49 protein-coding genes, 1 tRNA gene and 3 pseudogenes are annotated in these 56,872 nt (G+C 60.8%); 24 read left to right on the top strand and 29 right to left on the bottom strand.

All coding sequences use genetic code 11. The annotated features are described in order from the left end of the window. Positions 1–16: 16 nt before the first annotated feature. Complete coding sequence (locus tag QN224_RS13695; protein ID WP_283977130.1) at positions 17–820, bottom strand: DUF72 domain-containing protein; 804 nt, start codon at positions 818–820, stop codon at positions 17–19. 190 nt (positions 821–1,010) lie between these two features. Next, positions 1,011–3,932 carry an excinuclease ABC subunit UvrA gene (uvrA, locus tag QN224_RS13690; RefSeq protein WP_283977483.1) on the bottom strand — a complete coding sequence of 974 codons (2,922 nt, stop codon included), beginning with the start codon at positions 3,930–3,932 and terminating at the stop codon, positions 1,011–1,013. Positions 3,933–4,215: 283 nt separating this feature from the next. On the opposite strand from uvrA, the gene QN224_RS13685 reads away from it, so the two are divergent. Beyond that, on the top strand, positions 4,216–4,740 hold the full coding sequence (locus tag QN224_RS13685) for a single-stranded DNA-binding protein (RefSeq protein WP_173513004.1): 525 nt from the start codon (positions 4,216–4,218) through the stop codon (positions 4,738–4,740). Between the two features lie 295 nt (positions 4,741–5,035). On the opposite strand, the gene QN224_RS13680 is transcribed toward QN224_RS13685, so the two are convergent. Next, complete coding sequence (locus QN224_RS13680) at positions 5,036–5,665, bottom strand: MarC family protein (protein WP_283977129.1); 630 nt, start codon at positions 5,663–5,665, stop codon at positions 5,036–5,038. Between the two features lie 331 nt (positions 5,666–5,996). Between QN224_RS13680 and gyrA the strand changes: the two genes are divergently transcribed. Then, complete coding sequence (gyrA, locus tag QN224_RS13675) at positions 5,997–8,774, top strand: DNA gyrase subunit A (RefSeq protein WP_283977128.1); 2,778 nt, start codon at positions 5,997–5,999, stop codon at positions 8,772–8,774. A gap of 63 nt (positions 8,775–8,837) precedes the next feature. On the opposite strand, the gene QN224_RS13670 is transcribed toward gyrA, so the two are convergent. Continuing rightward, a complete protein-coding gene (locus QN224_RS13670) occupies positions 8,838–9,731 on the bottom strand; it encodes a LysR family transcriptional regulator (RefSeq protein ID WP_283977482.1) in 894 nt (297 codons plus the stop codon). Between the two features lie 91 nt (positions 9,732–9,822). Between QN224_RS13670 and QN224_RS13665 the strand changes: the two genes are divergently transcribed. After that, a complete protein-coding gene (locus QN224_RS13665; RefSeq protein WP_283977127.1) occupies positions 9,823–10,848 on the top strand; it encodes an NAD-dependent epimerase/dehydratase family protein in 1,026 nt (341 codons plus the stop codon). On the opposite strand, the gene QN224_RS13660 is transcribed toward QN224_RS13665, so the two are convergent. From QN224_RS13660 to trxB, 7 genes are all read right to left on the bottom strand, one after another. Next, on the bottom strand, positions 10,838–11,776 hold the full coding sequence (locus tag QN224_RS13660) for a lytic transglycosylase domain-containing protein (protein ID WP_283977126.1): 939 nt from the start codon (positions 11,774–11,776) through the stop codon (positions 10,838–10,840). The two genes, QN224_RS13665 and QN224_RS13660, sit on opposite strands and share 11 nt — an antisense overlap. A gap of 121 nt (positions 11,777–11,897) precedes the next feature. After that, positions 11,898–12,407, bottom strand: coding sequence for a GNAT family N-acetyltransferase (locus tag QN224_RS13655; RefSeq protein WP_269283589.1), 510 nt, complete (start codon positions 12,405–12,407; stop codon positions 11,898–11,900). Between the two features lie 43 nt (positions 12,408–12,450). Then, positions 12,451–13,245: an aminoglycoside phosphotransferase family protein gene (locus QN224_RS13650; protein WP_283977125.1), complete on the bottom strand. Its 795-nt coding sequence runs from the start codon at positions 13,243–13,245 to the stop codon at positions 12,451–12,453. 68 nt (positions 13,246–13,313) lie between these two features. Next, positions 13,314–14,435, bottom strand: a complete 1,122-nt coding sequence (locus QN224_RS13645) for an alkene reductase (protein ID WP_283977124.1) — start codon at positions 14,433–14,435, stop codon at positions 13,314–13,316. A gap of 48 nt (positions 14,436–14,483) precedes the next feature. Next, on the bottom strand, positions 14,484–14,774 hold the full coding sequence (locus tag QN224_RS13640) for a helix-turn-helix transcriptional regulator (RefSeq protein ID WP_173512995.1): 291 nt from the start codon (positions 14,772–14,774) through the stop codon (positions 14,484–14,486). Positions 14,775–15,465: 691 nt separating this feature from the next. Next, entirely contained in the window at positions 15,466–16,362 is an 897-nt protein-coding gene (locus QN224_RS13635; RefSeq protein WP_173512994.1) for a LysR family transcriptional regulator VtlR, read from the bottom strand. A 119-nt stretch (positions 16,363–16,481) separates the two neighbouring features. Further along, complete coding sequence (gene trxB / locus QN224_RS13630) at positions 16,482–17,456, bottom strand: thioredoxin-disulfide reductase (RefSeq protein ID WP_283977123.1); 975 nt, start codon at positions 17,454–17,456, stop codon at positions 16,482–16,484. 563 nt (positions 17,457–18,019) lie between these two features. Here trxB and QN224_RS13625 point away from each other — a divergent pair. The 4 genes from QN224_RS13625 to QN224_RS13610 all read left to right on the top strand — a co-directional run bounded on the left by QN224_RS13625 (position 18,020) and on the right by QN224_RS13610 (position 21,537). Next, on the top strand, positions 18,020–18,490 hold the full coding sequence (locus tag QN224_RS13625) for an Lrp/AsnC family transcriptional regulator (RefSeq protein ID WP_173512992.1): 471 nt from the start codon (positions 18,020–18,022) through the stop codon (positions 18,488–18,490). A gap of 141 nt (positions 18,491–18,631) precedes the next feature. Then, positions 18,632–19,444: a glycosyltransferase family 2 protein gene (locus tag QN224_RS13620; protein ID WP_283977121.1), complete on the top strand. Its 813-nt coding sequence runs from the start codon at positions 18,632–18,634 to the stop codon at positions 19,442–19,444. 42 nt (positions 19,445–19,486) lie between these two features. Next, complete coding sequence (locus tag QN224_RS13615; protein ID WP_283977119.1) at positions 19,487–20,518, top strand: glycosyltransferase; 1,032 nt, start codon at positions 19,487–19,489, stop codon at positions 20,516–20,518. Next, a complete protein-coding gene (locus tag QN224_RS13610; protein ID WP_283977118.1) occupies positions 20,515–21,537 on the top strand; it encodes a glycosyltransferase in 1,023 nt (340 codons plus the stop codon). Before QN224_RS13615 ends, QN224_RS13610 begins: the two co-directional genes overlap by 4 nt. A gap of 21 nt (positions 21,538–21,558) precedes the next feature. Here the strand turns inward: QN224_RS13610 and QN224_RS13605 are convergent, their stop codons facing one another. Further along, a complete protein-coding gene (locus QN224_RS13605) occupies positions 21,559–22,614 on the bottom strand; it encodes a glycosyltransferase family 4 protein (RefSeq protein ID WP_283977117.1) in 1,056 nt (351 codons plus the stop codon). Between the two features lie 167 nt (positions 22,615–22,781). After that, positions 22,782–23,258 carry a transcription elongation factor GreA gene (greA, locus tag QN224_RS13600; protein ID WP_136505474.1) on the bottom strand — a complete coding sequence of 159 codons (477 nt, stop codon included), beginning with the start codon at positions 23,256–23,258 and terminating at the stop codon, positions 22,782–22,784. Positions 23,259–23,539: 281 nt separating this feature from the next. On the opposite strand from greA, the gene QN224_RS13595 reads away from it, so the two are divergent. Continuing rightward, positions 23,540–24,982: an MFS transporter gene (locus QN224_RS13595; protein WP_283977116.1), complete on the top strand. Its 1,443-nt coding sequence runs from the start codon at positions 23,540–23,542 to the stop codon at positions 24,980–24,982. A gap of 75 nt (positions 24,983–25,057) precedes the next feature. Here QN224_RS13595 and carB read toward each other — a convergent pair whose 3' ends face one another. Further along, complete coding sequence (carB, locus tag QN224_RS13590; protein WP_283977115.1) at positions 25,058–28,543, bottom strand: carbamoyl-phosphate synthase large subunit; 3,486 nt, start codon at positions 28,541–28,543, stop codon at positions 25,058–25,060. A 390-nt stretch (positions 28,544–28,933) separates the two neighbouring features. Here carB and QN224_RS13585 point away from each other — a divergent pair, with 390 nt between their 5' ends. Next, entirely contained in the window at positions 28,934–29,875 is a 942-nt protein-coding gene (locus tag QN224_RS13585; protein WP_269283617.1) for a neutral zinc metallopeptidase, read from the top strand. A gap of 47 nt (positions 29,876–29,922) precedes the next feature. On the opposite strand, the pseudogene QN224_RS13580 reads toward QN224_RS13585, so the two are convergent. Then, positions 29,923–30,714 (bottom strand): annotated as a pseudogene (locus QN224_RS13580) (aldo/keto reductase); the annotation flags it as partial. A gap of 2 nt (positions 30,715–30,716) precedes the next feature. Here QN224_RS13580 and QN224_RS13575 point away from each other — a divergent pair. Both QN224_RS13575 and QN224_RS13570 read left to right on the top strand, forming a co-directional pair. Further along, positions 30,717–31,426 (top strand): annotated as a pseudogene (locus tag QN224_RS13575) (LysR substrate-binding domain-containing protein); the annotation flags it as partial. A 157-nt stretch (positions 31,427–31,583) separates the two neighbouring features. After that, positions 31,584–32,843: a TCR/Tet family MFS transporter gene (locus QN224_RS13570; RefSeq protein WP_283977114.1), complete on the top strand. Its 1,260-nt coding sequence runs from the start codon at positions 31,584–31,586 to the stop codon at positions 32,841–32,843. Here QN224_RS13570 and QN224_RS13565 read toward each other — a convergent pair. Further along, positions 32,840–33,106: a hypothetical protein gene (locus QN224_RS13565; RefSeq protein WP_283977113.1), complete on the bottom strand. Its 267-nt coding sequence runs from the start codon at positions 33,104–33,106 to the stop codon at positions 32,840–32,842. The two genes, QN224_RS13570 and QN224_RS13565, sit on opposite strands and share 4 nt — an antisense overlap. Before the next feature lie 27 nt (positions 33,107–33,133). Here QN224_RS13565 and QN224_RS13560 point away from each other — a divergent pair, with 27 nt between their 5' ends. The 10 genes from QN224_RS13560 (at position 33,134) to tgt (ending at position 42,309) form a co-directional block, all read left to right on the top strand. Then, positions 33,134–34,531, top strand: coding sequence for an MATE family efflux transporter (locus QN224_RS13560; RefSeq protein ID WP_283977112.1), 1,398 nt, complete (start codon positions 33,134–33,136; stop codon positions 34,529–34,531). A gap of 103 nt (positions 34,532–34,634) precedes the next feature. Next, positions 34,635–36,131 carry an FAD-binding oxidoreductase gene (locus tag QN224_RS13555; protein ID WP_283977111.1) on the top strand — a complete coding sequence of 499 codons (1,497 nt, stop codon included), beginning with the start codon at positions 34,635–34,637 and terminating at the stop codon, positions 36,129–36,131. 7 nt (positions 36,132–36,138) lie between these two features. Then, positions 36,139–36,549, top strand: a complete 411-nt coding sequence (locus QN224_RS13550; RefSeq protein ID WP_283977110.1) for a DUF4383 domain-containing protein — start codon at positions 36,139–36,141, stop codon at positions 36,547–36,549. Further along, the gene (locus tag QN224_RS13545; RefSeq protein WP_283977109.1) at positions 36,549–37,622 is read left to right on the top strand and encodes a hypothetical protein; all 1,074 of its coding nucleotides are present in this window, start codon (positions 36,549–36,551) and stop codon (positions 37,620–37,622) included. Before QN224_RS13550 ends, QN224_RS13545 begins: the two co-directional genes overlap by 1 nt. Next, complete coding sequence (locus QN224_RS13540; protein WP_283977108.1) at positions 37,606–37,920, top strand: hypothetical protein; 315 nt, start codon at positions 37,606–37,608, stop codon at positions 37,918–37,920. The genes QN224_RS13545 and QN224_RS13540 overlap by 17 nt, the downstream gene beginning before the upstream one ends. A gap of 463 nt (positions 37,921–38,383) precedes the next feature. Then, positions 38,384–38,878: a pantetheine-phosphate adenylyltransferase gene (coaD, locus tag QN224_RS13535; RefSeq protein WP_283977107.1), complete on the top strand. Its 495-nt coding sequence runs from the start codon at positions 38,384–38,386 to the stop codon at positions 38,876–38,878. A gap of 35 nt (positions 38,879–38,913) precedes the next feature. After that, positions 38,914–39,486 carry a peptidylprolyl isomerase gene (locus QN224_RS13530; protein ID WP_269283637.1) on the top strand — a complete coding sequence of 191 codons (573 nt, stop codon included), beginning with the start codon at positions 38,914–38,916 and terminating at the stop codon, positions 39,484–39,486. Positions 39,487–39,510: 24 nt separating this feature from the next. After that, the gene (locus QN224_RS13525) at positions 39,511–40,020 is read left to right on the top strand and encodes a peptidylprolyl isomerase (RefSeq protein ID WP_173512975.1); all 510 of its coding nucleotides are present in this window, start codon (positions 39,511–39,513) and stop codon (positions 40,018–40,020) included. 75 nt (positions 40,021–40,095) lie between these two features. After that, the gene (gene queA, locus QN224_RS13520) at positions 40,096–41,178 is read left to right on the top strand and encodes a tRNA preQ1(34) S-adenosylmethionine ribosyltransferase-isomerase QueA (protein ID WP_283977106.1); all 1,083 of its coding nucleotides are present in this window, start codon (positions 40,096–40,098) and stop codon (positions 41,176–41,178) included. After that, positions 41,179–42,309: a tRNA guanosine(34) transglycosylase Tgt gene (tgt, locus tag QN224_RS13515; protein WP_283977105.1), complete on the top strand. Its 1,131-nt coding sequence runs from the start codon at positions 41,179–41,181 to the stop codon at positions 42,307–42,309. It abuts the gene before it with no gap. Positions 42,310–42,327: 18 nt separating this feature from the next. Here the strand turns inward: tgt and QN224_RS13510 are convergent, their stop codons facing one another. The 3 genes from QN224_RS13510 to QN224_RS13500 all read right to left on the bottom strand — a co-directional run bounded on the left by QN224_RS13510 (position 42,328) and on the right by QN224_RS13500 (position 44,415). Further along, a complete protein-coding gene (locus QN224_RS13510) occupies positions 42,328–42,747 on the bottom strand; it encodes a DUF4864 domain-containing protein (protein WP_283977104.1) in 420 nt (139 codons plus the stop codon). 164 nt (positions 42,748–42,911) lie between these two features. Next, on the bottom strand, positions 42,912–44,057 hold the full coding sequence (locus QN224_RS13505) for an MFS transporter (protein WP_283977481.1): 1,146 nt from the start codon (positions 44,055–44,057) through the stop codon (positions 42,912–42,914). A gap of 109 nt (positions 44,058–44,166) precedes the next feature. Then, positions 44,167–44,415: a DUF1127 domain-containing protein gene (locus QN224_RS13500; RefSeq protein ID WP_283977103.1), complete on the bottom strand. Its 249-nt coding sequence runs from the start codon at positions 44,413–44,415 to the stop codon at positions 44,167–44,169. Positions 44,416–44,551: 136 nt separating this feature from the next. Here QN224_RS13500 and QN224_RS13495 point away from each other — a divergent pair, with 136 nt between their 5' ends. Then, positions 44,552–46,060, top strand: a complete 1,509-nt coding sequence (locus tag QN224_RS13495) for a winged helix-turn-helix domain-containing tetratricopeptide repeat protein (protein ID WP_283977102.1) — start codon at positions 44,552–44,554, stop codon at positions 46,058–46,060. A gap of 38 nt (positions 46,061–46,098) precedes the next feature. Here QN224_RS13495 and QN224_RS13490 read toward each other — a convergent pair whose 3' ends face one another. The 5 genes and pseudogenes from QN224_RS13490 to metG form a co-directional block, all read right to left on the bottom strand. After that, positions 46,099–46,491, bottom strand: coding sequence for a GFA family protein (locus tag QN224_RS13490; RefSeq protein ID WP_283977101.1), 393 nt, complete (start codon positions 46,489–46,491; stop codon positions 46,099–46,101). 116 nt (positions 46,492–46,607) lie between these two features. Further along, positions 46,608–46,843: pseudogene (locus QN224_RS33880) on the bottom strand (helix-turn-helix domain-containing protein); the annotation flags it as partial. A gap of 147 nt (positions 46,844–46,990) precedes the next feature. Next, positions 46,991–47,827 carry an MBL fold metallo-hydrolase gene (locus QN224_RS13480; protein ID WP_283977099.1) on the bottom strand — a complete coding sequence of 279 codons (837 nt, stop codon included), beginning with the start codon at positions 47,825–47,827 and terminating at the stop codon, positions 46,991–46,993. Between the two features lies 1 nt (position 47,828). Then, positions 47,829–48,608 carry a TatD family hydrolase gene (locus QN224_RS13475; protein WP_283977098.1) on the bottom strand — a complete coding sequence of 260 codons (780 nt, stop codon included), beginning with the start codon at positions 48,606–48,608 and terminating at the stop codon, positions 47,829–47,831. Positions 48,609–48,622: 14 nt separating this feature from the next. Next, the gene (gene metG, locus QN224_RS13470) at positions 48,623–50,173 is read right to left on the bottom strand and encodes a methionine--tRNA ligase (RefSeq protein WP_173512966.1); all 1,551 of its coding nucleotides are present in this window, start codon (positions 50,171–50,173) and stop codon (positions 48,623–48,625) included. Positions 50,174–50,355: 182 nt separating this feature from the next. On the opposite strand from metG, the gene QN224_RS13465 reads away from it, so the two are divergent. After that, a complete protein-coding gene (locus QN224_RS13465) occupies positions 50,356–50,661 on the top strand; it encodes a MazG nucleotide pyrophosphohydrolase domain-containing protein (protein WP_283977097.1) in 306 nt (101 codons plus the stop codon). On the opposite strand, the gene QN224_RS13460 is transcribed toward QN224_RS13465, so the two are convergent. The 5 genes from QN224_RS13460 to QN224_RS13440 all read right to left on the bottom strand — a co-directional run bounded on the left by QN224_RS13460 (position 50,656) and on the right by QN224_RS13440 (position 56,331). Beyond that, positions 50,656–51,687, bottom strand: coding sequence for a DNA polymerase III subunit delta' (locus QN224_RS13460; protein WP_283977096.1), 1,032 nt, complete (start codon positions 51,685–51,687; stop codon positions 50,656–50,658). The genes QN224_RS13465 and QN224_RS13460 overlap by 6 nt on opposite strands. After that, positions 51,684–52,364 (bottom strand): dTMP kinase, encoded by a 681-nt coding sequence (gene tmk / locus QN224_RS13455; protein WP_283977095.1) that lies wholly within the window; start codon positions 52,362–52,364, stop codon positions 51,684–51,686. Before tmk ends, QN224_RS13460 begins: the two co-directional genes overlap by 4 nt. 180 nt (positions 52,365–52,544) lie before the next feature. Next, positions 52,545–53,699: a D-alanyl-D-alanine carboxypeptidase family protein gene (locus QN224_RS13450; protein WP_283977094.1), complete on the bottom strand. Its 1,155-nt coding sequence runs from the start codon at positions 53,697–53,699 to the stop codon at positions 52,545–52,547. A 63-nt stretch (positions 53,700–53,762) separates the two neighbouring features. Beyond that, positions 53,763–54,797, bottom strand: coding sequence for a septal ring lytic transglycosylase RlpA family protein (locus tag QN224_RS13445; RefSeq protein WP_283977093.1), 1,035 nt, complete (start codon positions 54,795–54,797; stop codon positions 53,763–53,765). A gap of 421 nt (positions 54,798–55,218) precedes the next feature. Further along, on the bottom strand, positions 55,219–56,331 hold the full coding sequence (locus QN224_RS13440) for a protein-glutamine glutaminase family protein (protein ID WP_283977092.1): 1,113 nt from the start codon (positions 56,329–56,331) through the stop codon (positions 55,219–55,221). Between the two features lie 327 nt (positions 56,332–56,658). On the opposite strand from QN224_RS13440, the gene QN224_RS13435 reads away from it, so the two are divergent. Then, a tRNA-Ser gene (locus tag QN224_RS13435) sits at positions 56,659–56,748 on the top strand. Positions 56,749–56,872: the final 124 nt, after the last annotated feature.

Raw genomic sequence — 56,872 nt, 5'->3', positions numbered from 1 at the left:
TTATCCTGGAATTGCTTTACCCCACGCGCTTCTGCAGTTCTCTGGCGCCGTTCGGCGCGTTGACCTTGCCCGAGGTGATGAAAAAGGCAAAAACGTCGCGGGGCGTCTTCTCTGCCTTGCGGTCCGGCGCGCTCTTTTCGAGCCCTTCCGACTCACCGCCCGCCGCAAAGGTCTTCAGCCGATCGGCCCATAGATCCAGCCCCTCGGGCGGATAGCAGGTCTTTACGTCATCGCTGCCTTTCTGCAGCCTTGCATAGACGAAGTCTGCGGTGACGTCGGCGATCATCGGATAGTCCGCATGTTCGGCGAGCACGACCGCCACCTTGTATTTGTTCAGCAGCTCGATGAAATCGGGTGCCTGAAAGGAAGGGTTGCGGACCTCGACCACATGACGAAGTCTCAGGCCGTCCTGCTTTTCCGGGAGGAGCTTCAGAAAGCCTTCAAAATCATCCGGCTCGAATTTCTTGGTTGGCGCGAACTGCCAAAGAATGGGGCCGAGGTGATCGCCCAGTTCCGTCAGTCCCTGGGTCAGGAATCTCTCCATCGATTCACCGGCTTCGGCGAGGACCTTGCGATTCGTCACGAAGCGGCTGGCCTTCAGGGAAAAGATAAAATCGTCCGGAACGTCGGCCGCCCAACGTGCAAAGGTCTCCGGCTTCTGTGAACTGTAATAGGTGCCGTTGACCTCGATCGTGCGTAGCTCCTTACCGGCGAATTCCAGCTGCCGCTTCTTCGGGAGGGCGGTAGGATAGAAGGTGCCTTCCCAGGGCTCGAAGGTCCAGCCGCCGATGCCGACGCGGATTTTCCCGGATTGTGTCATCGTCTCCTCCTCGAAACCCGCACGGGGCCGTTCATCTCATTTGCCGCCAAGAGCCTTAAGCCTTCGCGCGATCAGCATCGCCGATACCCATCAGGCCGGCCACCCGCTTCCAAGGCGTATTGCTCCCGAAGGAGCCCCGCATCACGCGCTTCATGCAATTGCCAGAATCCGCATCCGGGTCCGGAGGACCTCACTCCGCCGCCTCGACCTTCTTCACCGGCCGACGCTCCAGCAGTTCCTTCAGGAAATGGCCGGTATAGGAGCGCGGCTCCTTCACGACATCTTCGGGCGTGCCCTTGGCGATCACTTCGCCGCCGCCGTCGCCGCCTTCGGGACCGAAGTCGATGATCCAGTCCGCAGTCTTGATGACTTCGAGATTGTGCTCGATGACCACGACCGAATTTCCCTGGTTGACGAGCTCATGCAGGACTTCAAGAAGTTTCGCTACATCGTGGAAATGCAAGCCTGTTGTCGGCTCATCGAGTATGTAGAGCGTGCGGCCGGTCGAGCGTTTGGACAGTTCCTTGGCGAGCTTCACGCGCTGCGCCTCGCCGCCCGAAAGCGTATTCGCCTGCTGGCCGACCTTGATATAGCCGAGCCCCACCTGGTTGAGCGTCACGAGCTTGTCGCGCACGGAAGGCACAGCCGAAAAGAATTCGACGCCTTCCTCCACCGTCATGTCGAGCACGTCGGCAATCGACTTGCCTTTGAAATGCACGTCGAGCGTTTCGCGATTGTAACGTTTGCCGTGGCAGACGTCGCAGGTGACATAGACGTCGGGGAGGAAGTGCATCTCGATCTTGATGACGCCGTCGCCTTGGCAGGCTTCGCAGCGGCCGCCTTTGACGTTGAAGGAGAAGCGCCCCGGCTGGTAGCCGCGCGCCTTCGCCTCCGGAAGCCCAGCGAACCAGTCGCGAATCGGCGTGAAGGCGCCGGTATAGGTCGCCGGGTTCGACCGCGGCGTGCGGCCGATCGGCGACTGGTCGATGTCGATCACCTTGTCGATATGCTCGAAACCGTCGATCCGGTCGTGTTCGGCGGGATTTTCGCGCGCGCCCATGATGCGGCGTGCGGCCGCCTTGTAGAGCGTTTCGATGAGGAAAGTCGACTTGCCGCCGCCCGAAACGCCGGTGACGGCGGTGAAGACGCCAAGCGGGATCGAGGCCGTCACATCCTTCAGATTGTTGGCTCGCGCCCCTACGACCGTGATTTCCTTTTTCTTTTTTGGTTTCCGTCGCTCGCTCGGCACGGCGACCGCGAGTTCGCCGGAGAGGTATTTTCCGGTGAGCGACTTCGGATTTGTCATGATGTCGGACGGCATGCCTTCCGCCACGATCTCGCCGCCGTGGATGCCGGCCGCCGGGCCGATATCGACGACGTAGTCGGCGGTCAGGATTGCGTCTTCGTCATGCTCCACGACGATGACCGTGTTGCCGATATCGCGTAGATGCCGGAGCGTGTCGAGGAGGCGGGCATTGTCCCGCTGATGCAGGCCGATCGAAGGCTCGTCCAGCACGTAGAGCACGCCTGTCAGCCCGGAACCGATCTGCGAGGCGAGCCGGATACGTTGGCTTTCGCCACCGGAAAGCGTGCCGGAATTGCGCGAGAGGCTGAGATATTCGAGCCCGACATCGTTAAGGAAGCGCAGCCGCTCGCGAATCTCCTTGAGGATGCGCACGGCAATCTCGTTCTGCTTCGCGTTAAGGTGCTCGGGCAGGGTCTCGAACCAGTCGCGGGCGAGACGGATCGACATGTCCGTGACTTCGCCGATGTGCAGCTTGTTGATCTTGACCGCAAGCGCCTCCGGCTTCAGCCGATAACCGGCGCATGCCGGGCAGGGGGCGGCCGACATGAAACGCTCGATCTCCTCGCGCGCCCAGGCGCTGTCCGTCTCCTTCCAGCGGCGCTCGAGATTGGGCACGATGCCTTCGAAGGTCTTCGTGGTGTTGTAGGAACGCGCACCGTCTACATAATGGAAGACGATCTTCTCCTCCGTCCCGTGCAGGATAGCCCGCTGCGCCTCCTCGGAGAGCTCGCTCCAGCGGCTGCCGAGCTTGAAATCAAAGACCTTGCCCAACGCCTCGAGCGTTTGATTGTAATAAGGCGAAGACGATTTCGCCCAAGGCGCGATAGCACCATCTCGCAAGGTCCGGTTCGGTTCCGGGACGATCAACGCTTCGTCGATCTTCTGCTGGCTGCCAAGCCCGTCGCAGGTCGGGCAGGCGCCGAAGGGATTGTTGAAGGAAAAGAGCCGCGGCTCGATCTCCGGAATCGTGAATCCGGAGACTGGGCAAGCGAATTTCTCGGAGAACAGCACCCGCTCATGCGTCTCGTTCAACGACTTGTTTGCGGAACCGCCGGCGGCGGTTTCCTGCGGCGGCAGCGGCTTGTCGGCGAATTCGGCGATCGCCAGGCCATCGGCAAGCGTCAGGCAGGTCTCCAAGCTGTCGGCGAGACGTGTGGAGAGATCGGGCCGCACCACGACGCGATCGACGACGACGTCGATGTCGTGCTTGTATTTCTTGTCGAGCGCCGGCACGTCGGCAATTTCGTAAAACTGGCCGTCGACCTTGACGCGCTGGAAGCCCTTCTTCATCAGTTCGACAAGTTCCTTCTTGTACTCGCCCTTGCGGCCGCGCACGAGCGGCGCGAGGATGTAGAGCCGCGTTCCCTCGCCGAACTCCAGCACGCGATCGACCATCTGACTGACAGTTTGGCTCTCGATCGGCAGACCGGTGGCCGGCGAGTAGGGCACGCCGACGCGCGCGAAAAGCAGACGCATATAATCGTAGATCTCGGTGACCGTGCCGACCGTCGAGCGGGGGTTGCGCGAAGTCGTCTTCTGCTCGATCGAGATCGCTGGCGACAGGCCGTCGATCTGGTCGACGTCCGGCTTCTGCATCATTTCAAGGAACTGGCGTGCATAGGCCGAAAGGCTCTCGACATAGCGGCGCTGGCCCTCCGCGTATATTGTGTCGAATGCGAGCGAGGATTTGCCGGATCCGGAAAGCCCGGTCATCACGATCAGCTTGTTGCGCGGCAGATCAAGGTCGATACCCTTGAGATTGTGCTCGCGCGCACCACGAATGGAGATGGTCTTGAGTTCGCTCATCGGAAGCCAGCTTTGCATGTCGTTGAAAGCCTCCTATTTAATGACGACAACGCCCGTGTCGAGGCGCAATCGGCAAAGAGGCGGCTCAATTGCGATTCGGTTGACAGGATAATAGGGAAATAATAGAACAAAAAAAGAACAAATGTCAGCTATAATCTCGGCAAATCAGTTGTGGATTATGTGCGATGCGGGGCGTATCGGCGGCGACAGGCCGTTAAGATGCGCTTCTTGAAATATTGGAGAGCCGGGCGGGCGGTTCGGCGGAAAGCACGGGAAAAGCGATATGGCTGGTAGCGTCAACAAGGTGATCTTGATCGGAAATGTCGGGGCCGACCCGGAAATCCGGCGCACGCAGGATGGCCGCCCGATCGCCAACCTGCGCATCGCCACCTCGGAGACCTGGCGCGACCGCAACAGCGGAGAGCGTCGCGAGAAGACGGAATGGCACAATGTCGTCGTTTTCAACGAAGGCCTCTGCAAGGTGGTCGAGCAATATGTGAAGAAGGGCGCCAAGCTCTACATCGAGGGCCAGTTGCAGACCCGCAAGTGGCAGGACCAGACCGGTAACGACCGCTACACGACCGAGGTCGTGCTGCAAGGCTTCAACTCGACGTTGACGATGCTCGACGGTCGCGGCGAGGGCGGCGGCTCCGGTGTCAGCCGGGGCGGCGGCGACTTCGGCGGCGGCTACGAGGATTACGATCAGTCGCGCCAGTCTTCGGGTGGGCGCTCCGGCGGCCAAGGTGGCCAGGGCGGTCAGAGCGGGGGCAACTTCTCGCGCGATCTCGACGACGACATTCCGTTCTGATGTGTTGCCGCTCGCGAGAACGGCTCCGCGAAAAACGTCGAGAATTGGAAAAGCCGGTCGCAGTTGGACCGGCTTTTGACGCTTTGGTTGTCCCACGAGTGCACCTATGGCGCCGCGCGTCTTATCAGACGCGCAAAGAACGCTGTAATCCTTTGAATTGCCGCATGTTCTATCCTTAAATCGGCTGCGACTTAACGAAATATGCAGCAGAGCCGCCCCGATGCGACGGACGAGCGCCGTTTTCGGTGACGCGATGCATTGCGCTGTTGATCTCCGGTTCTTCCGGCCAGATGCGTTACGCCAGGAAGGCCGAGCGCACGCCGTCGAGGACGAACTGCACTGCCAGTGCCGCCAGAATGACACCAAGGAGGCGTGTGAGGATCGCCCGTCCCGTGACCCCGAGGAAACGGTCAATGCGTTCGGAGATCACCAGTGCCAGAAACAAGAGCACCATCGACGCTGCGATGACAACGAGAAGCTGGACACGATCGGTAACCGAGGGAAATGAACTGCCAAGCAGGATGGTGGCCGAAATCGCACCCGGACCGGCGATCAGGGGCAGGGCGAGGGGGAATACCGCGATGTTGTGAATATGGTCCTTGGTCACCGCGACTTCGCCGGTCTTTTCCTTCCGTTCCTGGCGTCGTTCGAAGATCATTTCGAACGAGATCCAGAAAAGCAGCAGACCGCCCGCGATGCGGAAGGCGCCGATCGAGATCCCGAGCAAGCCAAGAATGCCGTCACCGAAGAGGGCGAAAGCGGCAAGGATGAAAAAGGCGATCATCGAACCGCGGGTGGCGACCTGGAAACGTTCCTGGCGGCTCAGGCCCACGGTAAGGCTCAAGAAGATCGGGGCGAGACCCGGCGGATCGAGCGTAACAAGCAGCGTCGTCAGTGCGTTGATCAAGAGATCGGCATCGAACATCCGTTTCCCCTTCCGGATTGCTACCCCGGGTTTTCCCGGTGGCTTGCGCGCATTGTTAGGCAAGCGCGGCGAGCTTGGAAAGGGGCGGCTAGCCAACGGCCGATCAATGGCTTAAACCGACCTGGGACATGCCTCGCGGCCTTGATCGTAAGGGATGCGCGGCGCGCATGCTCGGCGCCTCGCAAATCTCATTCCGATTTCCGGACGAATGCCCTAGAAAAGCCTGTTCCTGCGGCAAAAGACTGTTCACAACCAACTGCAAAAATTGGCGCTTAGAGCCGCATTCGGCTATAAAAAATCGACTGATTCTGAACAAAGATCGTGATCAACATTGACTGAACAAAGCACTCCCGGCGGCGGAAAAAATCCGCCAGGCATCGAGCCGATTTCCATCATCGAGGAAATGCAACGGTCCTATCTCGATTACGCCATGAGCGTAATCGTTTCCCGCGCGCTTCCCGATGTGCGCGACGGCCTGAAACCCGTTCACCGGCGCATCCTCTACGGGATGAGCGAGCTCGGCATCGACTGGAACAAGAAATACGTCAAGTGCGCCCGCGTCACAGGCGACGTGATGGGTAAATACCACCCGCACGGCAACATGGCGATTTACGATGCGCTGGCGCGCATGGCGCAGGAGTGGTCGCTGCGATTGCCGTTGATCGACGGTCAGGGCAACTTCGGTTCGGTCGACGGCGACCCGCCTGCGGCCGAACGCTATACCGAATGCCGGCTGCAGAAAGCCGCGCATTCGCTGCTTGACGATCTCGACAAGGAAACGGTCGATTTCCGCGACAACTACGACGGCACGCTGCATGAGCCTGTAGTCGTACCGGCGAAATTCCCGAACCTGCTGGTGAACGGCGCAGGCGGTATCGCCGTCGGCATGGCGACCAACATCCCCCCGCACAACCTCGGCGAAGTCATCAACGGCTGCATCGCGCTGATCGACAAGCCGGCGATCGAACTGCCGGAACTGATGGAGATCATTCCGGGGCCGGATTTTCCGACCGGCGCCCTGATCCTCGGCCGTTCCGGCATCCGCCAGGCCTATGAGACCGGCCGTGGCTCCGTCATCATGCGCGGACGTGCCCATGTCGAGCCGATGCGCGGCGATCGCGAGCAGATCATCATCACCGAGATCCCCTACCAGGTGAACAAGGCGACGATGATCGAGAAGATGGCCGAGCTGGTGCGCGACAAGCGCATCGAAGGCATCTCGGACCTTCGCGACGAATCCGACCGCCAGGGCTATCGCGTCGTCATCGAGCTGAAGCGCGACGCCAACGCCGAGGTCATCCTCAACCAGCTCTACCGCTACACGCCGCTGCAGACCTCGTTCGGCTGCAACATGGTGGCGCTCAACGGCGGCAAGCCGGAGCAGATGACGCTGCTCGACATGCTGCGCGCCTTCGTCTCCTTCCGCGAAGAAGTCGTTAGCCGGAGAACAAAATTCCTGCTTCGCAAGGCGCGCGAGCGCGCGCATGTGTTGGTCGGTCTCGCCATCGCCGTCGCCAATATCGACGAAATCATCAAGCTGATCCGCCACGCGCCCGATCCGCAGACGGCGCGCGAGCAGTTGATGGAGCGCCGCTGGCCGGCGCATGACGTCGATGCGCTCATTCGTCTGATCGACGATCCGCGTCACCGCATCAACGATGACGGCACCTACAATCTCTCGGAAGAGCAGGCCCGCGCCATCCTCGACCTGCGCCTGCAACGCCTGACAGCGCTCGGCCGTGACGAAATCGGCGACGAACTCAACAAGATCGGCGAGGAAATCAAGGACTACCTCGATATCCTCTCCTCGCGCCTGCGCATCATGTCGATCGTCAAGCAGGAAATGGAAGCTGTCCGCGACGAATTCGGAACGCCACGGCGGACCGAGATCGCCGAAGGCGGCCCCGATATGGACGACGAAGACCTGATCGCCCAGGAAGACATGGTCGTGACGGTTTCTCATCTCGGCTATATCAAGCGCGTGCCGCTGACCACCTACAGGGCGCAGCGCCGCGGCGGCAAGGGCCGTTCCGGCATGGCGACGCGGGACGAGGATTTCGTTACCCGGCTATTCGTTGCCAACACCCATACGCCGGTCCTGTTCTTCTCGTCGCGCGGCATCGTCTACAAGGAAAAGGTCTGGCGACTTCCGATCGGTACGCCGCAATCGCGCGGCAAGGCCCTGATCAACATGCTGCCGCTCGAGCCCGGTGAACGCATCACCACGATCATGCCGCTGCCGGAAGACGAAACGACCTGGGAAAACCTGGACGTGATGTTCTCGACCACCCGCGGCACGGTCCGCCGCAACAAGCTCTCGGACTTCGTCCAGGTCAACCGCAACGGCAAGATCGCGATGAAGCTCGACGAAGAGGGCGACGAAATCCTCTCGGTCGACACCTGCACCGAGCTGGACGACGTGCTGTTGACGACGGCGCTCGGCCAATGCATTCGCTTCCCGGTTTCCGACGTGCGCGTCTTTGCCGGCCGCAATTCGATCGGCGTGCGCGGCATCTCGCTCGGCGACAGCGACCGCATCATCTCGATGGCGATCGTTGGCCATGTCGATGCGGAGCCGTGGGAGCGTGCGGCCTATCTGAAGCGCGCAGCCGCCGAGCGGCGCACGAACGGCGAAGAAGAGGAGATCGCTCTGGTCGGCGAAGAAGTCACCGACGGCGGCGAGCTTTCCAACGAGCGCTACGAGGAACTGAAGGCACGCGAACAATTCGTGCTGACGGTCTCCGAAAAAGGCTTCGGCAAGCGTTCGTCCTCCTACGACTTCCGCACGTCGGGCCGCGGCGGCAAAGGCATCCGCGCTACCGACACCTCGAAGACGGCCGAGATCGGCGAGCTGGTCGCCGCCTTCCCGGTCGAATTCAACGACCAGATCATGCTCGTCTCCGATGGTGGTCAGCTCATTCGCGTGCCCGTCAGCGGCATCCGTCTGGCCAGCCGAGCGACGAAGGGCGTTACGATCTTCTCGACCGCCAAGGACGAGAAGGTCGTGTCTGTCGAGCGGATCAGCGAGCCGGACGGCGAGGACGAGATTGTGGAAGCTGCGATTGCCGAAGGCATCGCGCCGGAGCCACCCGAGGCTTCGGAAGACTGAGCGCACTTGCTTGCCAAACTTGGAAAGCCCGCCCTCCCGGCGGGCTTTTTGTCGTCCGCTGGGCTATTGCCGGATATAGGCCTGCAGCCCGCGTGCCAAGGCATCGAATGCAACACGGCAGCGCGGGCTCGCGCGCAGGTTTTCGTGCATCACCAGCCAGGTTTCGAGCTTCATCTGGAAGGCGTCGGGCAACACATGGGCAAGCTGTGGATCGCGGGCGGCAAGCGCATTCTGGCAGATGCCGATGCCGAACCCGGCGCGTATGGCCGCGAGCTGCGCGACATTGCTGTCGGTCTTCAGCGCAAAACGCACCGCCGGCAGATCCGGCGTGCGCGCCATGATGCTGCGGATCGCAGCAGTTTCCCGATCGAAACCTATCAGGGTGTGGCGGGAGAGGTCATCGATCGTTTCAGGCACGCCGCGACGGTCGAGATAGGACCGATGCGCGTGGAAGCCGAGGCGCACCGCGCCGATATGAAGGGCAACCAAGGCATCCTGCGACGGTCTGACCATGCGCACGGCGATGTCAGCATCCTGGCGCAAAAGATCCTCGACTGTGTCCGATGCGGAAAGCTCGATGGTGAGGTCCGGATATTCCCGGTTAAGTTCTGCAAGGATCGGCGGCAAGACCTCTATGCCGATCACCTCGCTGGCGCTGATGCGGACGGTTCCGCCAATCGCGCCATGCTGTCCGGAGGCGGCACGAAGCAGAGCGGAGGAGGTGGCCGCCAGGGCTTCGGCATAGGGCTTCAGTTCCAAGGCTGCATCGGTCGGCAACAGGCCCTGCGGCGAGCGAGTAAACAGCGGAAGACCGAGGACTTCTTCCAGCGCATCGACATGACGGCCGACCGTCGGCTGCGTCAGCCCAAGTTCGCGCGCCGCCGCCGATAACGATCCTTCGCTCAGGACCATCAGAAAGGTGCGGTAAAAATCCCAGCTCGGTTCAGCCTTGTTCATAGATTTAAGTATAGCTGCCATAGTTATTTAGACAATTCCGTTTGGCATGAACACCGGCGATCCTCAATCCATCGAAGCGATGGAGAGAGAAATGACGGAAACGCAGGGCAATTCAGGAACGGTTCTGGTGCTGGGCGCCACTGGGGGAATAGGGGGAGCGGTGGCCCGCGGCCTTCACCTCCGCGGGTGGACGGTCCGGGCGTTGAGCCGGGATGCGGCGAAGGCATCCAGAAACGTGTCGGCCTTCGAATGGATGCAGGGCGACGCGATGAACGCCACGGACGTTATGGCCGCGGCCGATGGAGCGAGCGTAATCGTGCACGCGGTCAATCCGCCCGGTTATCGCAACTGGGGCAAACTCGTTCTGCCGATGCTCGACAACACGATCGCTGCGGCCAAGGCGGTCGGCGCGCGCATCGTCTTGCCCGGCACGATCTATAATTTTGGACCCGATGTCTTCCCGCTACTCAACGAAGATGCGCCGCAGAATCCACGAACGGAAAAAGGCGCCATCCGCAAGGAAATGGAAGCAAGACTGAAGGCTGCGTCCAAGGCTGGCGTTCATGTCATCATTCTGCGGGCAGGGGACTTCTTTGGCCCGAGCGCCGCCAACAACTGGTTTTCCCAAGGGTTGGTGAAGCCCGGAAGACCGCTTACGGCGATCAGCTATCCCGGGAAGAAGGGAACTGCCCACCAATGGGCCTATTTACCGGATGTGGCAGAGACGATGATCAGATTGATCGAGCGGGCGGAAAGCCTTCCGCCATTTGCGGCCTACCATATGCGCGGTTTCTTCGATGACGACGGCACCAAGATGATTGCGGCCATCCGGCGCGCTGTCGGCAAGCCTGATCTCAAGGTCAAAAGATTTCCCTGGTGGCTCGTGACCCTTGCGTCGCCCTTCGTGCCGCTTTTCAAGGAGCTCAAGGAAATGCGCTATCTTTGGCGCGAGCCGCTCGAGATGCGGAATGATCGGCTGATCGCCACACTCGGTGAGGAGCCGCAAACGCCGATCGATGACGCGGTTCTGGCAACTCTCACCTCGCTCGGTTGCCTTCCGCGGGATTGCGGAAGGCAGTTGACGACCGCGCCGGGACGCCTGGGTGTCAGTTCTTGAAAACGATGCAGGCGCCGCCGCTCTTGCGAATGGCGGCGCAAAGCTCGTTTGCCTCGGCGCGCGTCTGCCTACCAATGCGGGCCGCGTATCGTCTTCTCACTCCGAAGGCGCCATTGCGCTCCCGTACGAGGACCGCCTTTTCGGTGTTGATTGGCGACGGCAGTCTTTTCACCGCATGCAGGAACAGCCGTTGCGCAACGGATTTCTGGTAATGCGCCGACAGTTGGACACCCCACGGCGCCCAGACGGCCTCATCGGCGATGACCAGCTCGCGCAGCCGCCGGGTATTGGCCAGCGCGACGCAGCCATCCAGGAAGCTCTTGCCCTTGTCGAGTTCGAGATTGAGCGACTTCGGTGGATTATCCCGCCAGTCTTCGACGGGATAGGCTGTAATTGCCAAGACATAGTCGCGCGTCTCGTATGGTAGCCGATCGTTTTCGAGGAAGCGCTCTAGGCCAGCCTCGCCAGCATTGTAGGCCGCTGCCGCAAAACCGAGATTGCCATAGCGCGACTTGAGTTCGCTTAAATACTCGGCCGATTTGCCGAGGGCCGCCACAGCATCGAAACTGTTCGACAAGCCGCGCAGCTTTGCCGTTGCGGGCATGAACTGGGCAATTCCCTCCGCGCCCTTCGGACTGATAGCGTCCGGCTGGAAAAGACTTTCGCGCCAGATCAGCCGGGCAAAGAAGGAAGCCGGCAGGTCATTCACCAAGGCATAGTGCTCAATGATGCCGCAGACATCTCGGGCGAAATTATCGGGGCTGATGCAGAGGCGGACGGAGGGGTTTGCCGCGGAGACACCCGAATAGAGGCATTTTCGCGGAGCGACCGGCGCATCGGTGCGGGCCTCTGCAACACCGGAGACCGCGCCGGCAAGCCAGCCGGCGACCCACAACGCGGCTCCGGCAGCGCGCGCCAGACGTCCCATTCGGTTGCCCCAGATGTGGCATCTGCCCGCTCTGCTCTGTTCGCCCATGCGGCTCCTCAGCGACAAACGAGTGAACATACATAGCATCTTCGTACGCGACGAAAAACCGGCGAAGGCAATCTCAGTTCGGCGAGCCGGTGCGCAGAACCAGTTGCATAAAGGTCAGATCAAGCCAGCGACCGAATTTCGTCCCGACTTCCTTCATGTGGCCGGTTTGCTTGAAGCCCAGTTGCTCGTGCAAACGGATCGAGGGGAGGTTGCTCGATTCGATTCCGGCGACCATTACATGCTTGCCGAGTGCCTCGGCGCGCTCGATGAGCGCAACCATCAACGCCCGGCCGATACCGCCGCCGCGCCGGTCGCTGCGCACATAGACCGAATGCTCGACCGTGTGGCGATAGCCGTCGAAAGCACGCCATTCGCCGAAGGAGGCATAGCCGATGACTTCGCCGGTTTCGGACTGTGCAACGAGCACAGGAAAACCTGCCGCCTTCCGCGCTTTCAGCCAGGCTGCGCGATTGGCGACATCGACGACCGTTTCGTTCCAGATCGCCGTCGTGTTCGCCACCGCGTCATTGTAGATATCGCGAATGGCCTCGATGTCGGCGTCGACCGCATCCCTAATTTGCATATTGCTCTCCCGTAACCGTTCTCCATCGAGAACGCCGTGAGCTTTAGCGGTTCAGTGCAGCCGCGGCAATCTCAGCCACTGCAAGTGGGCTTTCAGCACTTTCGCCGTCCTGCAGGAACCAGGCTGCCGACAGGCCGGCATAGGCAAGGACCCAGTAAAGAACCCGCCGTGGCTCGAGCCGCGCCTCCTGCGCTACGACAGCGAGTTGTTTCTCGAGTCGCCCAGGCGCTGTGACGATCGGCAATTCAGGATTACAAAAGAGGTTTGCATAGTCGAAGCCCCGCTCGCCATGGAGACGCTTCGGATCGATCGCGAGCCAGCCCCGTTCACCAAAGTCAAGGATGTTTCCATGGTGGATGTCGCCGTGCAGCACGGTCGGCGGATGAGGATCTGCGAAAAGCGCCCTTGCCGCACCAGCACAAATCTCGAACAGACCGGCTTGGGCATGCGCAGTTGGTTCGAGCGCTTCGAACCATCTTTCGAGCGGGACGAGTTCCGGGAGTGGCATCGAGCGCGGAGCATGCAGCGCGGCGACCGTGCGGCAGATGATCCGCGTCGCGGTATCGTCGCTGCCCGTCATTGCCATGTGAAAGAGCGCGCGCCGGCTTTCCGCGCGCTCCATGAGGATGGCTTCACCGCCCTCGGCATAGACACGAGCCGCGCCATGACCGTCCCACCAGCGCATCAGTAAACCGCCGAATTTTTCCTCCGCTTCCTGCGCAACCTTGAGCATTGCCGGCAGGCCGCGCCAGCGCACCGGCAGCAGGCGGCTCGAACGGGTGGTGATCGCCTCGCCATCGGGCACCAGCGACCATCTCTCAATCCAGGAAGCAAACATTAGGGCAGGATAGTAGATTCGTGATGGGAAAGGGCCCCGCATTGCGCGAGGCCCTTCGTGGCCAAGTCTCAAGCAACCTGATCAAGCACCGGATAATCGGTGTATCCTTTGGCGCCGCCGCCGTAGAACGTTGCCTGGTCGGGAGCGTTGAGCGGTGCGTTGTCCTTCAGCCTGCGGACGAGATCGGGGTTGGCGATGAAGGGCTTGCCGAAAGCAACGAGATCGGCTTCGCCAGTTTCGACGGTCCTGACCGCGAGGTCTCGGTCGTATCCGTTATTCGTCATCCAGGCAGCCTTGCCGCCGGCCGCGGTGTAGGCAGCGCGGAGCCCGGCATAATCGAAGGGGCGATCGCCCTGCTGGTGATCACGCGCGCCGCCCGTCGCGCCCTCGATGACGTGAATATAGGCAAGCGGATAGCGGGCAAGTTTTTCCACGACGTAAGTGAAGAGCGTCTGTGGCTCCGGGTCAAAGGCATCATTGGCCGGAGTGACCGGCGAAATACGGATGCCAACCCGGCCTGCGCCGATCTCCTTCGTGATCACGTCGACTACCTCGAAGATGAAGCGCGCGCGATTCTCGATCGAACCGCCATAGGCGTCCGTGCGCTGGTTGGAGCCGGAACGCAAAAATTGGTCGATCAAGTAACCGTTCGCGGCGTGAATCTCGACCCCGTCGAACCCGGCATCGATCGCGGCACGCGCGGCCTTGCGGTAGTCTTCGACGATCCCAGCAATTTCCGCCAGTTCCAGCGCGCGGGGTTCGGACGTTTCTGCGAAACCGCCGGTTCCATCCTCGTTGACGAGATAGGTCTTCGACTTTGCCCGGATCGCCGAGGGAGCGACGGGCTGGCCGCCATTTGGCTGGAGAGACGTGTGCGAGATACGGCCTACATGCCACATCTGGACGACGATCTTGCCGCCGGCGCTGTGAACGGCATCCGTCACCTTACGCCATCCTTCGAGTGCCTCGGGCTTATAGAGACCCGGAACGTCGGCATAGCCTTGCCCCTGATGCGTGATCGCCGTCCCCTCGGTAATCAGCAAGCCGGCGGAAGCGCGCTGCTCGTAATAGGTGACGTTCAGCGTGTTGGGGACCGCTTTCGGCGAGCGGTTGCGGGTGAGCGGAGCCATCACGACCCGATTCTGGAGCGTGATTTCGCCGATCGTGATCGGGTCGAAAAGTGAAGCCATGAAATGTGCTTTCCGTTGCAGCTGAGACTTGGGAGGAAGAAAGCGATGTCAGAGGTTGCCGATGGCCTTCAGGAACTCGGCGATCGTTTCCTCGTTGCGCTTGTAGAAAACCCACTGGCCGACGCGCCGGGTTGTCACCAGACCGGCGCGTTGCAGGACGGCGAGGTGAGACGACACGGTCGATTGCGATAGGCCGCAACGTTCGAACTGTCCGGCGCAGACACCCATATCGAGTGGATGCTCCTGGCCTGAGAAATGTGCCTCCGGCTCCTTCAACCATGTAAGAATGTCCATCCGAGCCGGATGCGCCAACGCCTTCAGGATTTCATCTTTATCCATTGCAAAATCGCCGTACCTAGTTACATCGATATATGTATCGACAAATTTCGATATACAAATCACATGCCCGTGATCTCATACAAAGCGGAATGCAGACGCCAAGCAGTCCATCCGGATCCAGCGCCAACACGCCGAAATCGACCCGAAATCATGCTCTTTCATCGGCAAAAAAAGAGGGCCACAAGAAAACTTGGGCCCTTACAGTTGTGAAGGTCTCAAACCTCCAGAGGGGAACAGCTGCTGCGGCGGCTGGGAGGAGAATGCCGCCATATGCATCAGCCAAGAAACATGTGGGGAATGCAAAGGCGGCTTTCAATAGCTGGCCTTGCCATTTTCTCGAGTGAAGGCTTTGGGGAGCGGCAGGCAAAAAAAGAGGGCCACAAGAAAACTTGGGCCCTTGTAGTTGTGAAGGTAATAAGAACCTCCAGAGGGGAACAGCTGCTGCGGTGGCACTGGGAGGAGAAGCCACCAAAGATGCATCAGCTGGGTTTGGTATGCTGTTTTTTTGGGCGCACAGCAATCATTTAATATGCATGACAGCCATGTCGTGTGCGCATCACTGCACATTTATGCGGCGCACAGAGCGCCCCCTCTAACGGGAACTTCCTCCGCGTTAGAAAATATCCTTACAAAACGGTACCTTACAACTACTGTGAGCAATTGCCCAGAATTGAAGCAACTGAAGCAGGCGTCAAAAATTCCAGTTGCGCGCCTTGGCAACGATATAGTCACGGAAGACTTTCAACTTCGCCGCGTTCTTCATTTCGTCCGGGTAGCAGAAATAGGTGTCGAAGGACGGAATGTCTGCGCTGATCGGAAGCTGAATGAGTCCGGGATCGCGGCCGACGATGTAGTCGGGAAGCATGGCGATGCCGATGCCTAGCAGGCAGGCGCGCTTGATCGAGGTCTGGCTGTTGATCTGCAGATGCGAGATTCGCGGATTGTCGTGATCCCGTCCGGCGATCTCCAGCCAGTTCACATCGAGCAGGTAATTGGGCGCCGGCTCGCCGAAGGTGATGATCCGGTGATTGTCCAGATCCTCGACGGACTGGGGCTCGCCGTGCTTGTTGATGTAGGAGGGCGCGGCATAGATATGCATGTGCACCGTGAAGAGCTTGCGCTGGATCAGATCCGACTGCTGCGGCTGACGCAGCCGGATAGCGCAGTCCGCGTGCCGCATGTTCACGTCGAGCTCTTCATTGTCCAGGATGAGCTGGACCTGCACGTCCGGGTGCAGCGACATGAATTCCTGTATCTTGTCCGTCAACCAGCCCTGGCCGAGCCCTACCGTGGTGGTGATGCGCAGCTTCCCGGTCGGTTTGTCGGTCGTCTCAGTGAGTTGCACCTTGACGCTTTCGAGCTTCATCAGCACTTCATGCGCGGTGCGGTAGAGGATCTCGCCCTGTTCGGTGAGGATCAGGCCACGGGCGTGGCGATGAAACAGCTTGATGCCGACGTCCTGTTCGAGCGAACTGACCTGCCGGCTGATGGCCGATTGCGAGAGATGGAGTTTGTCTGCCGCATGCGTGAACGAGCCGGCCTCGGCCGCCGCATGAAATATGCGCAGTTTATCCCAGTCTAACGACATGAAAGCCCCCATATACCACCACGCCGGGGAACTGAATAATCGTCCTCCGGTTGTGGCCTGATGCATCTGTTCCCACGCGGGACGCGGCGCCTCACGGCGCACACCCCGATTCGCAGCTTCTATTCGGCTGCAATTGCGACGGGCATATGACCCGCCAGATATTTCTCCGCCTCGAGCGCCGCCATGCAGCCCATGCCCGCCGCCGTGACTGCCTGGCGGTAGACGTCGTCAGTGACGTCGCCGGCAGCGAAAACACCCGCGACATCGGTCGCCGTCGAATCCGGCGCCGTCCAGAGATAGCCGTTCGGCTTCTGGCGAAGCTTGCCCTTGAACAGCTCCACCGCCGGCGCATGACCGATGGCGACGAAAACGCCATCCGTCACCATGTCCGTGGTTTCGCCGGTCTTCGTGTTGCGAAGCTTCACGCCGTTGACCGAAGCGGGCATCGGTGGCTTTGCCGGCGTGCCGAGATATTCGACGACCTCATGATCCCAGATGACCCTCACATTCGGCTTGGCGAAAAGGCGTTCCTGAAGAATCTTCTCGGCCCGGAATGCGTCGCGACGGTGAACGACGGTGACCGTCTTCGCCAGATTTGAGAGGTAAAGCGCTTCCTCCACGGCGGAATTGCCGCCGCCGACGACGAAGACGTCCTTGTTGCGATAGAAGAAACCGTCGCAGGTGGCGCATGCCGAAACCCCGAAGCCCATGAAGGTCGGCTCGGTCTCAATGCCGAGCCACTTGGCCTTGGCGCCGGTGGCGATGATCAATGCGTCCGTCGTCCAGTCGTTGCCGCTATCGGTCTTGATGCGGAAGGGGCGGACGGAAAGATCGACATCCGTCACAAGATCATTGACGATCTCCGCACCGACATGCGTCGCCTGCTTCAGCATCTGTTCCATCATCCAGGGGCCTTGGACCGGATCGGCGTAGCCGGGATAATTCTCCACGTCGGTGGTGATCATCAATTGGCCGCCCTGTTCCATTCCCGCGATCAGCACCGGCGAAAGCATGGCGCGCGCCGTGTAGATGGCCGCAGTGTAGCCAGCAGGGCCGGAGCCGACGATCAGCACTTTGGTATGGCGGGCAGTCATGAACGTGTCCTTGATAGGCCGGAGAGCCTGGGCAGCATCATCCGGTTCCGTTGGTTACTGGCAAATATCGCCTTACTTTAGGTATTCACCGCTTGTACTTTCAAGGGTGTGGCCGCCTATACACACAAGTGCTTGGGCTATGGGCAGCGTTTTGGCACCAGATCGGGCATTTTTGCATCGTTTTCAATGTCTCGGTCGATCCCGGAGCGCGATTCCGCGGCAACGGCGACCCGCTTTGTTTTGCAGCGCTTTCGTGCCAGAAGGCCGATCCGGTGCATCAGTTGCTGGGATGCGTGCGGAAGCCGTGGTGATTTGCGCTGGATTTTCACAAATGTCTACCCGAAGGTTCCTGTGCATGCGGCAGCGAGTACTCTCGTTCTGACGCCAGTTTGCATGCTAGGCACAGGAGTGAAATTAGCCGCTTGCGGGAATGGCGGGCCTGTCGCATTCGCGGCGACAACGCTATCGTTCTCTCGCAGATTTGGGCGGCGATTGGCGTAATCCTGCTGACGGGCATATAAGGCCTCCTTCGCAAAGGCCGATGAAACTGGGGATGCTAGGCAATGGTCATACGCGTCGAGCTCGATGCCATCGATATGAAAATACTGCGCGAACTGCAGAGCAACGGCCGGATGACAAATGTCGAACTCGCCGAACGTGTGGGCATTTCGGCGCCCCCTTGTCTGCGCCGCGTCCGCAAGCTGGAGGAGGCGGGTGTCATTCGCGGCTACCGCGCACTCCTGAACGCATCGGCGCTCGGTTACGATCTCGTCGCCTTCTGCATGGTCGGCCTCAAGCATCAGTCGGATGCGAACCTGAAAGCATTCGCCGCCCGCACCGCTTCCTGGCCGCTGGTCCGCGAGGCCTGGATGGTCTCAGGCGAATCCGACTTTCTGCTGCAGTGCGTGGCCGAGAACCTTGCGAGCTTTCAGGATTTCGTTATTGAGGAGCTAACGGCAACCGACAATGTCGACACGGTGCGCACGATGCTGACGATCCGTCAGGTGAAGGACGCGTGCCAGGTGGAAATCTAGCCGCGGCCCGCGGTCACCGTACTCGGCCTGCGATCCCTGTAGGAAAGTACCCGTGAAACCATGCTCCCGCTCGGGAAAAGTACCGGAATGTTTCTTAGGTCGGGCCGCCTCATCTCAAAAACGGCTTGAAAAGGCATCGGCGTGACCTCCAAGCTTCCGCTTTCCGCTTTCATCATCTGCCTCAATGAAGAAGGCTATCTGGGCAATTGCATCGAAAGCCTCGAGCAATGCGCCGAGATCGTCATCGTCGATTCGGGCTCGACGGACGGCACGGCTGCGCTCGTGCAGTCCTATATCGACAAAGGCTGGCCGATCCGGTTCATGTACGAGCCGTGGCGCGGCTATGCAGGACAGAAACAGTTCGCGCTGGAGCAATGCAGCCAGCCGTGGTGCTTCAACATCGATGCAGACGAACGGCTGGATGCGCCGCTGCGCAAGCTTTTGCCTGACCTTCTCCGGGCCCCCGCGGACACGGTGGGCTGGCGCGTTGCGCGGCGACCTTATCTGATTGGCTATGGCTATACGCCGGTAAAGGTGCATGAGCGGCGCAACCTGCGCCTTATCCGCCGGGGCAGGGGGCAATACGATCTCAGCCAGAAGGTGCATGAAGGCATCGTACCGGACGGCAAGGTCGAGAACGCCCGCTCCGGCAGCCTTCTTCATTTCCGGCCGCTGCTTATGGACGAGCAGATCCTCAAAGAAAACAAGTACTCGAGCCTGAAAGCCGACCAGCAGGTTGAAGCCGGCAGGCCGCCAAGGTCCTATAAGCTAGTCTTCGGTCCACCGCTCTATTTCTTTCGCCTCTATTTTCGCAACGGCCTTTGGCGCTGCGGACTGCCGGGCTTCATCGAGGCTATGACGGGCGCCGTTTATTCTTTTCTGACCGCGGCCAAGATCTATCAAAGGCATGCCCTCAAGCAACGGTCGAATGCGGACGACGCGCTTTCCCGCTAGAGCGATTGCGGAAAAGCTGATCCAAGGCTCGAAAGGTAACTCATGAAGGTCATGCATATTCACTTCGGCAAGGAAGGCGGGGCAGAACGGTTCTTCGTCAACCTCGTCAATGCCCTGCATGACAGGGGCGTCGAACAGCGTGTGCTCATCCGGCCCGATCGCAGTTGGCGCAAGGATATCGAGGGCTGTGCGACGATCTACGAAGGCATTTTCCGCAGGGTCTCGCTTTCGCGGTTTCTTCTGCAATGGAGAATGCGGCGCATTCTTCGCGATTTCCGGCCTGACGTCATCATGGCTTGGCAGTTGCGGGCAAGCCGCTTCATGCCGGCATACGAGGACGCCATGCGTATCTCTCGGCTCGGCGATTACCCCGAACATCTCGGCTACTACACCAATGTCGAGACGCTGGTTTGCATCACGCCGGACATGGCCGCGAAAGTTCGCGAACTCGGGTGGAAGCGTGGCGTAGAGGTGATTGCGAATTTCACCCGCGCGACACCGGTCGCTCCCATTGCGCGCAAGGAGATGCAGACACCCGCGGATGCGTTCGTGGTCGTCGGCATGGGCCGATTTGTCAAACGCAAGGGCTTCGACGGGCTGATCCGCGCGATAAAGAAGGTCGACGGCGCGCATCTTTGGCTCGTCGGCGACGGGCCGGAGCGCGAGCGGCTCGAACAGCTGACGAATGAACTCGGCGTCCACGATCGCGTGCGTTTCGCAGGTTGGCAGACCAACGCCTACGGCTATCTGGCGGCAGGCGACGCGTTCGCCATCAATTCCTCGCATGAGCCGCTCGGCAACGTCTGTTTCGAAGGCTGGGGAGCCGGCAAAGCGACGATCTCCTCGCGCGCGGAGGGGCCATCCTGGGTGATGACCGACGAAGTCGACGCGCTGATGGTGGATCGCGGCGACGACGAAGGTCTGGCGAATGCCATCCGTCGGCTGCGCGACGATCCTGAGCTTCGGGAAAGACTGAGTGCCGGCGGCCGCGAAACGCTACGTACGCGCTTTTCCGAACAGGCGATCACTGATGCCTACATTGAACTTTTCTCCAGGGGTGCAGTGCAACGATGAAGGTCATGCACTTTCATTTCGGCAAGGATGGCGGCGCTGAGCGCTTCTTCGTCCATCTCGTCAACGCGCTCGCCGAACGCGGCGTGGAGCAGACGTCGGTCATCCGACCCCGCCGTCTTTGGCGCTCCGAAATCGAAGGCGCGACCAGGATAATAGAAAGCCACTTCCGGAACCTGTCGCTGGATCGCCTGCTGCTGCCGCGCAAGGTGATGCACATGGCGCGGCGCGACAGGCCGGACGCCCTGATGGCCTGGGCGCCGCGCGCCAGCGAATTGATGCCACCTTACAAGGGATGCATCAGGATTTCGCGGCTCGGCGACTATCCGCCACGTCTCGACTATTTTCGCAACACGGACTGTCTCGTCTGCAATACGCCGGGCATTGCCGAACATGTCCGCAATCTCGGCTGGAAGCGCGAGATCGAGATCATCTCGAATTTCACCAACACCGAGCGCGTTGAACCAGTCAGTCGGGCGACGCTCGACACGCCGGAGGGAGCCCCCGTCGTCATGTCGATGGGGCGCTTTGTGGAGCGCAAGGGTTTCCACACGTTGATCGCGGCGATCGCCAAAGTACCCGGCGCTTACCTTTGGCTGCTCGGCGATGGCGAGGAACGGGACAACCTCCACAAGCTCGCAACCGATCTCGGCGTCGCCGGCCGGGTGCGTTTTGCCGGCTGGCAAAAGGATACAAGGCCGTTTCTCGCGGCGGCCGATATTTTCGTGATGGCGTCAAGTCACGAGCCGCTTGGCAATGTCATCCTGGAGGCCTGGGCGCAGGGAACACCGGTCGTCTCGAGCCGCTCCGAGGGGCCGCAATGGTTCATGCGTGACGACGAAAACGGTCTGATGGTCGACATCGGCGACGCGGATGGTTTCGCGCGTGCGGTGGAACGCATCGCCAACGACCAGGCGTTGCGGACAAGCCTTGCCAAGCGAGGGCATCAGACGCTGATGGCACAGTTCTCCAAGCAAGCGATTACTGACGCCTACCTGAAGCTCTTTGCCTCGAAGCGGTAGGCGTCCCCGACAGCCAGTGCTTCAGCGCATCAGGCTTTCATAGATGGCGCCTATTGCGCGCGCTTCGCCTTCGATGGCGAAACTCTTGGAGGTCCGCAACAGACCGTTGGCGCCAGCGGCTGCAAGTCGCGGCAGATCGTCCATGAAGGCGACGGCGCCATCGACCATGGCGTTCAAATCGTCGGCGGGAATGACAATGCCTGTTTCCTCGGCACCGTCGGCAATCAACTCCGAGAAAGCGCCGACATCGGTTGCCACCACCGGGACGCCGCTTGCCATGGCCTCCAACGGCGTCAGCCCGAATCCTTCCCAGCGTTGTGGCGCTACGAAGAGGTCGAGTGCGCGGTACCAATCGGGAATGTTGGTGTGTTCTCCGACGAAGAGGATTCGGTCCGCGAGGCCCGCCTTGGCAGCCCGTTGCTTCAACTCCGCCTCGAAGGCGAGATGCTGTCCGGTCGCGCGTCCGGCAACGACGGCGCACCACTCGGGTCGGCTGGGGAGCAGGGCGATCATGCTGTCGACGAAGAGATCGGTGCCCTTCTGGCGGCGCACGCGCCCGAAACAGCCGGCGAATTTCTTGGTCGGATCCAGTCCGAGCACACGTTTTGCCTCGGCCTTGTCGGTCGCCGGCCGGAAGCGCTTGGTGTCTATACCGTGCAAAACCACGGTATTCGGCACTTGCAGATAGGCGGCCGTCTTGCCGCTGGTGGCAATCACCGCATCCATCCGGCCAATAAGGAACTTGCTCCACCCCGTATGCCGGCGTTGCGAGGCGGAGGTGAAAACGATCCTGATTTTCATGCGCAGAAGATCGCGCAGGATGATCGCCGGCAGCATTTCGACATTGCGGCGCGCATGCCAGACACGGCATGGCCGCCCCGCAGGAGCCTCCCACAGATGGATCAGATCGCGAAATCGGATCGATGGCAATGTCGAGGGAAGCCCGGGGCCAAGAACCGCAATTTTCTGGCCGAGCGCTCGCTGGATCGGTACGAGCTGAATGATCGTCGACGTGACGCCGGAGAGGCGTTGCTTGAAATTGGGCGCAATGATCTCGATGTCCCGGATATCGGCCACTTGAGCGCTCTCCTCGCGCATACGACAATCATCTTTTGCAAGGGGAAGGGACGGAGCGAACCTCACGCCCCTTGAACGGGATGAGAGCAGCCCGCCGTGGCTCGCGAGCATCGATCACGTTGGGTAGTCTCGGCTCCAACCCAAAGTCATCGTGCTCGCGGAGCTCGTCAGCCCCAGTGAATGGCGAGGATTTCGTAGGCCTTGGAGCCGCCGGGCGCATTGACCTCGATCGAGTCGCCGACTTCCTTGCCGATCAGCGCACGGGCAATCGGAGAGGAAATAGAGATGCGGCCTGCTTTGACGTCGGCTTCCTGGTCGCCAACGATCTGATAGGTCTTCTCCTCTTCGGTGTCCTCGTCGACGAGCTTGACCTTGGCGCCAAACTTGATCTTCGACCCGGACATTTTCGAAAGATCGATGACCTCGGCGCGCGCAATCAGATCCTCGAGTTCGGTGATCCGGCCCTCGTTGTGGCTCTGCGCTTCCTTGGCAGCGTGATACTCAGCGTTTTCCGACAAGTCACCGTGGGCGCGAGCCTCGGCGATCGCTTCGATGATTCGCGGGCGTTCTCCCTGCTGGCGCCAGCGCAGTTCTTCCTGCAGATTGGCGAACCCACCCTGTGTCATCGGCACTTTGTCGACCATTTCATCATCCTTCATCAAGCGCACGCGGCGCCACCTTTCGGCGGCGCCAACGCAAAAGAAAACGGTCTCCGGCGCGTAAGCGTCGGAACCGTCCGAAACATCCGAACGGCACTTATAGCAGAAAGCCAATTGCCATTGCCAGATTTTTCGCCCCGCGCCCTGCGTCGTTGCCGGGCTCGCAAAGACAAAAACAACGCGGCTACAAAAAGCGACTTTACCTCAACCGCGGTTGAGGTTGTAACAGTTCCGCTTCCCAATGTTGTGCAAAGGAAGTGTCGAGAATGACTTCAATCGACGACGAGGCAACGGCCGGCGGTCGTTTATCGCGGCAAGATGCATCCGGCTGGCGAGAGTTGCTGAGGCCTCGGCACCTGACGGCCACGACGACACTCTGCCTGGGTGTGGCGCTTTTTGCATTCAACGGATTCTTCGTTTCGACATCGCTGCCGACGGCCGTCGTGGAGTTCGGCGGTGCTGCGCTGCTCTCCTGGGTCTTTACGCTCTATCTCGTTTTCGCAATCCTCGGCGGTACCCTGGCGGCCAATTTGAAGTCGCGGTTCGGGGCACGCAACGTCCTTGTGGCCGCTGCATTCGCCTTCGTCGCCGGGACTCTCATTGCGACGTTTGCAAGCAATATGCAGACCGTTCTCGTCGGGCGGCTGTTTCAAGGGTTGGGCGAGGGGATCATCGCTGCGGTCTGCTATGCGCTGATACCGGAGCTTTTCCCGCCACGCCTTGTCCCGAAGGTATTCGGCGCCGAAGCCATCGTCTGGGCTGCGGCCGCTTTCGCCGGACCGCTGATCGCCGGAGCGCTGACAGAATATTGGAACTGGAGGGCGGCCTTCTTCGTCAATGTGCCAGCGGCGGCGATATTTATCGCCCTTGCTTTGGCGATCGTGCCGCCCAGCGAGAAGTCCGCTTCGAACACGACGCGCATTCCGATCAGGCGCGTGCTGGCAGTTGGCGCCGGAATCCTGCTGATCTCGATCTCGAACGCGGTAGAAAACGAACTCGCGATGGCCACCCTGCTTCTGTCAGCAACGGTCATTCTCTACGCCACCGTCCACATCGACCGGCGATCCGAACACGCTTTGTTGCCCTCAGACGCATTCGCCACGAACAGCGCTCTTGGAACCGGCCTTTGGGTGGTGCTGTTGATGCCGCTGGCACAGGCATGCGGTTCGGTCTACCTGGTCTACGCCCTGCAGCATCTCTGGGATCTTGGACCCACCGCGGCAGGTTTCGCCAACGCTGTCATGGCCCTATCCTGGAGCCTGACCGCCGTTTTCGTCGCCAGCCTGCGGGCACGAGAGTTGCGCGATGCGCTGACCTGGACGGGGCCCTTGTTGCTGAGCATCGGGCTTGCCCTGCTGACGCTCTCGGTCGGCGGCGGTTATTTCTGGGTGGTCTTTCCGAGCCAGTTCGTAATCGGCGCCGGCTTCGGACTTTGCTGGGGAACGTTGAGCCAATTGTTGATGGAGGTGTCGCCGCCCGACGAACGGGACAAAACCTCTGCACTCCTGCCGACGCTCCAATCCGCAGGCTATGCGATCGGAGCGGCAGTCTTCGGGCTGGTTGCAAACGCTCGTGGCTTTGGCGAAAACGCAACGGATGCCGCGATCAGCGATGCGATGCTTGCCGTTTTCGCGGTGGGATGTGCAATCGCCGTTCTGTCGTTCTACTTCGGAATCCGGACCCTGCGCCTGATCACGCAAAGCGAATGACAAGGTGGCGCGTCAGCCTGCCTGAAGTCTGAATATGCGCGCCCCTTTTTGTGGGCGCGCGTATTCAAGTCGGGATCAGAAATAGCTCTGCAGCGGACGGACCTCGAGGTTTCCTGCCTTGAGCGCCTTGATCGCAAGTGCCGCTGCTTCGGCGCCGGCCATCGTGGTGTAGTAGGGCACCTTCTGCATCAGGGTTGCACGGCGGAGCGATTTCGAGTCGGAGATCGCCTTGTTGCCATCCGTCGTGTTGATGACGAGCTGGACCTGCCGGTTGCGGATTGCGTCCTCGACATGCGGCCGGCCTTCGAGAACCTTGTTGATCTTGGTTGCGGCGATGCCGTGCTCGCCGAGGAAGCGCGCCGTGCCGCCGGTCGCCATGACCTTGAAGCCGATGTCGGCGAGAACGCGGATTGCCGGCAGCACGCGCACCTTGTCTTCATCGCGAACGGACACGAATACCGTTCCATCGCGCGGCAGATCTACACCCGCGCCGAGCTGCGACTTGGCGAAAGCGAGCGCGTAGTCCGTGTCGAGACCGATGACTTCGCCGGTCGAACGCATTTCCGGTCCGAGCAGCGTGTCGACGCCGGGGAAGCGAGCGAAGGGGAAAACCGCCTCCTTGACGGCGATGTGCTTCAGATTGCGCGGATCAGGCTTTTGGCCATAGGCGGCAATCGCCGTCTCCAGCGCTTCGCCCGCCATGACACGTGCAGCGATCTTCGCGATCGGCGCGCCGATGGTCTTTGCCACGAACGGAACCGTGCGCGACGCGCGCGGGTTCACCTCGAGCACGTAGATCGTGCCATCCTTGATGGCGAACTGCACGTTCATAAGGCCGCCGACATTGAGCGCCTTGGCAAGCGCGGTCGTCTGGCGTTCGAGTTCGTCGACAAGCTCATTGTCGAGTGTGTGAACCGGCAGCGAGCAGGCGGAGTCGCCGGAGTGAATGCCAGCTTCCTCGATATGCTCCATGATGCCCGAGACGAAGACCTCGTTACCGTCACAGAGGCAGTCGACGTCCACTTCGGTTGCATTCGTCAGATAGCTGTCGAAAAGCAGCGGGTTCTTGCCGAGCAGCGTGTTGATCTGACCGGTCTTGTCGTTGGGATAACGCTGCTTGATGTCCTCCGGCACGAGCCCCGGGACGATGTCGAGCAGATAGGTCTGCAGCATGCTCTCCGAATGGATGATCTGCATGGCGCGGCCGCCGAGAACATAGGACGGACGCACGACCAGCGGGAAGCCGATTTCCGCGGCGACGAGGCGGGCCTGCTCGACGGAGTAGGCAATGCCATTGTTCGGCTGGTTGAGATCGAGCTTCATCAAGAGCTTCTGGAAGCGATCGCGGTCCTCGGCAAGGTCGATCGCGTCGGGAGCCGTGCCGAGGATCGGAATGCCATTCTTTTCCAAGGCCTCCGCCAGCTTCAGCGGCGTCTGACCGCCGAACTGCACGATGACCCCGTGCAACGTGCCGTGTTCCTGTTCGGCGCGCATGATCTCGATAACGTCTTCCGCCGTCAGAGGCTCGAAGTAGAGCCGGTCGGAGGTGTCGTAATCGGTCGAGACCGTTTCCGGATTGCAGTTGACCATGATCGCTTCATAGCCGGCGTCCTTCAGCGCGAAGGCGGCGTGGCAGCAGCAATAGTCGAACTCAATGCCCTGGCCGATGCGGTTCGGCCCGCCGCCGAGAATGACGACCTTCTTGCGCTCGGAAACCTGGGCTTCAGAGCGCGCGGCGCCGGCGAAGGGCGTTTCGTAAGTCGAGTACATGTAGGCAGTCGGAGACGCGAACTCCGCCGCGCAGGTATCGATGCGCTTGTAGACCGGGCGGACGTTCAGCGCATTGCGAAGTTCCGCCACTTCCTTCGGGCGCTTGCCCGTGAGCGTCGCGAGGCGGGCGTCCGAGAAGCCCATGGCCTTCAGCATGCGCAGGTTCTCGGCGTCCTGCGGCAGACCGTGCTCGCGAATGCGCGCCTCCATGTCGACGATTGCCTTGAACTGGGCGATGAACCACGGATCAATCTTGCAGGCCTCGTGCACGTCCGCCTCGCTCATGCCGAGGCGGAGCGCCTGGGCGACCATGCGCAGCCGGTCCGGCGTCGGCGTGCCGATCGCCGCGCGGATCGCGTTGCGGCCGTCGCCGTTCTCGTCGAAGTCCGGAATGTCGATCTCGTCGAGACCGGTGAGCCCCGTTTCGAGACCCCGCAGCGCCTTCTGCAGCGATTCGGCGAAAGTGCGCCCGATCGCCATGACCTCGCCGACCGACTTCATCGCGGTCGTCAAGGTCGGCTCGGCGCCCGGGAATTTTTCGAAGGCGAAACGCGGGATCTTCGTGACAACATAGTCGATCGACGGTTCGAAGGACGCCGGCGTCGCGCCACCGGTGATGTCGTTCTCCAATTCGTCCAGCGTGTAGCCGATCGCCAGCTTGGCGGCGATCTTTGCGATCGGGAAGCCGGTCGCCTTGGACGCCAGCGCAGAGGAGCGCGACACGCGCGGGTTCATCTCGATGACCACAAGTCGGCCGTTTTCCGGGTTGACGGCGAACTGGACGTTCGATCCGCCGGTCTCGACTCCGATCTCGCGCAGCACCGCGATCGAGGCGTTGCGCATGATCTGGTATTCCTTGTCGGTCAAGGTCAGCGCCGGCGCAACCGTGATCGAGTCGCCCGTATGCACGCCCATCGGGTCGATGTTCTCGATCGAGCAGATGATGATGCAGTTGTCCGCCTTGTCGCGGACGACTTCCATTTCATATTCCTTCCAGCCGAGAACCGATTCCTCGATCAGGACTTCCGTCGTCGGCGACGCATCCAGGCCGCTGCCGCCGATCTCGAAGAATTCCGAACGGTTGTAGGCGATGCCGCCGCCGGTGCCGCCGAGCGTGAAGGAGGGGCGGATGATCGCCGGCAGACCAACATCGTCGAGCGCCTGCGCGGCAATCGCCATGGCGTGGTTGAGATAGCGCTGCTTGCGGTCGCCTTCGCCGAGGTTCCACTGGTTCTCCAGTTCGTCGAGCGCCGTGTCGAGTTCCGGACCGGCAAGCCGCGCTTTCAGCGCCGCGCGCTGCGCCTCGTGCGCCTTGCGATCCTGGTCCTTGATGTCGGTCGCGTTCGCAAGCCGAGATTTCGGCGTCTCGAGACCGATCTTCGCCATCGCTTCGCGGAAAAGGGCGCGATCCTCCGCCTTGTCGATCGCTTCCGGCTTGGCGCCGATCATCTCGACGTTGTAGCGGTCGAGGACGCCCATGCGGCGCAGCGAAAGCGCCGTGTTGAGCGCCGTCTGACCGCCCATCGTCGGCAGCAGCGCATCCGGGCGTTCCTTGGCAATGATCTTGGCGACCACTTCCGGCGTGATCGGTTCTACATAGGTGGCGTCCGCGAGCCCCGGGTCGGTCATGATCGTCGCCGGGTTGGAATTCACCAGGATGACCCGGTAGCCTTCTTCCTTCAGCGCCTTGCAGGCCTGGGTGCCGGAGTAGTCGAATTCACATGCCTGGCCGATGACGATCGGCCCCGCGCCGATGATGAGGATCGATTTGATATCTTGGCGCTTCGGCATGGGCTCTCATCCGTTTCTAGCTGCGCGAAAAACCGGCCAGGTTGGGAGGTCACCGGCCGGGCGCGCATTTATGGTCTTTTCAGGCTAGAAGCGGCTTATAGGCAAATGTTTCTGCAAGCGGAACCCCGAAAATTTCTGAATCGACAATAAAGCGAACATATTTGCGATAGCCGTCTGCATACCCGTGGGACGAGCATGGGAGATGGGAAAGGCAAGCGGATTGCCGGCACCGCTGGACCAGGCTTCACGCCTCCGCGATCGTCGCCAAGGCGAAAAAAGACCGACCGGATGAAACGAGACCGCCGCGATAGCGTTTTACAAGAATCGTCGCTCAGGCATATAAATCATTCAATGCATTAAGCACCGATGCGACGCCTGGAGGAAAAGATCATGGAATGGAAGGGCCGCCGCCAGTCCGGAAACGTTGAAGACCAGCGTGGAGCGGGCCGCGGAGGCGGTCTCGGAGGCAGCCCATTCGGCCGCGGCGGCGGGTTCCGCTTGCCGGGCGGAGGTGGCATGCGTCGCGCCGGCGGGGGATTAAGTTTCGGCACGATCATCTTTCTCGTCATTCTCTATTTCGTGCTCCGGGCCATGGGCATCGACATGCTCCAGGTCCTGGAGGGCGGTGGCCAGATGAACATGCCCGGCTTTGAGCAGAGCGACGGTTCGCGGGTGCCACAGGGCTCGGCCGAGGAAGAAGAGATGAAAGCCTTCATGGCGACGGTGCTCGCCGAAACGGAAGACACCTGGAACGGTATCTTCCAGGCGAGCGGCGAACAGTATCAGGAACCGAAGCTGGTGCTGTTCAACGATTCCGTCCGTTCGGCCTGCGGCTTTGCCTCCGCCGCCTCTGGCCCGTTCTATTGCCCGGGCGACCGCAAGGTCTATCTCGACATGAGCTTCTTCGACGAACTCGCTCAGAAGTTCGAGGCCGCCGGCGATTTTGCCCAGGCCTATGTGCTGGCTCACGAAGTCGGCCATCACGTGCAGAACCTGATCGGCGTCTTGCCTAAATTCAACCAGATGCGACAGCGCATGAGCGAGGTCGAGGCAAACCAGATGTCGATCCGCGTCGAACTGCAGGCCGATTGTTTCGCCGGAATCTGGGGCAAATACACCGAGCAGAAGGGGCTGTTGGAGCGGGGCGACCTCGAAGAGGCGCTGAACGCCGCCACACAGATCGGCGACGACACGCTGCAGAAGCGCATGCAGGGCTATGTGGTCCCGGAAAGCTTCAACCACGGCACCTCGGAGCAGCGGATGAAATGGTTCCAGCGCGGCTTCGACAGTGGCCAGATGTCAGCTTGCGATACCTTCTCCGGATCCGTCTGATTGAGGTACCCGGACCGGCCGCTTAGGGCCGGCCCGGACAATTCCGTTCAGTCGTGTCGCTCGCTATCGAGATGCATAAGGTGCGCCTTCGGATAACGGGCACCAGCCGCAGCATCTCTCGGCACTGCACGCTCGATCGCCGCCAAGTCGTGGGCCTCGAGGCGAACCGCCGGCGAGCCGAGCGCTTCGGCAAGCCGGTCCCGGCTCCGCGCCCCCACAAGCGGCACGATATCGGCACCTTGCGCGACCACCCAGGCGATGGCTATCTGCGCGACGGTAACGCCTTTTGCGTCTGCAACGCGGCGCAGAGCTTCAACGAGGGCCAGGTTCCGATCGACGTTGCCTTCCTGGAAACGGGGGCTGACGGCGCGGTAATCACCAGACTTTGCCGCATCCTTCCGCCAATGGCCACTGATCAGGCCGCGCGATAGAACGCCATAGGCCGTGACGCCGATACCAAGCTCACGGCATGTCGGAAGGATTTCCTTCTCAATCCCGCGAGAGATCAACGAATACTCGATCTGGAGATCGACGATCGCATGGACAGTCGCCGCACGCCGGATCGTGTCGGGGCCGACTTCCGAAAGGCCGATATGACGAACATAGCCAGCCTTCACCATATCGGCGATCGCACCGATGGTATCCTCGATCGGCACATCGGGATCGAGGCGGGCCGGCCGATAAATGTCGATGTAATCGACGCCCAAGCGCTGCAGCGTATAGGAAAGGAAGTTGCGTACGGCCTTCGGGCGCCCGTCGTAACCGATCCACGCGCCGGCAGCGTCTCGCAACGCGCCGAACTTCACGCTCAACTGCACCTGATCGCGATTGCGACCCTTGGTTGCTCGAACGCCTGTCGCCGGCGCTTGGAGAGATCGCCGGAGCGCTCGATCAGGTGGGAAGCCTCCGTGGCAGCCCTGCAGGCGCGCTCAGGCTTAACGTGCCGGCAATCGTCGCCCGCGAAATCCTGCCGCCGCTTGTCGGTCGGTTCCTGAAGGACAATCCGGCAATTACGCTGGAGGTGACAGCAGAGGATGGCTTCATCGATGTTCTCGCCGCCGGATTCGATGCCGGCGTGCGCTACGAGGAAAGACTTGAGCGAGACATGATCGCCATCCCGATCGGCCCGCGCGTGCAGCGTTACGTCACCGCCGCTGCCCCGGATTATCTTGCCCGGCATGGCATACCACAACACCCGCGCGACCTTCTAGAACACGCCGCTATCCGTCACCGTTTCCCAAGCGGCGTTGCCTTGACGTGGGAGTTTGGAGAAGGCGATGCCGCCCTGACCATCGCACCGCCTGCAGTCATTCTGGCCAACGCGATCGATCTCGAAGTCGGCGCAGCGGTTGACGGTCTCGGAGTGATTCGAACATTCGAGGAATTTCTGGCACCGGAGATCAAGGCAGGGCGGCTCGTGCCAATTCTCAACGAATGGACAACCAGTTTCCCAGGCCCGTTCCTGTACTATGCCAGCCGTCGTCATATGCCGGCACCGCTCAGGGCTTCGTCGATTTCCTGAAGGCGGAACAGCGGCGTTCGGAGCAGTAACGCCGCAAGCAAGAAGCATCAGCGGACGCGATAGCTTCGATCATAAACTTTGAAATGTTCACGCATTGTTTCGTTTTTGACAATGCGATACACCTTAATTGGTGACGTCGTTCACGTTCTGTCTCCACACTGGCGATGGACAGCGGGGAGGGGCTTCATGCTCGACAGGAAATTCGTGCGGCGCGGACTATTTCTCGTCTTTCTCATCCTCTTTCTCGACATCATGGGCATCGCCATCATCGTGCCGGTGCTGCCGACCTATCTCGAGGAACTGACCGGCGCCAACATCGGCGAAGCGGCTATCGACGGCGGCTGGCTGCTGCTCGTCTATTCGGCGATGCAGTTTCTATTCGCGCCGCTGATCGGCAACTTGAGCGATCGCTTCGGCCGGCGACCGATCCTGCTTGCTTCCGTTCTCACCTTCGCGATCGACAACCTGATCTGTGCGCTTGCAACGAGCTACTGGATGCTTTTCATCGGGCGCGTCCTCGCCGGTATTAGCGGTGCGAGCTTCGGAACGGCGTCGGCCTACATTGCCGACATCAGCGACGACAGCAATCGAGCAAAAAATTTTGGCTTGATCGGCATCGCCTTCGGCACCGGCTTTGCGCTCGGTCCCGTCATCGGCGGCTTCCTTGGCGAGTTGGGCCCGAGAGTACCGTTCTACGGCGCCGCCGCTCTTTCGTTCCTCAATTTCATTGTCGGTCTGTTCCTCCTGCCCGAGACTCTTGACCGCACAAACAGGCGGCGCTTCGAGTGGTGGCGCGCCAACCCGCTTGGCGCGCTCAAACAGATGCGCAACTATCCCGGCATCGGCTGGATTGGTCTTGTCTTTTTTCTCTACTGGCTGGCCCATGCGGTCTACCCCGCTGTCTGGTCGTTCGTCTCGTCCTATCGTTATGGGTGGAGTGAGGGGCAGATCGGATTGTCGCTCGGAATCTTCGGCGTGGGCGGAGCGGTGGTCATGGCCGTTGTCCTGCCGCGCGTCGTAACGAGGTTCGGAGAACGACGAACGGCCGCGCTCGGTCTCGTCTTCACCGCGCTCGGAATGGCCGGTTATGCCGCCGCGTGGGAGGGATGGATGGTGTATGCCGTCATCGTCGCGACTGCACTTGAAAGCCTGGCGGATCCGCCGTTGCGCAGTATCGCCTCGGCGCATGTCCCGCCGTCGGCCCAAGGCGAATTGCAGGGGGCGCTCACCAGCATTTCCAGCATCACGACAATCGTCGGGCCGCTGATCTTTACGCAAATCTTCGGATATTTCACGAGCCCGGCAGCGGTGTACTCGTTCTCCGGTGCGCCCTACGCCTTGGCGGGCTGCCTCATTGTCGCAGGCCTAACGGTCTTCCTGCTGCGCGTGCGGCCTGTTCCTCACAAGGCATTCCGGGAGGGCGTGCCGAAACCGACGCAGGCCTAGATCTTGCGCCTGATGGCGAGAAAGGCAACGCCTTCATATTGATCAAATTTCTTGATCGTTCGATGAAAAATTGAGCAGTCAGGCCTTTCCCGCTGGCACTTTCTTCGGTGCTGCTCTATCTCGGGTAGTTCTTCCACCGAGTTTGCAGCCGATCTGCCGGAACAGAACGGGATGAGGAAAAATGTGAGCGGTCTTCCGCCCGCATCCCGCTCTAACTTTTTCAAAGCGATGACGTTTACGATTTTGGATGCTTCCAAGGTCATGAACGTGATCTGGAGCCAGGTTTTCCCATGCTGACCACGAACACGAGCCAAATGCAGCTGCAGAACGACAATTCGTGGAGCAACCACTATCGTGCGAGCTTCTATCTTGGCGTGCCCTTCATCGGCGCGCAGCTTGCGCAACTGGCGATCAATACGACCGATGTGCTGATGGTCGGGAAGCTGGGCGCTACCGAACTCGCAGCGATCATCCTTGCAACCCAGGCCTTCTTCACGGTCTTCATCTTTGGCAGCGGCTTTGCCAACGCCGTGGTACCGATGGCCGCGCAGGCACAGGGCCGCGGCGACAAGGTTTCCGTCCGCCGCTCAGTGAGGATGGGGATGTGGGTCGTGCTGCTCTACGGCGCCCTCACAGCGCCGCTCCTCTGGATGGCGGAACCTATTCTTCTCTTTGCCGGCCAAAAGCCGGAAGTCGCGAAGCTCGCCGGGGAATACCTGCATATCGCGCAATGGGCTATTTTTCCGAGCCTCATCTTCATGGTGCTGAGGGCGTTCCTGAGCGGTTTGGAGCGGGCGGGAATAATTCTCTACGTGACGCTTGTGACACTCGTTCTCAATGCGCTGCTTTGCTACGTGCTGATCTACGGGCATTTCGGCTTTCCGGCGCTCGGCATCTTCGGTGCCGCCCTCGCAGCCCTCGGCGTCGCCTTGCTCGGCGCCGCACTCGCGATCGCTTACATCCGCAGCCGCCCGGAGCTGAACCAATACGAACTCTTCGTGCGCTTCTGGCGACCGGACTGGCCGGCTTTCCGCGAGGTCATCTATCTCGGCGTTCCGATCGCCTTGACGATCCTTGCCGAAGTGAGCCTGTTTACGGCCGCATCGCTGCTCATGGGCAATATCGGCACGAAGGAGTTGGCCGCTCATGGCATCGCGCTCCAGTTTGCCTCGATCGCATTCATGATTCCGCTCGGTCTTGCGCAGGCTGGCACAGTGCGCGTGGGCCTGGCCTACGGAGCCGGCGACATGCTGGGTGTCAAGCGGGCTGCCATCGCCGTACTCGTCCTCGGCTGCGCCTTTGCCGCCGTCGGCAGCACGATCTTTGCTCTTTTTCCCCATCAACTCGCCGCGCTTTATCTCGACACGAGCCGGGCGGATGCGGCGGAGGTCCTCGCCTTCGCCGGTCCGTTGATCGTCATCGCCGGCGCATTCCAGTTGGTCGACGGGTTGCAGGCGATTGCCGCGGGCATGCTGCGTGGTCTCAAGGATACGACGATACCAATGATTCTCGCGATGATCTCCTATTGGGCGATCGGCTTCCTCTGCGCCTGGGCATTCGCTTTCCCGTTGAACTTCGGCGGCGTCGGCGTCTGGTTCGGTTTTGTCCTCGGGCTGGCGGCGGCAGCTGTGTCCCTGAATTGGCGCTTCTTCCATCTGCTTCGTTCGATGCAGAAAAGGCTCGCGTAAACCAGCGGTTGTCTTTGCGCTGAAAGGCGGGAATCCTGCAGCACCGTCGGCGTGACGGATGCGGCTGATTCTCTCGCCGCGGCAGCAGATTCGGGGATTCTGGATGCGGAGATTCACACGTCGCGGCCTGCTGATCGGCGCTTCAGCCGGCGCCGGCGCGGTCGCAAGCCATCAGCTATGGCGGTCATCTAGCCACGCCGGACCGGCTTATCCGCCCAACGGGACCGAATCCCACGGGGGCGCCGTGGTACTCAACGACGCCAGCGAATTATCGCCAACCGCGGTGGCCCGCCACATTGTCGTCGATGACGACCCGAAGGCCGCCGTCGTGGAGCGGATCAGAGGACTGATCGCAGAGGCACGCAGCGAGGGCAGGGCGGTTGTGGCAAGCACTGCGCGTCATTCGATGGGCGGACAAAGCCTCGCGAGAGACGGCACGGCGCTGACGCTCGACCAGCGCTGGCTGGAGGCAGACACAGCAGCGAAGACATACCGTGTGGCCGCTGGGACGCGATGGTCGACAGTCATCGCCAAACTGGACGCCTTCGGCTTTTCACCCGCGGTCATGCAGTCAAACAATGACTTCGGCGTCGCCAGCACGTTTTCGGTCAACGCGCATGGCTGGCCCGTGCCCTTCAGCGGCTGCGGCAGCACCGTGCGCTCTTTCAGAATGCTGTTGGCCGACGGCAGTGATGTCCACTGCTCGCGCATCGAGAATGCCGACCTCTTCAACCATGCCATGGGTGGCTATGGCCTCTTCGGCGTGATCACGGAAGTCGAACTCGACATGGTGCCGAATGCGTTGCTCGAACCGACATTCGAGCGTATGCCGGCGAGCGAAATCGGAACCCGCTTCGCCGCGTTGCTGAGATCGGACGCGACTGTGCAGATGGCCTATGGCCGTATGGATGTCTCGCTCGACCGTTTTTTCGACGAGGGGCTGCTGATCAGCTATCGGCCGACCACGGATCAGAGCGTCATCCCCATTGCCGTCGGCTCCGGCTTCATCAGCCATGTCTCGCGCGAAATCTTCCGTGCCCAGGTCGGTTCCGACGGCATCAAGCATCTGCGTTGGTGGACCGAGGCCAGCATTAATCCGTGGATTGCTGCAACGGCCACACGAAACAGCCTGATGAACGAACCAGTGATAACGCTCGACGACCGCGATCCGGCACGCACCGATATCCTGCACGAATATTTCGTTTCGCCTGCGCGCTTCGCGGAATTCGTCGCGGCATGCCAGGAGATAATTCCCGCCTCCTATCAGCAGCTCCTCAACATCACGCTGCGCTTCGTCGACACGGATCGCGATAGCGTGCTTGCCTATGCGAGCGAGCCGCGGATCGCCGCCGTGATGCTCTTCTCCCAGGAAAAAACCGCGCGGGCGGAGGCCGATATGGCGCGCATGACGCGTGACTTGATCGAGCGCGTCATCGCGATCGGCGGCAGCTATTATCTGCCCTACCGGCCGCATGCCTCAGTCGACCAGCTGTTGCGCGCCTATCCGAGGGCGGGCGCATTCGCGGCCAGGAAACGGGAATTTGACGCAGATTGCGTCTTCCGCAACAACCTCTGGGACCAGTATTTCGCAGAGCTCTGAAAGGATCATGATGGGTAAGCTTCGCTGGATCGCCTTGGGCTACATGGTCGCGCTGCTCGCTGCCGCATCGCTCAATTACGTCCCCGGCCTTACCGACAGCCAGGGGCGGGCCTTCGGCATATTCGCTCTCGATATCTATGATGATCTGCTGCACATCGCCTCCGCCGCCTGGGCGGGCATTGCCGCCTTCCTTTCAAAGCATGCAGCACGCAACTTTCTGCTTTATTTCGGCGTCCTCTATCTCTCGGACGGTCTGCTCGGGCTTCTGACCGGATCCGGCTATCTGGACCTCGGGATTCTGACTTACGGCATCCAGGACCTGCCGTTTTCCTTCAAGATACTCGCCAATCTTCCACATATCGCACTTGGTGGCTTTGCCGTCGCCTCCAGTTTCGCCTTTGCGCACGAGGCGCGGTGATGAGGATCGTCTGGAAAGGCCTTAAATGGAGCATCCTCGCGCTGTTGCTGCTTGTGATCCTGATCGCAAGCCCCGTGGCCTACATCGAGGGCTTCTGTCACGGCGAGCCGGTGGAGGACGCGTACACGCCATTGATCAGCGACCCCGCCTTCAGGCGGCATGAAGCCAACACCTATCTGACCTATCCGGAATGGCATATCGTCTATGCCTATGACGGCCTCGCGGAAGCGTTGAAGACCGGCGACGAACATGCCTTCGACTATTTTTCGAGCGTCAAGGGCTTTTGGACATCGACCTGCGCGCTCACGCGGATCGCCGACGAACACGGCGGCGCAGACAGCCAGACGCGCGTGATGATCTACACGATCGGCATCAGCTTCAATCTCGAAATGGCGTTGAAAGCCGCCTACGAGGAGACGATCGGCCGCATGACGGCTTTGCTTCGAGGTGAAAAGAAAACGCCGCAGGATCAGGTCGCGGCCGGCATGGCGGCCGACTACGCAGCGTTCCTGCGGCAGACGCCGTGGTATCGCTATTCCTTCGATCGTGAGATCGGCAAACTCTGGGATGCACCGATTACCGATCCGGTTCGGGGCTGGGAACGACGCCTGGCGCTGTCCGGGGAATGGCGCGCAAAGGTCGCCTACGCCAGAATGATCGAAAGCGCGGTAGCGGCGACGGCGACGGCGAAGCTGGAGATCCGCAGCATCATATCCGGTCTGCCAGCCGACAGACTGTCGGACATTCCATGGGTCAAGGTCGTCCGTGAAAGTGACGATGGCGTGGAGATCGAGACGCCGCGCTATGCGCTGTTCACGAAGGTTCTGACAGACATTGCGCAAAGGGGCGGAACGATCCGAGAAATCGCCGGCAACGACGATATCATGGTCTCAGTGACGGTCCCCGCCGGAGAGACACCGGCCTTCGCGATCGGGGAGGCGATCGCTCGGGTCAAGCGCGGCGGTTTCGCGACGGAGCGGCTCCTGCTCGGCCTGAAGGTCGAGCAGCTCGCGGACCTCCTCCGGCAGACGCCGACCGACGACCCGGGCCTTGAACATGTTTTCGATTACTAAAGCCAGGGCGTTCCTTCTGACGGCGGCTGCCATCCTGTTGTCATGGTATGCGGCATCTGCCGTCCTCTTTGCCGTTCGTGAAGAGGGCAAGGCGGCGATTGTCCTGCTCCCGGCCCATGGTCTTTCGCCGAACGGGCTGCCGCCGGGCGTTTCGATCCTGAAATGGGGGCGCTATTTCGCCGTTCTGGCCTCCGATAAGGCCGGCTATGTTCCTGCCCTTTATGCCGCTGGCGCCCTGATCGTGCTGCCGTCACGAGCCGGTGGATGTCTCAGCTTGAGACCTCCGGCCGCACGATGACAAGAAAAAGCCGGACGGGCAGGGGAGGCCGTCCGGCTTACAAGAGCGACCTCATCAGGGGAAGATATGAGGCCGCTTATCTTCGAACTTCGCGAAGGAAGTTCCTGGAGGCATTTACAGTTTAAAAGCCGCTCTCTTGCTTGCGCCGGTCATGGGCCTCGTTGCGAAGCGCCTGGATCGCAGCGACAGACATCGCGAAAAACATCGTCATCGAAAACAGGGCAAGTCCCATGGCCGCACTCCTTTCAGTTTCGTAGAAACGGTATGTCTCCAAAAAAAGTTCCGTTCATTCTTGCCTCACGGTACAACTTCCGGTGTGAAACCATCTTGAACACTGCATTCATCTAGCATTCATTCTTTCCTCCATGCTGTTTCCGAGGGAACAGGCGAAAAGGCGGGTTGCGTCACCCTTGCGGTCAGCGGCGGTCCGTGACAAAAGGCTTCACCAAATGGAACAGGTAAGATGACCACGGCTTTCTATCCCGGCTCCTTCGATCCGATGACGAACGGGCATCTTGATGTGCTTGTGCAAGCACTGAACGTTGCCGCAAACGTCATCGTGGCGATCGGCATTCATCCGGGAAAAACGCCGCTCTTTTCCTTCGAAGAGCGCGCCGACCTCATCCGTCGCTCGCTGAACGAATCTCTGCCTGAAAGGGCAGGTGATGTTGCCATTGTTTCGTTCGATGATCTGGTAGTCGATGCGGCCCGCCGTCACGGCGCGACCCTGCTCGTGCGCGGCCTTCGCGACGGCACGGACCTTGATTACGAGATGCAGATGGCGGGCATGAACCGGCAGATGGCTCCGGACATCCAGACACTGTTTTTACCGGCGGGGACCGCATCCCGGCCCATTACAGCCACATTGGTCCGCCAGATCGCGTCGATGGGCGGCGATGTCAGTGCTTTCGTGCCCAATGCGGTTCATGAGGCGCTGCAGGCGAAGCGCAAGGCCTGAACGCGCGGACAGCTCACACCACTCAGGGAGAACCCATGAAAATCCTCCAATTCGCTTTTGCCGGCGCCCTGGCGCTCGCCACGTTGACGGGGGCTGCCTTTGCGCAGTCCGGCGACAATGTGATTACAATTCAGCTCAAGGACGGCCCGGTCGTGGTTGAGTTGCGCCCGGACATCGCACCGAAGCACGTCGAGCAGATCAAAGCGCTCGCTGGCGCAGGCGAATACGACAACGTTGCCTTTCATCGCGTGATCAAGGGCTTCATGGCGCAGACGGGCGACGTGCAGTATGGCGATATGGAGCAGGGCTACCAGGCTGAACTCGCAGGAACGGGCGGATCGTCCAAACCCGACCTGCCGGCCGAATTCTCCGATGTGCCGTTCGAACGTGGTACAGTCGGCATGGCGCGCTCGCAGGATCCGAATAGCGCCAACTCGCAGTTCTTTATCATGTTCGCGCCGGGCGACTTCCTCAACGGCCAATATACGGTCGTCGGCAAGGTGGTCGAAGGCATGGAGAATGTCGACAAGATCAAGCTCGGGGATGATGCCAACAACGGCGCCGTCGCCGATCCAGACCGTATGATCAGCGTCAAGGTCGGCAAGTAAAAGTCAAACAGAAGGAGAAAAACCATGGCCGAGATCAAGGATCCGGAAAACACGATCATCATGGAGACCACGAAGGGCAGGGTCGTGATCGAGCTTCTGCCGGACGTCGCTCCGGGTCATGTCGCTCGTATCAAGGAGCTGACGCGCGAGGGCGCCTATGATGGGGTCGTGTTCCATCGAGTGATCGAGGACTTCATGGCACAGACCGGCGACGTGCAGTACGGCAAGACCGGCGGCGAACACTTCAATCCGGGCCGCGCAGGCATGGGCGGCTCTTCCAAGCCCGACCTGAAGGCCGAGTTCTCCGACAAGAGCCACGTGCGTGGCACGTGCTCGATGGCCCGCAGCCAGATGCCGAACTCGGCGAACTCCCAGTTCTTCATCTGCTTCACCGATGCTCCCTGGCTCAACAAGCAGTATTCGATCTGGGGCCAAGTGATCGAAGGCATGGAGAACGTCGACAAGATCAAGCGCGGCGAGCCGGTGCGTGATCCCGATACGATCGTGTCGATGCGGGTTGCCGCCGACGCCTGATTTGCGCTAATGCACAGACCCGCCCCGTCGCGTGAAAAGGCGCCGGGGCGGGTTTGCTTTTGTCTGACACGATCGATGCGCGTAGACCTGTTTGATTTCGACCTGCCGGAAACTTCCATCGCGTTGCGGCCCGCAAACCCGCGCGACAGCGCCCGCATGCTTGTCGTGCGGCCGGAAGGCGAGCCGGTCCTCAGCGATCACGGCGTTCTCGACCTGCCGTCATTCCTGCGGCCAGGGGACGCACTGGTTTTCAATGACACCAAGGTGATACCGGCGCAGCTCGAAGGCATCCGCAGACGCGGCGAAGAGATCGTGACACAAGTCTCGCTGACGCTGCATATGCGGGTCGCACCCGACCGTTGGAAGGCTTTCGCGCGACCTGCACGCCGACTGAAACCCGGTGATCGGATCTCCTTCGGCCACGGCGGAAACAGCTGCCTGCTCGGGGTGCTTGATGCGACGGTCGAGGAAAAGGCCGACGCGGGCGAGGTCACACTTCGCTTCGACCTTTCGGGACCGGCGCTCGATGAGGCGATCATGGCCGTGGGACACATCCCCCTGCCACCCTATATCGCTTCCAAGCGCCCTGACGATGCGCGGGATCGAACCGACTATCAGACCGTCTATGCGCGGGAAGAAGGGGCAGTCGCCGCCCCGACTGCAGGACTGCATTTTACCGAACGCCTTTTCGCAAAGCTCGACGAGGTTGGCGTCGAGCGCCACTTCGTAACTTTGCATGTGGGTGCGGGGACCTTCCTGCCGGTCAAGACTGATGACACCGACGATCACGTGATGCATGAGGAAATCGGCCATGTGAGTGCGGCGACTGCGAGAAGCCTCAATGCGGTGCGGGCGAGGGGCGGGCGCATCGTCTGCGTCGGCACGACGTCGCTTCGACTGATCGAAAGCGCGGCAACCAAAGAAGGCGAGATCCGGCCCTGGTCGGGTCCGACGGGCATCTTCATCACCCCGGGCTATCGCTTCCGCGCGGTCGATATGCTGATGACCAATTTCCATCTGCCGAAATCGACGCTCTTCATGCTCGTTTCGGCCTTCGCCGGGCTCGATACGATGCGCGCCGCGTACGCGCATGCGATCGCCACCGGCTACCGCTTCTATTCCTATGGCGATTCAAGCCTGCTTTTCCGGAAAGACTAGATGACCGAGACGTTCCAATTCAAGCTGCTGGCAACCGATGGCAAGGCGCGCCGAGGCGAGGTTTCGATGCCGCGCGGAACGATCCGCACGCCTGCATTCATGCCAGTCGGAACTGTTGGCACGGTCAAGGCCATGTATCTCGACCAGGTGCGCGAACTCGGTGCCGACATCATCCTCGGCAACACCTATCATCTGATGCTGCGTCCCGGCGCGGAGCGCGTTGCGCGGCTCGGCGGACTGCACAACTTCATCCGCTGGGAACGGCCGATCCTGACGGACAGCGGCGGCTTTCAGGTCATGTCGCTCTCCAGCCTGCGCAAGCTCGACGAGAAGGGCGTAACCTTCAAGAGCCATGTGGACGGCGCGCTCTATCACATGTCGCCGGAGCGCTCGATCGAGATCCAGGGGCTGCTCGACAGCGATATCCAGATGCAGCTCGACGAGTGCGTGGCGCTGCCCGCCGAACCCAACGAAATCGAACGGGCGATGGAAATGTCGCTGCGCTGGGCCGAGCGGTGCAAAGTGGCGTTCGGCGACCAGCCGGGCAAGGCGATGTTCGGCATCGTGCAGGGCGGGGACATCCCGAAGCTGCGCGAGCGCTCGGCTCTTGCTCTAACTGACCTTGACCTCAAAGGCTACGCCGTGGGCGGCCTGGCCGTCGGCGAACCGCAAGACGTCATGCTCGACATGCTCGACGTCACATGCCCGGCACTGCCCGCCGAGAAGCCGCGTTACCTGATGGGCGTCGGCACGCCAGACGACATCCTGAAATCCGTCGCGCACGGCATCGACATGTTCGACTGCGTCATGCCGACCCGTTCCGGCCGCCATGGCCTGGCCTTCACCCGCTACGGCCGCATCAATCTGAGAAACGCACGGCACGCCGAAGATACGCGCCCGCTCGACGAGCAATCGTCCTGCCCGGCAACGCGCGACTATTCGCGGGCCTATCTGCACCATTTGATCCGCGCGAACGAATCGCTCGGCGGCATGCTGCTCAGCTGGAACAACCTGGCCTATTACCAGGAACTGATGGCGGGCATCCGCCAGGCGATCGAGGAGGGGCGTTACGCCGACTTCATGGCGGAGACCCAGGAAGGCTGGAAGCGTGGCGACTTGCCGCCCGTCTGATCCTCGTCTGTCGCCATATCAAAGTTGGGGACCCGACGCGGTCTGCAGCATCATGACGCCATTGATCTTGTAGCTGCCATCCGGCTGCTCGACGAGATCGTAGATCGCCGTCCAGTCCTTTCCGTCCGATCCCGAAATCAGCACCTCCTGGAACACCTCGTCGCCAAGCACCTTCGACCGGCCGAAGGCGAAGTTTCCCGGGCGGTAGAGATGCTGATAGCTGCGCTTGACCATCTCGAAGAAGACGATCTTGTCCGGGAATTTTGTCCGGATGGCCGGCGAGGCGAAGGAGTAGGCCGTATCGGCATCATCTTCCAGGAATGCCTTGATCTGAGCGCGTATAACGGATTGCACTGTATCTACAGGTTCATCGGCGAAAGCAGCACCCAAACAGATTGAGAACGTAAGACAGAGTGCAACAAAAACGATCCTGACCATTACAGGCCTCCATCCCGCCCTTGGTCGCCAAACCAAGGATAGCCCTCATGCTCACGCCGGTAAGTGCATGCGGCCGTGAAATCGCGAATTGTTTTTCGCTAATATGTAAATATATGCATTATTTCAAATCGATACAACATCATCTTAAACCACGACAGTAGATATCATAACTTCGTGATGCAACACGAAACGCGTTGATGAGATCGCCGTCTCTCCGCCACCAGAAACGCCCCCAATACGCAGCACAGCAGGGCAAGGGACGATGGCAGCCCCTGATGCCCGGTCAGTTGCATCGCCAGTCCTGTCGCGGGCGAGCCCACGATGCCGCCGATGCCCCATACGAACGCGAAGGCCGCGTTTCCGGCGATCAAGGCTTGACCGGTAAAACGCTCGCCGAGTTGGATCAGCGACATGGTGTAGATCCCGAACGAGACGCCGCCCCAGAGGAAAACGACCGGCCAGATGAGCCACAAGTTGAAGACCGACGGCAGCAGCAGGCAGCCGGCCAGCGACGCGAGCGCACAGGATAACATGGTCCGCGTCGAGCCAAACCGTTCGGCCGCGCGTCCGAGCAAGATCTGCAGCACGGCATTGCCGGCGATGAAACAGGTGATGAGCGAAGCGATGCGCTCCTCGGCGCTGCCGAGCGCGGCGCCATAGACCGTGAGCAAGGAAAGCAGGATCTGCTCGAAGGCGGCAGCGGTGAAAACCGCAAACAACAGGAGCGGCGCCAGTGCGAAAAAGCCGCCGACCGATGTTGCCTCGCCTTCATGCGGCATCTTCGGCAGGCGCGGCACGACCGCAAGCACGATCAGGCCGCAGAGAAGGAAGGCCACGATGCCGACCATGAAGGGCGGCCAACCCCGCGTGCCGACCACGCCGAGCGACAACGGGCCGATGGCGAAGCCACCCGAAACGATCGATGAATAGAGGCCCATGATGCGGCCTCGCCGCGGCGCGGGCGCGATCGAGATCAGCCAGGTTTCGCTGATCACGTAAAGCGGATTGGCGAAGAAGCCGAGCAGGAAACGCAGCGGCATCCAGATCCAGACTTCCTGCCTCGAGGCAATCGCGACCAGGGTGAGCGCTGCCAGGATCGAACACAGGATTGCAAGCCGCCCGCCGCCCGCGCGCCGCACGAGCGCCGGAATGAAGGGCGCGGATACAACGAAGCCCAGCGGCGTCATCGCCGCCGACAAGCCGATCAGGCTGGGCGCCGTCCCCTGCCGCTCCAGGATGAAGCTGAGCAGCGGATAGGTCAGCCCCTGTGCCACGGCGAACACCGTGACCGTTGCGATGATGCCCGCCATTGCGCCCCAGGGGATCCGGCCCTCCGGCGGTGATGTCGTGCTGTGCAAGCGCCGGAGAACCACTGCCGCACGCGGAAACTGGCGATCCGGTGTCATTGGAGCATTCGCCTTATAAAGGGTTTGATACTTGCCAGAAGGGCTTGGCGATCTCTGCCTCGACCTGCTGTCTTGTCAGACCGATATCGTCGATCAAATGAGGGTCGTCCTTCAACTTTTGCTCAAGTTCCCAGCGAAAGCGTATCCGCTCGCTCCAGGTCGCGATAATGCTTCGCAGGGTGGCCAGGCTGTAGTGCCGATGCGGCGTTCCCGGCCGCGCTGCCTTATGCGAGGCCAACGCAAGGGTCGGAGTATCGTTCATGGCAACCTCCATATGGTTTGAGGGGCCGAAGGCCCTCGACCCGAAAGAGGATGAATTCTGCAGGACACGAACAGCGTCGTAATTAAGCTCTCCCAAAAAGTTCTCAAAAACTTCCAAAAGGACTATAGATCGCCGTATGCAGGGATCGCGCTTTGCCTTTGGTCCGTTCGTGCTTGATTCCGGTGCGGGAACGCTCCTTCGGAACGATGATCCCGTTGCCGTTGGCTACCGCGGGCTGAAGCTTCTTGCGGCGCTCGTCGGACGGCCCGGCGAAATCCTGAGCAAGGCCGAGTTGATGGACGCGGCGTGGCCGGGCACGGCCGTCGAGGAAGGCAATCTCACCGTCCAGATCGCGCAGCTTAGGAAGCGGCTTGGTCCTGCCGCCGACGGCGGTGAATGGATCTCCACGGTTCCGCGCGTCGGCTACCGCTTCACGGGCGCCATCGAACAGCTCGGCGGCGCGAAACGAAAATCTTTGCCGCTGCCCAGCAAACCGTCGATAGCTGTGCTGCCCTTCGTCAATTTCAGCAATGACCCCGAGCAGGAATCCTTCGCGGATGGGTTGACCGAGGACCTGATTACCGACCTGTCGAGGACCTCCGGCCTGTTTGTCATCGCGCGCAATTCCGCCTTTGCCTACAAAGGAAAGGCGATGGACGTGCGCGGGATCGCACAGGACCTTGGCGTGCGCTACCTGCTGGAGGGCAGCGCAAGACGCGCCGCGGGGCGCGTGCGCATCAACGCCCAGCTGGTCGACGCCGTAAGCGGCGAGCATCTATGGGCGGAGCGCTTCGATCGCAGCCTGGAAGATATTTTTGCCGTTCAGGACGAAGTCACCGGCAAGATCGTGGAGGCGTTGCTTGGCCGGCTGCGCGCACCGCCGCCGCGCAATCGGCCCAAAGATCTCGAGGCTTACGATCTCTGCGTGAGGGCGCGCAAGCTGATCGACGATTCGCCACAGACGGCGCGGGAAGCGCATCTGATGCTCACGCGCGCGGTTTCGCTCGATCCGGGTTATGCCGAGGCCTATCGCTGGCTTGCCATGAACCACTGGATGCGATGGGTGCATTGGGGCGAACCAATTGAACCTAACCGCAGCGTTGCTTTGGAACTGGCGCGCAAAGCCGTAGCGATCGATCCGAACGATGCTGGCTGCCGCTGGGTCCTGGCTAACCTGCTTGCATATGAGCGCAACTTCGCCGAGGCGGATGCGGAATTCGCCAGGGCGATCGAGCTCGATCCGAATGAGGCCGACACCTGGGCGACATTATCCGACATCACGGTCTTGGCCGGGCGGGTGGAGGAGGGCATGGAGCACATTCGCAAGGCGTTCCGGCTGAACCCGTTTCCGGCAAGTTGGTACTATCTGACGCTCGGCCAGGCGCAATATGCGGCCGGCGAGTACGAAGCCGCTGTCGAGACGCTACGCAGGGACGAGACTTATCGTACAAGCTCACGCCGGTTCCTGGCGGCAAGCCTTGCGCAACTCGGTCGGCTCGACGAGGCGCGCGCAGAGGTCGAACTATTCCTTGTCGGCAACCCGCATTTCACAACCCACCACTGGGCCACGACGGAGCCGTTCCGCGACGCTGCGACGCTTGAGCATTTCGTTGATGGCTACCGCAAAGCCGGTCTTCCGGAGTAACGCGCCGGTGTCATCTCGTAACGGCACCGTCGCATGACCTACTCCTCAAAGCGACTCGTGGCGTCACGATCACGGTCATATCGCCTTGAGAGCGGAAACGGCGGCAACCAGGACTCGCGACGGATCGTCCAGAGTTCGTAGGTTGGCTTCAGTTGGTCAGGAGCATCCAAGGATCCCAGGTTCACTTCGATTTCGTCTGCGGCGCGCGCGAAAACAGGCGAGCCGCAGCGCGGACAGAAAAACCGCCCGGCGTAACCGCGTGTTTCGCCATCGATCGTCACCGCATCCTGAGGGAATATCGCGGAAGCGTGAAAAAGCGCCCCATGATGCTTGCGGCAGTCGAGACAGTGACAGAGGCCAACCCGGTTTGGGCGTCCCGACGCCACAATTCGGACATTGCCGCAGAGGCAACCGCCCGTGAATCGGTCCATGCTGAGTCTCCTCTAATTCAAGCGGGCGGAATTTTTACAACGAACAGGACTGTAATCGCAATTGCCCCTGCAGGCGGGGACGCCTCGTTCCTCCATATTGGCGATGGTCGCCATCTGAGCTTACGCAGCCGCCGACGATGCTCTTTGCTTGTCGTCGGCAATGCCGTCGTAATAGCCGTTGCATTTCGAAATTCGGCATCATGAAAGGTATTGCGCTTCAGCTCGCAATAGATCGTCGACTGATGCCGACCGAGTTGCCGGGCGATCTCAGCACCGGATGCTTGCATTCTATGAGTTGGCGCGACGGGCGGTCGGGAGGGGTGAGCTGCGATGCGACATGTTCTCTAAGCAGAAGCCACTGTCTTTATTGGCATGCCGCACTTCAAATCAGAATGCACCCGACTATATGCATTTATCGCATAAGATAGATTATGGAACTACCGGCACGAGCCGATCCTCACGAAATCAACGCCTTGAAGCCGTTCTCTAATATCTGACTTTACGCTTCTTCAGCGGACGGCATGGCGATGTCGAACTCAAGCCGCATCATGTCATAGGCCGGCTCGACATGATCCGGCGTTTCGTTCTGCAGCGTTTCATAGTCCAACGGCACATGCATGTGCGTCAGCACGGCACGCTTCGGCTGAAGCCTTGCGATCCAGCCAAGCGACTGCACCAACGACAGATGACTTGGATGGAATTTGTATTGCAGCGTGTCGAGGACCAGCAGATCGAGATCCTCCAGCTTTCCGACAGTTTCCGGCGGAAAATCGCTCACATCGCTGCAATAGGCAAAATCGCCAATCCGGAAACCGAGCGAATGGGTATTGCCGTGAAACTGCATCAACGGCGTGAACAAAATCGGCCCGCCGGCGCCGTGAACGGTAACCGGCGAAAGATCTTCGGTGATGAGATGCGGCTCCACGATCGGCGGATAGCCGCTTCCTGGCGGCGATTCCACGCAATAACGAAATCTCTCGCGGATTGCGCTCATCGTGAAAGCGTCCGCCCAGATCGGCACACACCTGCGATCTTCGATTACGAAGCCACGAAGATCGTCGATCCCGTGCAGATGATCGGCATGAGCATGCGTGTAAAGCACCGCGTCGATGTGGCGAACATCGGCGGCAACCATCTGGGTGCGGAAGTCCGGGCCGGTATCGACAACCACGGTCGTCTTGCCGCCGTCCGGCGCGAACTGCTCGACAAGCAGCGCCGCTCGCAGGCGGCGGTTGCGCGGATTTGACGGATCGCAGGCACCCCAATCGCCGGTGATACGCGGTACCCCTGGTGAGGAACCGCATCCGAGGATTGTGAAAACCCGCCGAAACGCCACGTCAGAGCCTCGGCATTTTTGAGAAGATGCGCAAGGCGTTCTCCGTCGTAATTTGCGCAATTTCCTCCATCGAAACGCCAATCGTTTCGGCCAGGACCTCCGCCGTATGCGCGACAAAGGCCGGCTCGTTGCGCTTACCGCGGAACGGTTTTGGCGCGAGGTAAGGTGCATCCGTCTCGACGATCATCCGATCGTGCGGGATCGTCTTCGCGATATCCCTGATCTCCTGCGACTTCGGAAAGGTCAGGATGCCGGAAAAGGACACGTATCCGCCAAGCTCGACGCCGACTCGCGCAAGCTCCGGACCGGACGAGAAGCAATGGAGGAGGAAAGGGAAGGTCCCCTTCCCGCTTTCCTCGGTCAGGATCTCGGCCATGTCTTCGTCAGCCGAGCGGCTGTGGATCACCAGCGGCAGCCCGGTTTCGCGCGCTGCCGCAATGTGCCGCCGCAGCCCTTCAGCCTGAGCGTCGCGGGGTGCGTTGTCGTAGAAATAGTCGAGACCCGCCTCTCCGATCGCAACCACCTTCGGATGTCCGGAGAGCCGAACGAGATCTTCCGTGGTGATGTCAAGCTCCTCGTCGGCGTTGTGTGGATGGGTCCCGACGGAGCAAAAGACGTTCGGATAGGCTTCGGCGATCGCGAGGATCGTGTCGAACCGCTTCACGCGCGTCGAAATCGTCACCATTTGCGTCACGCCGGCCGCACTTGCGCGCTCGATGATCGTGTCGCGCTCAGCCTCGAAGTCCGGGAAGTCCAGATGGCAATGGGTGTCGATCAGCATTCGTTTGCACTCGCTTACGCTTCCGGCGCCACGTAGCGTGGGAAGACCGGCTTCGGTGCCTCGAGCGGCGTTCCGGAGACGAGGCGTCCGGCGTCGCCGAGATGAGCGAAATCACGCTTGTCTGCCGGTACGGCCACGAGGTCGAGAAGCTTGCCTGCCGATTCCGGCATGAAGGGCTGCAGCAGGATCGCAATCTGCCGCACGACTTCGGCGGTGACGTAAAGCACCGTCGCCATCCGCTCCGGATCCGTCTTCTTCAGCGCCCAAGGCTCCTGACCCGCGAAATAGCGATCGGTTTCGGAAACCACAGCGATGATCGCGGCGAGCGCGCGATGGATAAGCTGCTTGCCCATATCATCACGGGTCGTTTCGAGCAGGGCATCGGCAGAGGCCAACATGGCCTTGTCCTCGTCAGAGAGCGGCCCGCAAACCGGAACCTGGCCGTCGCAGTTCTTCACGATCATCGACAGCGAACGGCTGGCGAGATTGCCGATACCGTTGGCGAGATCGGAGTTGATGCGTGTCGCTATCCCCTCCTCGCTATAGCTGCCGTCCTGGCCGAAAGAGACTTCGCGCAGAAAGAAGTAGCGAATCTGGTCGAGGCCGAAGTGTTCCACCAGATTGAACGGATCCACGACGTTGCCGAGCGACTTCGACATCTTCTCGCCCTTGTTGAGCAGGAAGCCATGAGCGAAGACCCGCTTCGGGAGCGGCAGGCCGGCGGACATCAGGAAGGCCGGCCAGTAGACGGCATGGAAGCGGATGATGTCCTTGCCGATGACATGGATATTCGCCGGCCAGAATTTTGCACGCGGCCCGGTCGGATCGGTCAGATAGCCCGTCGCGGTGATATAGTTCGTCAACGCGTCCACCCAGACATACATGACGTGGGCCGGATCGTTCGGCACCTTGATGCCCCAGTCGAAGGTCGTGCGCGAAACAGAGAGATCCTTCAGGCCCGACTTGACGAACGAAATGACTTCGTTTCGCCGCTCGGCCGGGCCGATGAATTCCGGGTTCTCTTCGTAGTGCTTGAGGAGTTTCTCCTGATAGGCGGAGAGGCGGAAGAAATAGCTCTCCTCCTCCACCCACTCGACGGGGGTACCCTGCGGCCCATAACGCACGCCGTCGTCGCGCAGCTCCGTCTCGTTTTCCTGATAATAGGCCTCATCGCGGACGGAATACCATCCGGCATAGGAATCCTTGTAGAGATCACCCGCCTCTCCCATGCGGGTCCAGATTTCCTGCGAGGCCTCGTGGTGACGTTTCTCGGTCGTGCGGATGAAATCGTCGTTGGAGGCGTTGAGAAGCACGGCCATCTTCTGGAATTCGGCCGAGTTGCGGTCGGCAAGCTCCTGCGCGGAAATGCCTTCCTTCTTCGCCGTCTGCTGCATCTTCTGGCCGTGCTCGTCCGTCCCGGTCAGGAAGAAAACCTCGCGCCCGTCCAGTCGCTGATAGCGCGCCATCGCATCCGTCGCGATCAACTCGTAGGCGTGGCCGATATGCGGCCTGCCGTTCGGATAGGAAATCGCGGTGGTGATGTAGAAGGGGGAGGTATCTCTCATGATGGGCTTCGATATGTCTCGGATCAGGAACTAGTGGCAGCTATTAGCGCATCGCCTTCAGGTAGGGAACCGCTGGCGCCCAGAAAAAGCCCATTTGACGCCAAGCGCGGCGCCATAAAGCAGGCAGCCGGTTGACACATGCCACAAATTGGAACAAACACGGAACAAAAGAAGGAAGCGCGATGTTCGACGAGCTTAAGCGAAAATTCGAAGAAGCCTCGGCCGCCTATGCCGCCGAACATTCCGTCTTGCGCGACCCGGACTGGTACGTTCTGAAACTGCAGGAAGAAATGGGTGAACTGACGCAGGCGTGGAACAAGCTCAGCGGACGGGGACGCAACGGCGGGAAGACACCGGGTGAATTGCGCCAATCTCTTGCCGACGAAACAGCGGACCTCCTCGGCCATGTTCTGCTTTTCGCTTATCGCAACGATATCGACCTCGGCTCGTCGATCGAGCGGAAATGGAAGTTCAAGCCCGACTTATAGAGCGTCTTTCAGATCTTCGAGTAGCGACAGGATCGTCTGCTTGCGATCGAGATTATAGGCGTCGCTCACCGTCAGCCGCTCGGCGAAAGTGCTGGAGAGCCTCGCAAGGCGCTCGGCCCTGCCGATATCGCCAGCGAGTGCCGCGTCCCGCGCCTGCTGCATGACGCGTCCGGTCAACAGAGACGAGAAGAAATCGTAGATCGTTTCACTGTCCCTTGCCGACAGAATATCCGCGAGCTTGTGCATCTGCCTTCGGACAGCTGGTCCCTGCCCCGCCAAAATATCTTCGAAGGCGGCGGCGATATCGAGACCGCCGTAATTGATGAGCTTCAGCGCCTCGGAGACACTGCCGTTCGCCGCGGCGAGGATGCGCTCGACGTTCGACCCCGTCAGATCGAAGCCGAGTTGGGCAAGCGCCTGGCGCATCGACTCGTCGTCCAGCGGCTTCAGCCGCAACGGAAGGCAGCGCGAGCGGATGGTCGGCAGCAGTTTTCCGGGCGCGTGCGTGAGCACGAGAAAAAGCGACCGGCGCGGCGGTTCCTCGAGTATCTTGAGGATGGCGTTGGCCGCATTGCGGTTGAGATCGTCCGCCGGGTCGATGATGACGATGCGCCAGTTCCCCGTGCCGGACGTCTGGCCGAAGAATTTTCCGGCGCGCCGCACCTCATCCACGGTGATTGCCCCTTTGGCCCTGCCCGTTTTCTCGTCCACCGGGCGGGTGAGATGAAGCAGGTTATGCGATGCCCCGGATGCGAGCTGACGTGTGACGATGGAGGCGGGATCCGGATCGGCGAGCTGATCGGGTGCTGTCGTCGGCTCTGGGTGGTTCAAGATATGGTTCGCGAAGCGGAAGGCAAGCGTCGCCTTGCCGATGCCTTCCGGTCCTTCGATGAGGATCGCATGGTGCGCTTTGCCGGACTTGTAGCTCTGGGCAAGAAAAGCTTCAGCCTGAAGATGGCCAAAGAGCTTCGCGTTTTCCGCCGGGGCCACAGCCCCCTCCAGCACACCAGGACGCTCCGTCGTCATGATGCAGCTTCCGCGTTTGACGACTGCGGCTCGTCACCGTCTGCTAGCAATGCGTCCATGATCTCCCGGACCTCGGCGGCGACGACGTCCGGCGGCCGTGCTGCATCGACGACACGACAGCGCCGAGGGTCGGCTTCCGCGATATCGAGGAAGGCCTCGCGTCGCTTCTCGTGCGTTTCCAGCTGTTCCTTCTCGAAACGGTCGGGATTGCCATCGGCGGCGCGATGGCGCGCGCGTTCAAGCCCAAGCGCGGCAGGCAGGTCGAAGATGATCGTTCGGTCCGGGATCACGCCGTTGACGGCCACGCGCTCGAGTGTCTCCACGAAGGCCGGTTCGAGATTGCCGGTGATGCCCTGGTAAACGCGCGAGGAATCCATGAAACGATCGCAGAGGACGATGGTACCCTTCTGAAGCGCCGGCCGGATCACTTCTTCGACGTGGTCGCTGCGCGCAGCCGCGAAGAGAATTGCCTCCATGCGAATGCCGAAAGACTCAGCCGCCCCCGAGAGCAGCACGTGGCGCACTGCCTCCGCGCCGACAGAGCCGCCAGGCTCTCGCGTGGTCAGCACATCGTAGCCACGCGCGCGCAGCGAATCGGCCAGCAGGCGCATCTGGGTCGACTTGCCGGCCCCTTCCCCGCCCTCAAACGTTACGAACAAACCCTTCGTCAGCGACATGCGTTCCCAAATCGGCCGCCTGCATGTTTCCTCAAATCGTAGCCGATTAAAGGATAAAAACATGCAGCAATTCAACGTGCTACAGCGCGCTTTGCGCGTCTGACAAGACGCGCGGCGCTGTAGCTATCGGCCCTGTTTAGCCGATTGGTTCGCCAGAAGAAACGGGCGCGTGCGCATTTGTTACAGCCAGAAGAAGAGAAGCTCCTGGAGCGCATCGAGCGCGCGGCTGGTAAGCGTGCCTACCTCGACCGCGCTGCCGGTCCTCACCGGCACTTCCCGCAACAATCGCTCGCCGTTCCAAAGTTTGACGACGCCGACTTCCTGACCAGCCGCGACCGGTGCCGTCAGCGGCCATTTGTAAACGATGCGCGCTGTTAGCCGTTCAGGATTGTTCACCGGGAGCAGGACATCGATCGGCCCGCCCGCGACAAGAGGGACGCGCGATGTCGCGCCACCATAGACGCTTGCTTCGCCGATGGCCTCCCCATCGGCGAAGATGCGCCGTTTCTCGAAGGCGGTCATCGCCCAATCGAGCACCCTGCGGCTTTCGTCCGTGCGCTCCTTGTCGCTTTCGAGCCCACCCATGGCCAGATAGACGCGGCGGTCTCCGCGCTGCATCGACGCGGCAAGCGAAAAGCCGAAACCCTCCGCGAACCCCGTCGCCAGCCCGTCGACGCCGACATTGGCGGCAATCAGCGGATTGCGATTGCGCTGGCGGATCTTGTTCCATTCGAATTCGGCCTGGGAATAGAGCCGATAGAAATCCGGGTGAGCCTCGCGCAGATGCCGCGCCAGCGTCACCAGCTCCCGCATCGTCACCTTGTTCGCAGGATGAGGAAGACCGGTGGCGTTGTTGAAAGAGGCAATGGGCATGCCGAGTTCGCGCGCCCGCGCCGTCATACGCTCGGCAAAAGCAGCTTCGCTGCCGTTCATGCCTTCCGCGAGGATGATACAGGCATCGTTCGCAAGTTGCACGATTGCGCCTTGAATAAGGTCCGCAACGCGGATCCTCGACTTGATTGCGGCAAACATCGTCGAGGTGCCGGACGGTGCTCCTCCGGTCCGCCAGGCGTGCTCGGAGACCTCGTAGGTCGTCTCAGGGCTCAGTTCGCCCTTGTCCAACGCCTCGAAGACCACCTCCATCGCCATCAGCTTGGCAAGCGATGCCGGCGGCACGGGCTCGTCTTCGCCGCGAGCGAAGAGCACTGTGCCGGTCTCCCCATCGACGAGATAGATTTGTTTCGCCTTGGTGTCGAACGCGGGCGCCTGGGCGACCGCATTTGTCGAGACGGTCGCCGCAAGAAGGGCCACGACCGCGAGCAACTTTATGCGCATGAGAAACTCCGGCTTCATCATGGGCATAGCAGCGCGAACAAAGCTGTTCAACCGAAGCTAGCGCTAAACACCGTCCCTGTTCTGGCGCTTTGCATAGGCGATGATGGAATCGGCCGTGAGCGGGTTCGAATCGACCATAATTGCCTCGAAGGGCGACGCCTTATCGCTGACGCGCACTTCGACATAGGCGGCGGCATAAGCCATATTTCCGTCGGGCATCGGGATCAACTCCGGCCGCACGGCGGGGATCGGCCCGATCTCCGGGAGCGTGACAAATTCGCCGAGAGATTGCGGCATGGCGGCTTGCGCCGCCGGCTCGGCGAGCGCGGTCATCGGAACGCCCGTATCCAGCGTCGCGTTGCGAGGGACCGGCACGCTGGCGAGGTCCGGCACCTGGTTGCGGAACGGCTCGTTCGACGCAACCATGACACCTGTCGCGATCTGTCCTTCCGGCATCACGCCGGGACTACGGTCACCCTTCTTGACGTAGGAGGCCATCAGATAGGGCATATCGTTGCCCTCGAGCGGCGCGCGGCCGACATATTGCACGCGCACCTTGGCACTGCCCTTGCGCTTGATGTCCAGCATGTCGGCTGTCTTCGAGGAGACATCGATGATGCGGCCGTACTCGTATGGGCCCCGATCGTTCACGCGAACGATGACCGATGTGCCATTTTCCATATTGGTGACGCGCGCATAGCTGGGCAGCGGGAAAGTCGGGTGCGCGGCGGACAGATGATACTTGTCGTAGACTTCGCCGTTCGCCGTCAGCCGCCCGTGAAAGGCGGAACCGTACCAGGACGCGACGCCTAACTTGTTGTAGCCGAAATCCTCCTTCGGCTGATACCACTTGCCCTTGACCTGATAAGCCTTTCCGACCTGGTAACGCCCACCACCCTTCGGGATGTTTGTCCCGGTCGCGACCCGCGGGCTGGCTTTGACGCCATAGACCGACTCGGCAAAGTATTCCTTGCTCCGCGCCTTGCTTGTCTTGACACTCGAAGCCAATCCGCAGGCGGCAAGCGTCGCGCAAAGCAACGGAACCGCAGCAACACGTAATCCCCTCGAAAGAAGTGCTGCATCTCTTCTAAAAATCATCTGTCCCCAATATCGTTCGCAAAGCCGTATTTCGAAAACATTCCGCTCTAGCCCCCGCGGAAAGCTCGGCGTCTCGAAACGAGACAGTCGATTAATCATGTCAGCAAGACGGCAAAATTGCGAACAGGGAGCCTGAAGCGCGGCAAAAATCTTCCGCTATGGTTTACAAATCGTATAAACCCGGGCGCGAGCCTCTCTCGTGCAGCCTAGGTCTCCTCCCGGGAGACCGGAATTTTCCCGAGCGCCGGGCACGTTAAAACTTGCAAAGACTGCGAGATTTGCCGTTCAACCCAGCGCCAAGGCTGGTGTAGCCGTCTCGTCGGCTGTGAAGGCCGAGTGCCTGCGACTTCCGACCGCAGACCACGCCAAGCGGGGGGCCGGCCGAATTGCCGTGCAGCCTCTTTTCATATTCGTGGCTCCGCTACGGACAATTTGCATAGGGCGGCGGGCCGTGCTGGATCGCGCGGTTCTGAAGCTGGAGACGATAATCGGCGAGCACCTTGTTGGTCTCGACATAGGTGGGGTCGGTCACGTTGCCCCAGAGATAGAAGATCGACGCGTCGCTCGGCGTCAGCGTGGCGCTCGGATCGCCCTGAACCCCCTTCCACGTTGCCTGCGTCACGGGCGTGGCGAAGAGCGAGGGATCGATCACCATCTGCTGTGTCCAGAACCAGCCCTGGCGCACGCATAGCGTCGGCGCGACATGCCAACCCCAGTTCACGAAGCAGTTGGGATTGTTTTTGGTGGCGACGTGCAAGCTCCCCTGTATCCACACCTTGCGCGGCTTGCGTCCCATATTGATCATCAGCCGGCACATCTCGTGCGCGCGGCCCCAGCAGCCGTCATCGGGATAGAGAAAAGGGATGCAGGGCGCTGGCACCGTGAGTGGCGGGCAAGACTTCGCGCTCATCGCATCGAAGATCTGCTGGGCGGTCGCTTTCGAAACGCAGCGAAACCACCACCAGGGCCAGAACGGCCAGCGCCAGATCCAGTCGAGCAGACGCTTCCACCACGGCCGTTCGAACGGCAGCGAATCAGGTTTGGGCCAAGGCGGCAGCGGCGCGTCATCGGGGCCGGGCGTATAGGCGCGAATATCAATGATGTTGTGCGCATCATCCTCGGTGATGATAAGCAGCTGCCCCGAGTCGAGCGCGGCGCGCAGCAACGGCTCGAGCGTCGCGAAATCGGGATTGTCGCGCCTCAGGGCGTGGCGGGCGTGCGATCTTTCGAGCATGACCTCATAGCCCTGGTCGCTCGGAAGCATGCTCATCGGGCGCGTCACGCGCGGGATCAGCAGCCGTGTGATTGCCGCGCTGTTAGGATCGATCTCCAGATAGACCGGCGCCTTGCGCCTCGCGAGCCCGTCAAGCACTTGGACGAAGCCGCTCGATCGGGCATCGCTCGCGTCAAGCCGGGCGCGGCGCCCGCCTTCGAGCACGACCCAAAGCCCCTCGCGCAGCAGCTCGGCAGTGGGCCGGTCAAGCGGAGGATCGAAATCAATGCGGGTCGAAACAATCGCATTGGGATTTGGCATGGCACACCCCCCGGATGCGCCAGAATATCAGAGCGCTACGCGCCTGTCCTTGCGTAGAATTTATGGCAAACTGAACAACTTTTAGCTCTATTATGGCCATCCCTTCCAATGATCGCAAATGCGACCCGCCTGCTCGCCTCAGCGAAACTCATCGGCATCACGCTGGACCTCTAATCGCAGGTCATGCAGGGCATGCAAGCGAACGCCGCCGAGCACGTTGACGCGGCGATCAAAGCTGCTAAAAAGCCAGCCGTCGAGTGATTGGGTAGCAAGCGGTAGCAGCTGCCGTTTTCAGGAAACCAACAATTGTTGGATTTTCAATCGACTGGAGGAGTGGCCGAGCGGTTTAAGGCACCGGTCTTGAAAACCGGCGTGCGTGAAAGCGTACCGTGGGTTCGAATCCCACCTCCTCCGCCAGCTGTCGCCGATTGCCGTCTATAGGTCGATACCGCCGCCGATCACCGCATTCTAGAGAACCGCCGATTCTACGCTAAACGCGATATGTCTTGGAGACTAGTTCAGCGCAATCAGGCAGCTTACG

It is taken from the genome of Sinorhizobium sp. 7-81 (assembly GCF_030124405.1).
In the GTDB taxonomy this organism is placed as follows: domain Bacteria; phylum Pseudomonadota; class Alphaproteobacteria; order Rhizobiales; family Rhizobiaceae; genus Sinorhizobium; species Sinorhizobium psoraleae.
This window is presented reverse-complemented; position numbering and strand designations above follow the sequence as displayed.

What these genes read in the sequence shown, in the direction of transcription:
- QN224_RS13540 (WP_283977108.1), top strand. Translation starts at nt 37,606, where the DNA reads ATGTTTTCGATTACTAAAGCCAGGGCGTTCCTTCTGACGGCGGCTGCC.
- tmk (WP_283977095.1), bottom strand. Translation starts at nt 52,364, where the DNA reads ATGTCGCTGACGAAGGGTTTGTTCGTAACGTTTGAGGGCGGGGAAGGG.
- QN224_RS13650 (WP_283977125.1), bottom strand. Translation starts at nt 13,245, where the DNA reads ATGTTTGCTTCCTGGATTGAGAGATGGTCGCTGGTGCCCGATGGCGAG.
- QN224_RS13465 (WP_283977097.1), top strand. Translation starts at nt 50,356, where the DNA reads ATGTTCGACGAGCTTAAGCGAAAATTCGAAGAAGCCTCGGCCGCCTAT.
- QN224_RS13645 (WP_283977124.1), bottom strand. Translation starts at nt 14,435, where the DNA reads ATGGCTTCACTTTTCGACCCGATCACGATCGGCGAAATCACGCTCCAG.
- QN224_RS13685 (WP_173513004.1), top strand. Translation starts at nt 4,216, where the DNA reads ATGGCTGGTAGCGTCAACAAGGTGATCTTGATCGGAAATGTCGGGGCC.
- QN224_RS13615 (WP_283977119.1), top strand. Translation starts at nt 19,487, where the DNA reads ATGAAGGTCATGCATATTCACTTCGGCAAGGAAGGCGGGGCAGAACGG.
- QN224_RS13560 (WP_283977112.1), top strand. Translation starts at nt 33,134, where the DNA reads ATGCTGACCACGAACACGAGCCAAATGCAGCTGCAGAACGACAATTCG.
- QN224_RS13640 (WP_173512995.1), bottom strand. Translation starts at nt 14,774, where the DNA reads ATGGATAAAGATGAAATCCTGAAGGCGTTGGCGCATCCGGCTCGGATG.
- QN224_RS13490 (WP_283977101.1), bottom strand. Translation starts at nt 46,491, where the DNA reads ATGGACCGATTCACGGGCGGTTGCCTCTGCGGCAATGTCCGAATTGTG.
- QN224_RS13585 (WP_269283617.1), top strand. Translation starts at nt 28,934, where the DNA reads ATGGAATGGAAGGGCCGCCGCCAGTCCGGAAACGTTGAAGACCAGCGT.
- uvrA (WP_283977483.1), bottom strand. Translation starts at nt 3,932, where the DNA reads ATGAGCGAACTCAAGACCATCTCCATTCGTGGTGCGCGCGAGCACAAT.
- QN224_RS13680 (WP_283977129.1), bottom strand. Translation starts at nt 5,665, where the DNA reads ATGTTCGATGCCGATCTCTTGATCAACGCACTGACGACGCTGCTTGTT.
- coaD (WP_283977107.1), top strand. Translation starts at nt 38,384, where the DNA reads ATGACCACGGCTTTCTATCCCGGCTCCTTCGATCCGATGACGAACGGG.
- QN224_RS13660 (WP_283977126.1), bottom strand. Translation starts at nt 11,776, where the DNA reads ATGGGACGTCTGGCGCGCGCTGCCGGAGCCGCGTTGTGGGTCGCCGGC.
- QN224_RS13545 (WP_283977109.1), top strand. Translation starts at nt 36,549, where the DNA reads ATGAGGATCGTCTGGAAAGGCCTTAAATGGAGCATCCTCGCGCTGTTG.
- QN224_RS13530 (WP_269283637.1), top strand. Translation starts at nt 38,914, where the DNA reads ATGAAAATCCTCCAATTCGCTTTTGCCGGCGCCCTGGCGCTCGCCACG.
- QN224_RS13440 (WP_283977092.1), bottom strand. Translation starts at nt 56,331, where the DNA reads ATGCCAAATCCCAATGCGATTGTTTCGACCCGCATTGATTTCGATCCT.
- QN224_RS13665 (WP_283977127.1), top strand. Translation starts at nt 9,823, where the DNA reads ATGACGGAAACGCAGGGCAATTCAGGAACGGTTCTGGTGCTGGGCGCC.
- greA (WP_136505474.1), bottom strand. Translation starts at nt 23,258, where the DNA reads ATGGTCGACAAAGTGCCGATGACACAGGGTGGGTTCGCCAATCTGCAG.
- QN224_RS13495 (WP_283977102.1), top strand. Translation starts at nt 44,552, where the DNA reads ATGCAGGGATCGCGCTTTGCCTTTGGTCCGTTCGTGCTTGATTCCGGT.
- trxB (WP_283977123.1), bottom strand. Translation starts at nt 17,456, where the DNA reads ATGACTGCCCGCCATACCAAAGTGCTGATCGTCGGCTCCGGCCCTGCT.
- QN224_RS13460 (WP_283977096.1), bottom strand. Translation starts at nt 51,687, where the DNA reads ATGACGACGGAGCGTCCTGGTGTGCTGGAGGGGGCTGTGGCCCCGGCG.
- carB (WP_283977115.1), bottom strand. Translation starts at nt 28,543, where the DNA reads ATGCCGAAGCGCCAAGATATCAAATCGATCCTCATCATCGGCGCGGGG.
- metG (WP_173512966.1), bottom strand. Translation starts at nt 50,173, where the DNA reads ATGAGAGATACCTCCCCCTTCTACATCACCACCGCGATTTCCTATCCG.
- QN224_RS13445 (WP_283977093.1), bottom strand. Translation starts at nt 54,797, where the DNA reads ATGATTTTTAGAAGAGATGCAGCACTTCTTTCGAGGGGATTACGTGTT.
- queA (WP_283977106.1), top strand. Translation starts at nt 40,096, where the DNA reads ATGCGCGTAGACCTGTTTGATTTCGACCTGCCGGAAACTTCCATCGCG.
- QN224_RS13475 (WP_283977098.1), bottom strand. Translation starts at nt 48,608, where the DNA reads ATGCTGATCGACACCCATTGCCATCTGGACTTCCCGGACTTCGAGGCT.
- QN224_RS13595 (WP_283977116.1), top strand. Translation starts at nt 23,540, where the DNA reads ATGACTTCAATCGACGACGAGGCAACGGCCGGCGGTCGTTTATCGCGG.
- tgt (WP_283977105.1), top strand. Translation starts at nt 41,179, where the DNA reads ATGACCGAGACGTTCCAATTCAAGCTGCTGGCAACCGATGGCAAGGCG.
- QN224_RS13450 (WP_283977094.1), bottom strand. Translation starts at nt 53,699, where the DNA reads ATGCGCATAAAGTTGCTCGCGGTCGTGGCCCTTCTTGCGGCGACCGTC.
- QN224_RS13550 (WP_283977110.1), top strand. Translation starts at nt 36,139, where the DNA reads ATGATGGGTAAGCTTCGCTGGATCGCCTTGGGCTACATGGTCGCGCTG.
- QN224_RS13610 (WP_283977118.1), top strand. Translation starts at nt 20,515, where the DNA reads ATGAAGGTCATGCACTTTCATTTCGGCAAGGATGGCGGCGCTGAGCGC.
- QN224_RS13695 (WP_283977130.1), bottom strand. Translation starts at nt 820, where the DNA reads ATGACACAATCCGGGAAAATCCGCGTCGGCATCGGCGGCTGGACCTTC.
- QN224_RS13525 (WP_173512975.1), top strand. Translation starts at nt 39,511, where the DNA reads ATGGCCGAGATCAAGGATCCGGAAAACACGATCATCATGGAGACCACG.
- QN224_RS13565 (WP_283977113.1), bottom strand. Translation starts at nt 33,106, where the DNA reads ATGACCTTGGAAGCATCCAAAATCGTAAACGTCATCGCTTTGAAAAAG.
- QN224_RS13655 (WP_269283589.1), bottom strand. Translation starts at nt 12,407, where the DNA reads ATGCAAATTAGGGATGCGGTCGACGCCGACATCGAGGCCATTCGCGAT.
- QN224_RS13570 (WP_283977114.1), top strand. Translation starts at nt 31,584, where the DNA reads ATGCTCGACAGGAAATTCGTGCGGCGCGGACTATTTCTCGTCTTTCTC.
- QN224_RS13505 (WP_283977481.1), bottom strand. Translation starts at nt 44,057, where the DNA reads ATGGCGGGCATCATCGCAACGGTCACGGTGTTCGCCGTGGCACAGGGG.
- QN224_RS13635 (WP_173512994.1), bottom strand. Translation starts at nt 16,362, where the DNA reads ATGTCGTTAGACTGGGATAAACTGCGCATATTTCATGCGGCGGCCGAG.
- QN224_RS13555 (WP_283977111.1), top strand. Translation starts at nt 34,635, where the DNA reads ATGCGGAGATTCACACGTCGCGGCCTGCTGATCGGCGCTTCAGCCGGC.
- QN224_RS13500 (WP_283977103.1), bottom strand. Translation starts at nt 44,415, where the DNA reads ATGAACGATACTCCGACCCTTGCGTTGGCCTCGCATAAGGCAGCGCGG.
- QN224_RS13625 (WP_173512992.1), top strand. Translation starts at nt 18,020, where the DNA reads ATGGTCATACGCGTCGAGCTCGATGCCATCGATATGAAAATACTGCGC.
- QN224_RS13670 (WP_283977482.1), bottom strand. Translation starts at nt 9,731, where the DNA reads ATGAACAAGGCTGAACCGAGCTGGGATTTTTACCGCACCTTTCTGATG.
- QN224_RS13510 (WP_283977104.1), bottom strand. Translation starts at nt 42,747, where the DNA reads ATGGTCAGGATCGTTTTTGTTGCACTCTGTCTTACGTTCTCAATCTGT.